Source organism: Bradyrhizobium sp. CCBAU 11434 (assembly GCF_028128895.1).
Lineage (GTDB): Bacteria > Pseudomonadota > Alphaproteobacteria > Rhizobiales > Xanthobacteraceae > Bradyrhizobium > Bradyrhizobium zhengyangense.
In genome coordinates, this window is the sequence record NZ_LBJX01000002.1 from 380168 (window position 1) to 435772 (window position 55605).

The following is a 55605-nucleotide window of genomic DNA, read 5'->3' on the forward strand; positions in this document are numbered from 1 at the left end:
GCTGGGACAGCCAATCGGATAGGTTGCCTGAAGGCTTGGTTCCCGTTCTGTTTCCGAGAGTTATAGACGGGTTCCGGGCCGTTCACGGCAGCTCCGCTGTGGGTCGTAACCTGGTAACCGGAGCACACCAAATACATGGATTTCAACAAAACACGGTACATCCCAATGAGCCGTCGGCGTCGCATTTATGAAGGCAAGGCAAAGGTTCTTTACGAAGGTCCGGAGCCCGGTACCCTGATCCAGCACTTCAAGGACGACGCTACCGCGTTCAATGCCAAAAAGCATCAGGTGATCGAGGGCAAGGGTGTCCTCAATAACCGGATCTCGGAGTACCTGTTTCAGCACCTCAACGACATCGGGGTGCCGACCCACTTCATCCGTCGGCTCAACATGCGCGAGCAGTTGATTCGCGAGGTCGAGATCGTGCCGCTCGAAGTGGTGGTGCGGAACGTTGCCGCCGGCTCGCTGTCGCAGCGCCTCGGCATCGAGGAGGGGACCCAGCTGCCCCGTTCGATCATCGAATTCTACTACAAGAACGACCAGCTCAACGACCCCATGGTGTCGGAAGAGCACATCACCGCGTTCGGCTGGGCGACGCCCCAGGAGATCGACGACATCATGGCACTCGCCATCCGCGTCAACGATTTCCTCACCGGCCTCTTCCTCGGCATCGGCATCCGCCTCGTCGACTTCAAGATGGAATGCGGCCGGCTGTTCGAGAACGAGATGATGCGCATCATCGTCGCCGACGAGATCTCGCCGGACAGCTGCCGTCTCTGGGACATCAAGTCGAACGAGAAGCTCGACAAGGATCGTTTCCGCAGGGACCTCGGTGGACTGCTCGAGGCCTATACCGAAGTCGCAAAGCGCCTCGGCATCCTCATGGAGAACGAGCGTCCGCAGGGCACGGGTCCCGTGCTGGTGAAGAGCTAAGAGGAATATCGACGTGAAGGCACGTGTGACCGTTACCCTGAAGACCGGTATCCTCGATCCGCAAGGCAAGGCCATCGAAGGCGCGCTGAAATCGCTCGGCGTCGACGGCGTCGCCAGCGTCCGCCAGGGCAAGGTGTTCGACATCGAGCTCGCCGGCGCCGACAAGGCCAAGGCGGAAGCCGCGCTGAAGGACGCCGCCGACAAGCTGCTCGCCAACACCGTGATCGAGAACTATCGGGTCGAACTGCTTTGACGGATCGGGTCACTAAGCAAGAGCTTCTTGATCTTGCTCTGATGATCCTACGCGACGTTGAGAAGGTCGTATCTTCAATCGACCAACACCTGCTTGAAATGCGGGCCTGCGGGCAAGAAATGTCGGCGCAAAGACAACTCTTGCCTGAGGCTTCGCAGGATTTTTCGAAGGTCCCTCTCCAATGAAAGCCGCCATCCTCGTCTTCCCCGGAATCAATCGCGAGCGCGACATGGCGCGTGCGTTGAAACTCATCTCGGGCCACGAGCCCCAGATGGTGTGGCACGCCGAGACCTCGCTGCCTGCTGGCACTGATCTCGTGGTTGTGCCCGGCGGTTTCTCTTACGGCGATTATCTTCGCTGTGGTGCGATTGCGGCGCGGGCGCCTGTGATGGATGCGGTGCGCGACTATGCGGCCAAGGGCGGCCTCGTGCTCGGCGTCTGCAATGGTTTCCAGATCCTCTGCGAGTCCGGTCTTTTGCCCGGCGTGCTGATGCGCAATGCGCGGCTGAAGTTCATCTGCAAGGACGTGCATCTGCGCGTCGAGCGTTCCGACACGCCGTTTACCCGCGGCTACAATGCCGGCCAGGTCATTCGCGTGCCGGTCGCCCATGGCGAGGGCAATTACGAGGCGGATGAAGAGACCATCAAGCGGGTCGAAGGCGAGGGACGTGTGCTCTATCGCTATTGCTCGGCTGATGGCGTGGTCGACGAGGCCAACAACATCAACGGCGCGGCACATTCGATCGCCGGTCTCGTCAACGACAAGGGCAACGTGCTCGGCATGATGCCGCACCCGGAAAACCACGTCGAAGACATCATGGGCTGCACCGACGGCCGCGGCCTGTTTGCAGGCCTTACCGCGCATCTCGACCAGGCGGCGTAAGCCGCTTCAGCCGTTCCGCCGGCACCGTCATGGCGGCAACGCCCGCCATCACCAGCATCACGCCCAGCGCCAGGTTTGCCGGTACGCTCTCGCCGAGCAGCAGCACCGACAGCGCGACTCCGATCGGGATGCGCAGATACCCCTGCGCATTCGTGGTCAGCGTGCCGAGCCGACCGAGGCACATGTAGAACAGCATCAAGCCGAGTGCGCTGGAGACGATGCCCATGACGATGGTGGCAAGGATTGCGGTTGCTGTCGGATGCAGCGTCCAGGGCTGGTCGACGATCAGTGACGGTGGCAGCAGCACGAGACCGCCGAATAGCAGCGAGCCGGCCGCCACCACCATCGGGTCGTAATCGGACAGCCTGAGGCCGAAGATCGTCGCGCAGGCAAAGGAGATGGTGGCGAGCAGGATCGCAATCTCGGCAATGATGTCGCTGCCGAAGCCGTGCAGCGCGTCGAGACCGATGATGGCGACGGTGCCGGCAAGACCCAGGATCGCGCCCACGAGCTTCAGCAGCGTTGCCGGTTCATGCCGCGTGATCAGTGAGGTGATCAGGAATGCGAAGATCGGTGTCGTCGAGGCCAGCACCACCGTGTTGGACGCCGGGACATATTGCTGCGACCAGGTGATGACCAGAAATGGAAAGGTCGAGTTGATCAACTGCTGCGTCGCAAACAGCTTCCAGGCCTTGAGGTCGGTCGGGACCCTGACGCCGCGTACCCACAGGATCGCAAACAGGAAGGCGGCCGCGATCAGCGAGCGCACCGAGATGAAGGTGATGGGCGGAATCGTGGGAAGCGCCAGCTTGGCCAGCGGGTAGGTCGAGCTCCAGCAGCAGGCGAGCGCGAACAGCAGCGCGTAATCGCGCCAGGTGCGCGCGCCGGTGGAGGGGTTGGACGGCGATGACAATGTTGCGGCCGCTATGTGGCCCGGCGACGTGCTCTTCGGCACCTTGCGATAGCTCCCCGCGCAGCAGCGCTTCCAACAAAGTCTGGGCGAGGGGGCGCGAAAAGGGAAGCTGTCGAGCTATGCGTTTGCCTGTAGTGCCGGCTTCCGCTTCACCCGCTTGATCGTTCCGGAGAAGGTGAACAGCGGCCGGCCGGCAGACGCCAGCTTGCCCCGCAGGAAGATCAGCGAGCCGCCGGCGCGGGAGACCTCGCCTGTGCATTCGACCAGCTGGCCCTCGCGGGCGGCATCGAGGAAATCGCAGGCGAAATTGGTGGTCACGGCCGGGCCGTCCAGCTCGTGGGTGGCGATCGCGAACAGGCAATAATCGGCGAAGGCCATGAAGCAGCCGCCATGGACGTTCCCGGAGCCGTTCAGATGCTTCTTCTCGACCCGGAAGGCGCAGCGGACGCTGCCGTCGTCCTCGATCTTGTGCCAGAACGGGCCGATATGGCTCTCAAAACTGTCGCGAATCCAGGTCCGCCAACCCCTGAACTCGCCCTCGGTGGCGACATGCAGGTCGGGGCGGCGGGTGGAGGGGACTTTGGTCAATTCGTGCAAGGAAATGGGCCTTCAATTACGGGTCTTTAGCCCTTAAATCCGATCCGTCGGCGCCTTGCAATTCCCGTTCCCGCCGACCCACCTTGCAAAACGTGGGACAGCGGGAAAATGCGCCATAAAGGGCTTTTCGAAGCCGTCCGATCTTCCTAAGAACGGCAAAACGCCGCCGAAAGCTCCGAATCCATGAAGAACGAACCCAAGATCACCCCCGAGCTGGTTGCCGCCCACGGGCTCAAGCCCGACGAGTACGAGCGCATCCTGAAGCTGATCGGACGGGAGCCGACCTTCACCGAGCTCGGCATCTTCTCGGCGATGTGGAACGAGCACTGCTCGTACAAATCCTCGCGCATCCATCTGCGCGGCCTGCCGACCAAGGCGCCCTGGGTGATCCAGGGCCCCGGCGAGAATGCCGGCGTGATCGACATCGGCGATGGCCAGGCCGTGGTCTTCAAGATGGAGAGCCACAACCACCCGAGCTACATCGAGCCCTATCAGGGTGCGACCACCGGCGTCGGCGGAATCCTGCGCGACGTCTTCACCATGGGCGCGCGCCCGATTGCCTGCCTCAATGCGCTGAGCTTCGGCGCGCCCGAGCACGCCAGGACCCGGCATCTCGTGTCGGGCGTGGTTGCCGGCGTCGGCGGCTACGGAAATTCCTTCGGCGTGCCGACGGTCGGCGGCCAGGTGCGCTTCCACACCCGCTATGACGGCAACATCCTCGTCAACGCGATGGCGGTGGGCCTCGCCGATGCCGACAAGATCTTCTATGCGGCGGCCTCCGGCGTGAACATGCCGATCGTCTATCTCGGCTCCAAGACGGGCCGCGACGGCATCCATGGCGCCTCGATGGCCTCGGCCGAGTTCGACGACAAGTCCGAGGAGAAGCGTCCGACCGTGCAGGTCGGCGATCCCTTCGCTGAAAAGCTGCTGCTCGAAGCCTGCCTAGAGATCATGGAGAAGGGCTGCGTCATCGCGATCCAGGACATGGGCGCGGCGGGCCTGACCTGCTCGGCGGTGGAGATGGGCGCCAAGGGCGATCTCGGCGTCGATCTCGATCTCGACGCGGTGCCGACCCGCGAGATGGGCATGAGCGCCTACGAGATGATGCTCTCGGAAAGCCAGGAGCGCATGCTCATGGTGCTCAAGCCTGAGAAGGAAAAGGAGGCCGAGGCCATCTTCAAAAAGTGGGGCCTCGACTTCGCCGTGGTCGGCTACACCACGCCGAGCAAGCGTTTCGTCGTCAAGCATGGCGGCGACGTCATGGCCGATCTGCCGATCAAGGAGCTCGGCGACGAGGCGCCGCTCTATGACCGCCCGCATGTGCCGTCAGCTGCACTGCCGGTCGTGCATGCCCGCGAGGTCCCGGCGCCGATGGCGCTCGGCGCGGCGCTCGAGAAGCTGATCGGCACGCCCGACATGTGCAGCAAGCGCTGGGTTTGGGAGCAGTACGACCACGTCATTCTCGGCAACACCATGCAGCGCCCCGGCGGCGATGCCGCCGTGGTGCGCGTGCAGGACGGGCCGAAGGGCCTTGCGCTGACTGTCGACGTCACGCCGCGCTATTGCGAGGCCGATCCGTTCGAGGGCGGCAAGCAGGCGGTGGCGGAAGCCTGGCGCAACATTACCGCGGTCGGCGGCAAACCGCTCGCGATCACCGACAATCTCAACTTCGGCAATCCTGAGCGGCCCGAGATCATGGGCCAGTTCGTCGGCTGCCTGAAGGGCATCTCGGAAGCCTGCCGCACGCTCGACTTCCCGGTCGTCTCAGGCAACGTCTCCCTCTACAACGAGACCAACGGCCGCGCGATCCTGCCGACGCCATCGATCGGCGGCGTCGGCCTGCTCGACGATTTCACCAAGTCGGCCTCGCTCGCCTTCAAGGCCGAGGGCGAGGCGATCCTGCTGGTCGGCGAGACCCATGGCTGGCTCGGCCAGTCCGTGTACCTGCGCGACATCTGCGGTCGCGAGGAAGGTGCGCCGCCGCCGGTCGACCTTACCGCCGAGAAGCGCAACGGTGACTGCGTGCGCGGCATGATCCATGCGGGCACCGCAACCGCGGTGCACGATCTTTCCGACGGCGGCCTCCTGATCGCGCTTGCCGAAATGGCGATGGCGAGCGGCATTGGCGCAAAGCTGCTGGCGGCCCCGACCTCGCTGGTCTCGCAGGCCTATTGGTTCGGCGAGGACCAGGCGCGGTACCTCGTCACCGTGCCGGAAACCGAAGCCGGCCGTGTGCTGGCCAAGATGCGCGGCTGCGAGGTGCCTTGCGTGCGTATCGGCACCACCGGTGGCGATGCGATCGCGATCGCAGGAGAGGCGCCTGTCACGATCGATGCACTGCGCAAGTCGTTCGAGCGCTGGCTGCCGGAGTACATGGGCGGCAAGGCGGCGTAAGGCTGCATCTTCAGACCCTTAGCCTGGATTGCGCTGCGCTCGATCCGGGCTACAGGCGGCTACAATACCCGCGTCGCGCCGGGAATCGTCCGCAAGGCGGCTGTTACGCCCCAGCTGAAAATCACCGTCAGCACGAACACAGTCAAAGCCTTCGCAACTGCAGGCAAGTTGTAGTCGAACAGCCAGTATTGCAGCCACAACGTGATCGGGTAGTGCACCAGGAACATGCCGAAGGCGGCGGACTGCATCGGATCGAGCAGCATCGCTGAGCCTGACTGCCTGAACCGCTGGAAGAAGGCCAGGATCAGAAACATGATGGCCACGCTGAAGACGGTGACGTTGAGCGCGTAAATTCCTTCATACCAGTTCGGCAGCGGCGACGGATTCCCGAGTATCTCCCGCTTGATGAAGATCAGCACCCACAACAGGCAATACGGAACGATCGCCAGGACCAGCCACTCCCAGCTCACTTTCGCCATTCTGCCCTCAGCCGAGAGCAGTCCGCGATCCATGTTCGCAACGCCAATGCCGGCGCCGAAAAAGAAGTAGGTCGCGTAGAGCAACACGCGTCCGTGCTGGACCGAAAAAGGTCCGAACTCGAACCAGCTGCTAGGTCCGAAATACATCAGCCCGGGGACATAGAACGCGGCGCTGACGGCCAGCATGACCGCGAAGAATTCCGCGGGTCGGCGCCGTCCGCGCACCGACAGGCGGTTGATCGGGTCGAGCAGGTTGGGCCGCAGCCGGTACAGGAGGCATGCGATCAGGTCGAAGGCGAACAAGACCCAGAGGAACCAGATCGGCCCTGATGGCCACGGGCCTTTCGTGATCGTGGTCCACCAGAACTGTGAAAAGCCGATCTCGGGATCATTCCGCAGCGAGATGGCGTAATAGGCGATTGGAATGACCGTGAATGCGCAAACCACGAACGGGATGCCGAGCCGACGGATGCGGTCTTCCAAATAGCTCGCCGCTCCCTTGCGAGCGATTCCAGACCACGCGAACAGCCCCGACAGGAAGAAGAACATCGCCATGAAGAAGCTGTCGGTGGCGAGCACGATCATGTCGAAGCCGAAGAAGAACTTCGGGTCGGTATGACCGAAATAGGTGTAAGGGATAACCGCATGGTGCAGCAGCACCACCAGCGTCAGGAAGGTGCGAGCGCGATCGAGCGATAAATTGCGCGTCTTGGTCTTCGGCTCGGCATACGTCTCTGCGCCCATCGTCGCAGAAGTTGACATCGTCATCATGGCCGCCCCAGTCGCGTTTCCGTCCCGGCCGGACCTGTGCCGCCGGGACCCCGATTCAGCAAGCGCAGTTTGCGCCGCGACATTCTTCCATCGTGCCTTAGGAACCAGTTCCGCGCAACGCGGTTAGCGTTCCCGAAACGGTGAGCGGCCGCCGACTGCGGCCGCCAATGTTGCGGAGCTGGCGATGACGATCCTGAAATGGGCCCTGATATTCCTGCTGATCTCGATCGTGGCCGGTGTGCTCGGCTTCACCGGCATCTCGGCCGCCTCCGCCGACATCGCCCGTTTCCTGTTCTACGTCTTCGTCGTGATCTTCCTGGTGCTCTTGATCCTCGGGCTCACGGTATTCAGGGCGTAGCGCGACCCGTCCTTCCGGGATGGTGCGTTAGCACCAGACCCGGAATCTCGAGATTCCACGATGCGCAATTGCGCACCCGTGGTTCGCGTCTGCGACGCGCCCCGGAATGACGTCACCTCCAACTACCCCACTTCCTCGATCTTCACCTTGTCCGGATAGAAGGCGAGATGGCCTGAGATCTCCGTCATCGCCGGGAAGGGCGTCTCGTAGGTCCAGATCGCGTTGTCGAGCGTCTTGCCGTCGGCCTTGATGCTGTAATAGCTGGCGTCGCCCTTGTAAGGGCAGTGGGTGGTGCGCTCGGTGCGTTCCAGCAACGTCATGTTGGCGTCTTCTCGCGGCAGATATTGCACCGCCGGATATCTGGCCTCTTTCAAGGTCAGCGCCTTGGTGCTTTCGGCGATCACGATGTCGCCCGCCGTCACGCGGACGCGGCGGGGATTTTGGGTGATGGTGATGGGGTGGTCGGGGCCTGGAAGCTTCATGATTTCACGCCTTTTCGATCAATCTGCCGCGCGCGGCACTTTGTCGTGCCTTTATCCTGATGGGATCAGGGATATAGTGCCTGAAGGCGTGACGTAGAAGGCCGTTCACGCTAAGTTTGGCGCTGCCGGTCCCGGGGACCCCGGCAAACGATTCGACGCCAAGTCTGTTAGTCGACAAGTCTGTCAGCCGACACAAGGAGTAAGACCCGAATGCCCATGGACGCCCACGATATCGAGGCGATGATCAAGGCAGCGATCCCCGATGCCGAAGTGACCATCCGTGACCTCGCCGGCGATGGCGACCACTATGCCGCGACCGTGATCTCGGAATCTTTCCGCGGCAAGTCCCGCGTCCAGCAGCACCAGATCGTCTATCGGTCCCTGCAGGGCCAGATGGGCGGTGTGCTGCACGCGCTGGCGCTGCAAACCGGCGTACCAAGTGCTTGAATAGATTGCACCTGACCTGATCGCGCGACGGGGACGCTGATGGCTGCGGACAATCCGCGCGGCGCGATGTTTCGCGTCATCGTGCCGAACCAGCCCAGCCGCGTCACCAATGCCGAGCTGTTCTTCGACCTCGTCTTCGTCTTCGCCGTCACGCAAATCTCGCACACGCTGCTGAACCACTTCACGCCCCAAGGCGCGGTCGAGGTTACGCTGCTGTTCCTGGCGGTGTGGTGGGTGTGGGTTTACACGGCCTGGGTCACCAACTGGCTCAATCCCGACCTGACGCCGGTTCGCATCCTGATCTTCCTGATGATGCTGGGCGGCCTCGTGCTGTCGACGACGATCCCGACGGCGTTCGATGGCCGCGGACTCTGGTTTGCGATCGCCTATGCGGCCATGCAGGTTGGACGCACCGCGTTCTGGCTGTTCGCGACCCCGCGCCATCGCACCGCCGTGCGGCACAATGCGATCCGCATTCTGGTCTGGCTCTGCGGCTCCGCGGTCTTCTGGATCCTCGGCGGTCTCGCCCATGGCGAGGAGAGGCTGTGGTTCTGGATCGTGGCGCTCGGAATCGAATACGTCTCGCCCGCGGTCCGCTTCTGGGTCCCGAAGCTCGGCTTTTCGTCGGTCGAGGCCTGGGCCGTCGAGGGCGGCCACATGGCCGAGCGCTGCGCCGGCTTCATCATCATCGCACTCGGCGAAGCCGTCGTCGTCAACGGCGCGACCTTCGCCGAGCTGAACTGGAGCGCGGACAACATTCTGGCTTTCGGCGCGTGCCTCGTCGGGAGCATCGCGATGTGGTGGGTCTATTTCCACAAGGGCGCTGAAGCCGGCTCCGAGGTGATCTCGAAAGCGGCCGAATCCGGCCGGCTGGCGCGGCTCGCCTACACCTATCTGCACATGCCGATCGTCGCCGGCATCATCCTGACCGCGGTCTCGGACGAGTTGGTGCTGAAGCACCCAACCGGGCATTCCGATGTCCGCACCATCGTCAGCACGATCGGCGGTCCCTTGGTGTTCCTGGTCGGAACCATCCTGTTCAAGCACTCGATCCGCGGCTTCCTCCAGCTCTCCCACGGAATCGGAATCATCGCGCTCGCGGCGCTGTGGTGGTTCGCCGCAGACCTCCCGCCGCTCTGGCTGACGGTCGCGACGAGCCTGATCATGATCGTCGTCGCGGTGTGGGAGTCGGTGTCGCTCGGATCGAAGCCGGAAGAGACTAGGGAGCGTTGAGGCGCCGGAGCCATTACTCCGCCGCCTCCAGCGCGTGCACCGAGAACATCTTCGCTGCATCCGTCCAGCTCTCGCGCACGCGCCAGCCGGCGCCCTGTGCCAAGGCAGCAAAACGCTCAAGGCTGTATTTGTAGCTGTTTTCGGTGTGAATGCTCTCGCCCGGCCGGAACGAGAAGCTGGTGCCGAGCAGGCGCACGGTCTGGCTCTTGCGGCTGATCAGATGCATCTCGATGCGGTGCCGATCGTGATTGTAGATCGCACCATGGGTGAAGGCGGAGAGGTCGAAATTGCCGCCGAGCTCGCGGTTGATCCGCACCAGCACATTGAGATTGAACCGCGCGGTGACGCCGGCGGCATCGTTATAGGCGGCGTGGAGCAGGCGCTCCTCTTTCTCGAGGTCGGCGCCGATGATCATCTGCGCGCCCTTGCCCAGGATCTGGCGGGCGCTCCTCAGGAACGCCTGCGCTTCATGGGGCTCGAAATTGCCGATGGTCGAGCCCGGGAAGAAGCCGACCTTCGGCATCGATGCAACCGCCCTGGGCAGCTCGAACGGCGTGGTGAAGTCGGCGGCCACCGGATGGATGCCGAGCGAGGGGAAGTCGCGCTTGAGCCCATTGGCCTGGGCTTGCAGGAAATCGCCGGAAATATCGACCGGGACATAGGCTGCGAATCTGGACTGGTTCAGGAGCAGGCGGACCTTCGTGGTGGCGCCTGCGCCGAATTCCACCAGTGCGGCATTTTCAGGGATGATCCTTGCGATCTCGCTGCCGCGCTCCTTCAGGATCGATAGCTCGGTGCGCGTCGGATAATATTCCGGCAATCGCGTGATCGCCTCGAACAGCTCAGATCCTGTTGCGTCGTAAAAATACTTCGGCGACAGCTTTTTCGGCTGCTGCGAGAGGTGCTCGATCGCCTCGCGGGCGAACGCGGTCGTCTGCTCGTCGGGAAGATGGGCTTCGGCCAAAGCGCTGGCGTGCACATTCATGATATTCTCCTGAACGCGCTGTCCGGCGCGTATTTCCTCGGATGAGAACTAGAAATAGTCGGCTAGCCGCAACCCCGTGAACTGCCAGCGGTGATGCGGATAGAAGAAGTTGCGATATGTGACGCGGCTGTGACCGTCGGGTGTCGCCAGCGAGGAGCCACGCAGCACCAGCTGGTTGACCATGAACTTGCCGTTGTATTCGCCGAGCGCGCCTTCGACGGCGCGGTAGCCGGGGTAGGGGGAATACGACGAACGCGTCCATTGCCAGACGATGCCGAAGGCGTCGTTGAGCTGCTTGGTGCGCGCCGCGACCTCCCATTCCATCTCGGTCGGCAGATGCTTTCCGGCCCAGCGCGCAAACGCATCGGCCTCGTAATAGCTGATGTGGCAGACCGGCGCGTCGGGATCGACCGGCTTGACGCCGGCAAGCGTCATCACATGCCACTGCCCGTCGATCTCGCGCCAATGGCCCGGAGCCTGCCAGTCTTCCTTGCTGGCCGCGGCGAAGCCATCCATCAGCCACAACGTCGCATGCCGATAGCCGCCGTCACGCATGAAGGCGAGCCATTCGCTGTTGGTGACGAGATTGCGCGCGATTCTGACCGGACCGACGAGCGCACGATGCGCGGGCTTCTCGTTGTCGAAATGAAAGGTGTCGTCGACATGGCCGACGGTGTGAATGCCTTCGTTGAGCGTCAGCCAGTCCTCGCCTGCGCGCGTCGCGGCCGGAAAGCGCCACTCCTTGTCGTAAGCCGGATAGACGGGGTTCTGCGCGAAGGCGTGCAGGATGTCGGTGTACATCAACTCCTGATGCTGCTGCTCATGGTTCAGCCCGACCTCGACCAGCGGCGCGATTTCGCGGAGCTTGTCGTCGCCGGCCGCGCGGAAGAATTTGACGACGGCGGCATCGACATGGCTGCGATAGGCGCCGACCTCGGTGGCGCTGGGCCGCGTGATGTCGCCGCGATGATTGCGGGCGTGGCGGGGGCCGGCGCTGACGTAATAGGAATTGAACAGGAAGGCGAAGTCGGGGTGGAAGGGGCGGTAGCTAGGGGCGTGCTCGCCGAGCAGAAACTGCTCCCAGAACCAGGTGGTATGGGCCCGATGCCATTTCGCCGGGCTCGCGTCCGGCATGGACTGGATCTGCTGGTCCTCGGGCGACAGCGGCGCGGCCCGCCGCTCAGTCTCGGTACGGACGGCCAGAAACGCACTCTCCAGCGCCTGTGCGAGGCCGCCAGAGGCGGCCGATGGTGACGAAAGCGGCTGATCGGCCATAGCGGAGGCTTGTTTCGTCACGTTTTTCTCCAGACAGGACAAGAGAACGTTGTTGGCGAGACCGGGTTCCAAAACCAAGGTTCGTCCTAGATAGGCGCTCCGTTACGGTATGAAAGTCCTCCCCGGTGATGATATTCGTGTCATCATGCAATGGCGCCGGGGCCGCCCGGACCTGATATCCGGGGACCATTCGCCGCCATTTTACTTTGGATGCACAACGGTTTGGGCTACATATATAGGCAGGTATCGGGTTAAATCGGCTGAGCCGGCCCGGATTGATAGGTGAGGGCTCTGCCCCAGAAGGACACGGATATGAGCATCGCGGAATTCATCGACAACGAAGTGAAGTCGAACGACGTGGTTCTGTTCATGAAGGGGACGCCGCAATTTCCGCAGTGCGGTTTCTCCGGCCAGGTCGTGCAGATCCTCGACCACGTCGGCGTCGGCTATAAGGGCCTCAACGTGCTCGAATCCGCCGAGCTCCGTAACGGTATCAAGGAATATTCGAACTGGCCGACGATCCCGCAGCTTTATGTGAAGGGCGAGTTCATCGGCGGCTGCGACATCGTGCGCGAGATGTTCCAGGCCGGCGAATTGCAGCAGCTCTTCTCCGAGAAGGGCGTCGTCGTCGCGGCTTGATCCGTGACAGTGCTGACGCGTCGGATCGGCGGCGTGCAGCTCGAAATCATCGTCGCTGACATCACCAGCCTCGGCGTTGACGCCATCGTCAACGCCGCCAACTCATCTCTTCTTGGTGGAGGCGGCGTCGACGGTGCGATCCATCGCGCGGCCGGGCCCGATCTGGTCGCCGAATGCCGCATGCTCCACGGCTGCAAGACGGGCGATGCGAAGATCACCAAAGGCTACCGCCTCAAGGCCGCGCACGTGATCCACACCGTTGGACCGGTCTGGAACGGCGGTACGCAGGGTGAGGACGATCTGCTCACCTCCTGCTATCGTCGCTCGATGGAACTGTGCGGGAAGCACAAGCTGTCCTCGGTGGCATTCCCCGCGATTTCGACCGGTATTTTCCGCTTTCCTGGCGGGCGGGCCGCGAAGATTGCGATCGATACGACCATTGAAGCCTTGCCGGCCGCGCCATTGGTGGGCCAAGTCATATTCTGTTGTTTTTCGGAGACGAGCGCCGCGCTCCACACGGACGTTTTGGCACGGCACGGCAGCCCTTGTGCCTGACAACGCGGTCAGTACACTCCACCAGCCATGTTCCGGGGAGGGGATATGATTTCACATTTTGCACGATTTGCGTTGGTCTGCGGCGCGCTTGTCTCGCTTGGCGCAATGTCCCTTGCGCGCGCGGAGGGCACCTACGAGATCCCGGCCGGCGCGCATTTCAATCCGGACAAGCTCGCCAAGGTGACCGAGTTCTTCAAGAACGAGGTCGCGACCGGCAAGATCGCCGGCGCGACCGTGCTGATCCAGCAGCACGGCAAGCCTGTCTATCACGAAGCCTTCGGCGTCCAGGACGTGGTCAGCAAGGCGCCGATCACCGACAAGACGATCTTCCGCCTGTCGTCGCTAACCAAAACGATCACCTCCGTTGTGGCGATGCAACTGATCCAGGACGGAAAGTTCAAGCTCGACGATCCCGTTTCGAAATACATTCCCTCCTTCGCAAATGTGAAGGTCGGTGAGGAAAAGAAGGCCGAGGACGGCACCAAGACGCTCGAGCTGGTACCGCTGGCCCGGCCCATCACCATTCTCGATTTGATGCGCCATACCTCCGGGATCACCTACGGCTTCTACGGCGACAGTCTGGTTCGCAAGGCCTATCGCGACGCCAACATCTACGCGGGCGAATTCGATCTCGCCGAGTTCGCCGAGCGGATCGCCAAGCTGCCGCTGCACAACCAACCCGGCGCGCTCTGGCAGTACGGCCATTCCACCGACATTCTGGCGCGGATCATGGAGATCGTGTCCGGAAAGACATTGTTCGAAATCGAGAAGGAAAAGCTGCTCGATCCGCTCGGTATGACCGATACAGGCTTCTTCGTTACCGAACCGGAGAGACTGAAACGGCTCGCCCAGCCGCTGCCGAACGACAGCGATTTCCGGGTCGGCCGCCAGTACAGGACTGAGGTTCGCCAGAAGTGGGAATCCGCCAGCGGCGGCATGGTTTCGACCATGGCCGATTATGAGCGCTTTGCGCAGATGCTGCTCAACGGCGGCAGTCTCGACGGCAAGACCATTCTCAAACCCGAAACGTTCAAGCTGATGGCGACCGACCAGATCGGCCCGGGCTCCGGCGTTGAGCGGGACTACTTCTATTTTCCCGGTGACGGTTTTGGCATGGGACTTGGGTTTGCCGTGCGTACCGATCCCGGTAATGCCAAACCGCCGCCTCCCGGCGATCTCGGGGAATTGAAGTGGGACGGCGCCAGCGGTTGCTATTTGGTGATCGACCGCAAGCAGGACATGTTCTTCGTGCTGCTGGAGCAGACCCCGACCGAGCGGCAGCGCGTCCAACGGACATTGAAGCAACTGGTCTATGAAGCCATGGAGAACTGACATATTCGGGCGCCGCGCGCTCCTCGCGGCGCTCGTTCTCTTGTTCGGTGTGGTCGGTGCGCAAGCAGGCTCTGAGGGCCGCGCGCACAGCTTCTCGACCGAGGGCCTCGCCAAAGTCTCCGACTACATCAGGAACGAGATCGCGACCGGCAGGATTCCCGGCGCGATCCTCCTGCTTCAGCAGCACGGCAAGCCGGTCTATTACGAGAATTTCGGCGTCCGTGACGTCGCGACCGAGATCTCGATGAGCGCGGACACGATCTTCCGGCTCTATTCGATGTCGAAGCCGGTCACGTCGGTCCTGGCGATGATGCTGGTCGAGGAAGGCAAGCTCGCCCTCGACGAGCCCGTCTCGAAATACATTCCGGCCTTTGCGGGCATGAAGGTCGGCGTCGAGAAGAAAGCCGAGGACGACAGGGTCTCGCTCGAGCTGGAGCCGCTCAATCGTCCTGTGACGATCGAGGATTTGATGCGCCATACCTCCGGGATTCCTTACGGCTATTATGGCGGAGACCTGGTGAACAAGCTCTATGCCGACGCCGGTCTGTTCGACAACAAGGCTTTGAACAATGCCGAACTGGTGGCGAAGATCGCCACGCTGCCGCTCGCCGAACAGCCCGGCACGATCTGGGACTACGGCCTCTCGATCGACGTGCTCGGCCGCATCATCGAGGTGATATCCGGGAAATCGCTGTTCGCGTTCGCGAAGGAGCGATTGCTTGATCCGCTCGGGATGAAGGACACCGCGTTCTATGTCGCCGATCCCGCCAAGTGGCCGCGCATTGCCGAGCCGATGCCGGAGGATCGCGCGCTCAGCCCGATGGCCAAGGTGCGCGATATCAGGAAACCGCTGCGGTGGGAGTCGGGCGGCGGCGGCCTCGTCGGCACCGTCGGCGACTATGCGCGCTTCTCGCAGATGCTGCTCAACGGCGGCACGCTCGATGGCCGGCGCTATCTCAAGCCGGAAACCATCGCCTTGATGGCGTCGGACCATGTCGGTCCAGCAACCCATGTCGAGCGTGACAAGAACTTTTATCCGGGCGCGACCAGCGGATACGGCCTCGGCTTCGCGGTGCGCATATCGGTTCCGGCGGGCACGTCATGGCCGCTTGGCGAATATCGCTGGGACGGCGTCGGCGGCACCTTCTTCTTCATCGATCCCGAAGACGATCTGTTCGGGATCTTCATGGTGCAGACGCCGTCGCAGCGCGGTCGGATTCAACTGGGGTTGAAGACGCTGATTTATCAGGCGATGGGACGCTGATTACGCCCCGCGCACGATCTCTCTGACATAGCCGATGGTCTCCTCGACCTGGGCAGCATTGACGTCGAGATGGGTGCAGGCGCGGATGCGGCCGTCCATTATCGCGAGCGTCACGCCGCGCTGGCGCAAGGCCGCGACCATCTTGTCGCCGGGCACGCCGGCGCCGTCGGGCTTGAAGAACACGAGGTTGGTCTCGGGCTCCTGCACCTCGATGCCTGCGATCTGCGACAGGCCGCGGGCGAGCGCGCGCGCATTGGCGTGGTCGTCGGCAAGGCGCTCGACATGATGGTCGAGCGCATAGATGCAGGCGGCCGCGCAGATTCCGGCCTGCCGCATCGAGCCGCCGAGGCGCTGCTTCCACTGCCAGACCGCATCGATGAAGGCACGGGTGCCGGCGAGCACGCCGCCGATCGGTGCGCCCAGGCCCTTGGAGAAGTCGATCCAGGCCGAATCCCAGCCCGCGGTCATGTCGCGCGGCGAGATGCCGCTTGCGACCGTCGCGTTCAGCAGGCGCGCGCCGTCCATATGCGTGACGAGGCCATGTTGTTTGGCGATCGCGACGATCTCGTCGAGCGCGGCCTTCTTCCAGATCGTGCCGCCGCCGATATTGGCGGTCTGCTCGACGCTGACGACGGTCTGTGGCGGCTGGTAGCGCGTGCGCGGATGCAGCGCATTCCGGAACGTATCCGGCGTGAACTGGCCGTCGGGCCCCTTGAGCTGCGTCACCTGGAAGCCGCCGATCGCGGCATGCGCACCGCCTTCGCGGGCGATGATGTGCGCGGTCTCGTGCGCGAGAATCTCGTCGCCGGGACGGCAATGCACCAGCGTCGCGGTGACGTTGCACATCGTGCCCGACGGCATGTAGACCGCGGCTTCCTTGCCCATCAGCGCGGCAACGCGCTCGCACAGCGCATTCACGGTTGGATCATCGCCGACCTGCTCGTCGCCCACTTCGGCCCGCGCCATCGCCTCGCGCATCGCAGCCGTCGGTTTGGTCTGCGTGTCCGAGAGCAGATTGATGCGCACCGGCGGCGCCTTGGGATCGATGGGGGGAGGGGTGTAGAGCATGCGACGGCTCCTCAAAGCATTGCGGCCACTGAAGTGTGGCTCTTAAGCAAAAAGGCCCCGGCGAACCGGGGCCTTTCGATATTCAGATCTTAGCGCGAATAGAATTCGACGACCAGATGGGGCTCCATCTGCACCGGGAACGGCACGTCGGAGAGGCCGGGGATGCGCACATACTTGGCGGTCATCTTGCCGTGGTCGACTTCGAGATAGTCGGGGGTGTCACGCTCGGGGAGCTGGCTGGCTTCGAGAACGTGGGCGAGCTGCTTGGAGGCTTCCTTGACCTCGACGACGTCGCCGACCTTGACCTGGTAGCTCGAGATGTTGACCTTGCGGCCGTTCACCTTGACGTGGCCGTGGTTGATGAACTGGCGGGCCGCGAAGATCGTCGAGACGAACTTGGCGCGGTACACGACCGCGTCGAGACGACGCTCCAGCAGGCCGATCAGGTTCTCGCCGGTGTCACCCTTGAGGCGGCTGGCCTCGACGTAAATGCCATGGAACTGACGCTCGCTGATGTTGGCGTAGTAGCCCTTCAGCTTCTGCTTGGCGCGCAGCTGCACGCCGAAGTCCGAGAGCTTGCCCTTGCGGCGCTGGCCGTGCTGGCCGGGGCCGTATTCGCGGCGGTTCACGGGGCTCTTCGGGCGGCCCCAGATGTTCTGGCCCATACGGCGATCGATCTTGTACTTCGCCTCACTGCGCTTAGTCATCGCGTCCTCTTCGGTTGCATGGTTTGAGGAAACGCGCCCTCCTGTGTGACGGGGAAATCCCGGCACCGACAGGTCCGATCCCCAAAGCTTAAGGGACTGGACCACGGGTCGCGAAACGCTTCGCGGGCCGAAATCGGCCCGCGAGCAGGTGGCTTTTAGGGGAGTTTGGGGTTCGCTGTCAATGCGAATGGCCCCGGAATCAGGTCCCGACGGCCCGGATCGGCTTGGCGCCGGCCGAGCGCAATTCGGCAGCAATTTCAGTGTTCAGGACCTGTTCCAGCCGGGTCAGGACCCGAGCGATGGGGGCAGCGTCCGTGACCCGGTGGTCCCAGCGGATCACGACATGGATGGTTTGGCCCGGCTCGACAAGGCCGTAGCTGACGATGAACGGGCCGGGCGTGATGGGGTGGAGCTCGCCGCCGCCATAGGCGGCCACCGAGCTCACTGCGAAGCTGCCGAACCAATTACCGCGCTGCCGGCCGAAATTCAGGCCCACCGCCCAGAACAGGCGCCGCAGCGGCAGCGGTAACCGGGTGACCCGCATGACCTTGCGGAACATGGGGACGTCCGCGACTGCGGCCGTTTTGGCGCGCCGGATCTCCATATCGACCGCGGCCAGCGCCATCGCCTCCGGGGCTGCGATCCGCTGCGGCATGACGCATTCCTCGCCATTCTCGAGCCGAGCGATCGCCACCGACGCAACGCTATTGGGGAGCTCGTAGAGCGTCGGCCAGGGCCATTTGGCGTAGACGGTGCGCAGCACCGGCTCATCTTTTGCCACCAGGGCAAACGCCTTGACGAGCATGGCTGCCCAGCCGGCCGGCGCCATTGCGCCAGCGCGGGCCTCCAACAGGGGGCGGATATTGAGCGAACGGGAGAGTGACACGAAGGGCACGCCCATCGAGGCGTGCATCAGGTCGATAATCAGGCGACGCGGCAGGGAAATGTTCTTGGGTTGACCGCGCATCGTTCTTTCGGTTCCGGCGGACTCAGATATGGGACTGACGGCGAGGGGCTCCCGCTCGCCGCCTGCTCTAGCACGCCGCGCCCTCCGAAGGCGAGAATGAGCATTTATTGAGCATTGTTCCGCCTGGGGCGACCGCTCTCCAGGGGGCTCGGCAAAGCGGCAGGCGGTTCAGCGCCTGATCCCGTCGAATGCCGCCGTGATGCCGCGCTGGAACAGCGACCAGTCGAACCCGAGCGCGATCGCGCGGTAGCCGCGGTCAATGAGCTGGTTGGCCTGGTCGGCGGTGCGCGCCACGCCGCCGATCGGCACGCCGCTTTTGAGAATCCCGGCCTCGGCCCGTGCGATCAGCGCCAGCAATTCCGGATCGTCCATCCGGCCGCGCTTGTTGATGGACGTGGCGAGATCGCCGGGGCCGATGACGGCAACGTCGATGCCCGGGGTCGCCATGATCTCGTCGATGCGGTTGACGGCATCGACATGTTCGATGGTGATCATGCAGATCATCTCATCGTCGGCCGATGCCATGTAGTCAGGCATCGACTGGCCCCAGCGGAACGGCGCGTGGAACGGTCCCCAGAGCCGGTCGCCGCGCGGCGGATAGCGCACGCTGCGCACCGCTTTCTCGGCATCGTCCCGATTGGTGATCATCGGAAAGTTGATGCCGAAGGCGCCGATATCCATCGGTGCTTTTGCAAGCCACGGCTCGTTCGCAGCGATCCGTACCAGGGGCGTGCACGGCGTGCCTGTGGTGGCGGCGATCATCGCATGCGCTTCGGTGAGCCCGATCGGCCCGTGCTCGAGATCGACGATGATCCAGTCCAGCGAGCGCGCCATGATCTGCACGGTCTGCACACTCGGGATCGTCGCGATCGCGCCGAAGGCGGGGCGCCCCTCGCTCCACAGCTGGCGGAGGCGATTGAGTGGCTTTGCGGGGACCGACATGGGATGACCTTGCGCGAGATGACGATGCGCGAAGCCTAGCAGTGCGCCGTGTCCGCGAAAAGTCAGGCGACTGCGCGCCCGCCGAAGAATGGCGTCAGCGTGGCGGAAAGGCCATGCACGCGGTTCGATGTGAAAATCATCTCGGCGCCTGATAGCGCGATGCTGCTGCTCGGCGCACCCAGCAGGTCGGAAACGCGGCGAGCGATCGCCGGCGCCGGGTCGATCCAGTCCACCGGCCAGGGCGCGAGCTTCTTCATCCGGTCGAGCAGCAGCGGATAATGCGTGCAGGCAAGCACCACCGTGTCGGTGCGTGCGCCTGCGTCCGCGGCATCGCCGACGAAACAGGGGGTGAGCTCAGTGAGGATGTCGCCGTCGCTGATCGCCTGGCCGCTGAGTTCACGCTCCGCAAGCGAGGCCAGCTCGGGCGAGCCGACCAGCGTGACCTCGCAGCCTTGCGCGAAATCGCGGATCAGCGCCTTGGTGTATTCGCGCTTCACCGTGCCCTTGGTGCCGAGCACAGAGACCCGGCGGGTCTTCGAGCGGGCGCAGGCCGGCTTGATCGCCGGCACCGTGCCGACGAAGGGCACGGAATAAGCGGCCCGCAAATGCGATAGGACCAGGGTAGAGGCCGTATTGCAGGCGATGACAACGAGATCAGGATCATGGGTGCCGAGCAGCTCCCCCATCAACGGCACGACGCGGGCGATGATTTCGTCCTCGCTGTGATGTCCGTAGGGGAAGAAGGCGTCGTCGGCGACGTAGGTATAATGCGCATCCGGGCGCGCGGCCACGACCTCACGCAGCACGGTGAGGCCGCCAAGACCGGAATCGAATACCAGGATCGTCGGGGAATTGGTCACGTCGCTACCCTAAGACCTCATGGTTACCATTCGGTTTTTGGGGCGGTTTTGCGGCGGGGGCGGCCTGCGCCCAGTTTGGAGCGATTCAATTTCGTGTTTGCCGCCTGTTCCCGCTATCAGCCGTGCTGCGCTGCGGTTGGGACATCCGCATATTTTCGGGAGCTGGCATGATCAGAAACACGGAAGACGGCTGGGGGAGCGTTGCCCGGTGGTTTCACTGGGGCTTGGCGCTGGCGATCATCGGCATGATCGGCTTCGGCTGGTGGATGAATCACATCCCGGCGCGGGCCGACAAGTTCTACTACCGCTCGATCCATGCCGATATCGGCTATGTGATCCTGCTGCTCACCGTGCTGCGCCTCGCCTGGCGCGCCATCAACCCGACGCCGGCGCTGCCGACGAAGTCCTTGCGCTGGCAGAGGATCGCGGCCCGCGCCAGCCACGGCGCGCTCTATCTCGTGGTGATCCTGGTCGCGATGCTGGGCTGGGCGCACTCGGGAGCGCTCGCCCAACTACTCCGACTTCTTTGGCCTGTTCAACGTGCCGCAATTTACCTCTCCGGACAAAGCGGCAGCCGGCGCCTATGAGGATCGGCATATCCTCTTTGCCTATGTGCTGCTGGCGCTGATTGTGATCCACGTCATCGCCGCCCTCTGGCATCACTTCATCCGCCGCGACCGCGTCGTGGCGCGCATGGTGACGGACGAGGCGCGGTAGAGGACGCTCTCTCCGCATCGTCATTGCGAGCGCAGCGAAGCAATCCAGAGTCTTTTCCGCGGGGGCAGTCTGGATTGCTTCGCTGCGCTCGCAATGACGGGTTAGGATGCAGCGACGCCACTGGTCCAGCTTCGCCCGTAAGGAGACACTATGCTCACCGTCTATCATCTCGGCAAATCGCAATCCGAACGCATCGTCTGGCTCTGCGAGGAGCTCGGGATTCCCTATGAGCTGAAGCGCTATGCGCGCGATTCCGTCACCATGTTGGCCCCGCCGGACTACAAGGCGTTGCATCCGATCGGTGCTGCGCCCGTCATCGCCGACGGCGATCTGGTGCTGGCCGAATCAGGCGCCATCGTCGACTACATCATTGCCAAATACGGCAATCGCCGGCTCGTGCTCCGCACTGACGATCCCGACTTCGCGCAATTCCTCTACTGGTTTCACTTCGCCAACGGCACCTTGCAGGCCGGCATGGGCCGGCTGATGCTGCTGAACCGGCTCAAGCTCACGGACGACAATCCGCTGCTGGTTGCCATCAGGGCGCGCGTCGACCGTGCCTTCGACCTTGTCGATGCGCGTGTACGTGATGCCGAATATCTGGCAGGCAGCGCCTTCACCACGGCCGATATCATGACCGTCTTCACGCTCACCACGATGCGCTATTTCCAGCCCTATGATCTCCAGCGCTGTCCGAACGTGGTCAAATATCTCGGCCGCGTCAGTGCGCGTCCGGCCTACCGTCGCGCGATGGAGAAGGGCGATCCGGGCATGGCGCTGCTGCTCAGCTGAGCGGACGATCAGGCGATCTTGTTCGTGGTCGCCGACCGCGCTGCCGCCAGCTGCTTCTGCAGGCGATCGATGTTCTGCAGCAGGCGCTGGCTGGTCAGCACCAGGAAATAATAGCCGAACTGCGGGTCCTGGAAGTAGATCTCGAGTAGGCGGTCATAGGTGATCGTGAGCACCTGGCCGTCTTCGATGCATTCGATCGTTCCGGTGCGGCGGTTGTCGGGCGTGAGGAAACCGAGCTCCCCCATCAGCGCCCCGGGCCCGATCTCGACGCCGATCTCCTTGACCAGGAACTTGCCGGTGACGGTGAGGAGCATCTCCTGGGCCGAATCGCCAAGTTTGAACAGGGTGTCGCCGCGGCGATATTTGCGCTCGGTCATGAACGGCTTGAGCCACTCGATCGACATGTCGCCTTCGGCGGCATGGCGCGCCTTCTTGACCAGCTTGAGCATCTGCCGCAGCCGAAGTGCGTTGATCGGAAGCATCAAGAGATAGAGCAGGAACGTCGAGACGTTGGCGGAGAGCGCGCCGAAGATGGCGAAGAACGCGCAGCCGATCATGTTGGCGACGCGCAAGGGCACCATCGTCCGCATCAGGAGAGTGGCGACGAAGAAGCCGGCGCCGATCGTAGCGAACAAATTGGCCAGCGTGATGTTGTGGACGAAGATCTCCAGCAGCCGGTTGAAGATCGCGTCCCAGGTGACGTTGTTGGGGTCAAGGCCCATCTGGACCAGGATCTTCGCGATCCTGAGATTGTCCGTGGCCGCATCGAGAATGCGGTCAAGGATCGAGGAGATGTCTGCGCTGCCGGACGGCATGGTACTATCCCTGCGTAAGGCCTTCAGTCCTGGGCGGTAGGCTCGACACGTATAGCCGAAATCGAATGACGACCGCTTGAATGAAACCTTCGGTCGCCGTTCCGCAACAGGCAAATTTTAGCCCGAACCGTCGTTTCGGCAATTGCCCGTTCGTTGCGCGCATGGTCTCCGGCCGCCCCGTGATTCGGGGGACGGCCGGTGGACTTCAGCGTCCGGAAGTGGCGCTCCGCGCCAAAAAGGTCAGCCGGTGGGCCTACGGCTTGACGGCAGGCTGGATGACCTGCTGCTCGACGAAGGTCAGGTGCCCGGGCAGCGAACCGGCACGCAGCTGCATGGCGATACTGTTGGCCTCCTCCAGGGTGAAATTGCCCGAGATCTGGACCGAGCCGCCGGTAATGGGCTCGCGGATCACGGGGGCCGAGATCACCGTGTCGTCGAGCGCGATGGCGATGGGCTTGCCGATATTCTCTTCAGTGAGATGGGCGAAACGTCGCGTGCCGCGTCCGTTGAAGCGGAAGGAGACGACCGGATCCTTCGTGCCGGGCGCGAAGCTAGGCGCCGCATCGCTGACATCCTCCCCGTCGAGCGCGCTCTCCTTGGCGACCAGGTAGGGCCGCTTGTCCTTGAACCCGAGCAAGACTTCCGTGCCCTCGGGCGGCTTTCCGGATTGCGCCAGCTCTGCTGGCATCGAAACATCGACCTGGCGGAGGCTGACCTTGACCCTCCGGGCGAAGATCGCGGTGACGCGCTCGGGATCGGTGACGCCGGGCAGGAAGATGCGAATACGATCAGGCCCGTCAGGGACGGCGCTGACAAGTTTGATGCCAGCATCCTTGAGACGCTGCTCGATCATCGCGATGGAATCGCCGACCAGCTCGGTCAGCCGTGCCTTGGATGCTGCATCGGTCGGCGCGAGCCGGACAGCTCCGTCGCCGCCATCGGTCACGGAAACTGCGTGCGACGGCACGCCTTCCGCGGCTGCGGCGAGCTTGCGCGCGAGCTGATCGCGTGCCTTGGCGTCGGCGATCTTCACATCGACGCCGCCGTCGCGGATCGCAAGATTGGAGAAGGCGATATGGCCGTCGTGCAAGACCTTGTAGACGTCGTCGCGCAGGTCCGTGACCACGCTGTCGCGCAAGCCCTCGCTGTCGACCTTGTAGATGATGCGTGATCCGCCCAACTTCTCCATCTTGTCGCCGACGAAGGCCGCGATCTTGGCGCGCATCTTGTCGAACTGGTCATCGGCGAGTGCGGCGCGCGGCAGGACGATCGCCGACGCGGAGATCACCGACGTCATGGCGAACGCAAGGATCAGTCCTCTGGTGCGGTCCCGCCGGGGTGTAGTCATGATCACCTCACGTCTTGCGGCAGGACGCTGGCAGATGAGCCCAATGCCAGTTCTTGGTACCCGGATCGGGCGGAGAGGTTCAAAAGCCCGTCGGGCGAGGTTTATCGCCGCAGCCGGTAGGCAATGGACGAACGCCAAATCATCCATCATTCTGGTTCCGCTCGGCCGGCCAATCGGCCGAGGCCCCCGCCGCACCAAATGTCAAAAGACAGGCGGCGAGGGACTGGATCTGAGGGAGGACGGAATTCCATGGCGGGCATTCACGCGCTCGATCGGCTCATCGGCAATGAGTATCCGGGGCTTTTGACGGACGAGGAGGTCCGGGCCTTCGAGCAGGTCCCGTACGCCGACCGGGTCGCGGCCGAGAGCACCTATGACGCCATCAGGCTTGGGGCCGCGCGCAACCCCGACGGCGCGGTGATCCAGTTTCTGCAAAATGCCGATCCCGCCGACACGCCTGTTGTGGTCACCTATCGTGACTTCATTGCGCGCGTCACGCAGGCGGCCAACATGTTTCACGCGCTCGGCGCCGAGAAGGGAGACGTCATCTCGTTCATGTTGCCGCTGCTGCCCGATGCCTTCGTGACGCTGTTCGGGGCCGAGGCCGCCGGCATCGCCAATCCCGTCAACCCGCTGCTCGAGCCGCATCAGATTGCGGAGATCCTGGAAGCGGCGAGCACGAAGATCCTGGTGGCGCTCGGGCCGATGCCGGGCACCGACATCTGGCAGAAGGTCGAGCAGATCCGCCCCTCACTCAGGCACCTAAAGGCGATCGTGCAGGTGGCTGGTGGCGGCGATCCTGAGAAGGGCATCTTCGCGTTCAACGATCTGATCAAGCAGCAGCCGGCGGACCGGCTTGTCAGCGGGCGCAAGATTCTCGGCAGCGACATCGCGGCCTATTTCCATACCGGCGGCACGACCGGCACGCCAAAGCTTGTGCGGCATACCCACACCAACCAAGTCTATCAGGCCTGGGCGCTCAACCTGCTGCTGAAGGCGAAGCCCGGCGCGAACATGCTGTTCGGCATGCCGCTGTTTCATGTCGGCGGCTCGCTGACGCAGGTCCTGGCGACACTGTCTGCCGGCGGCTCGTTGGTCGTGCTGTCGCCGAGCGGCTGGCGCAATCCGAACGCTGTGAAGAACATCTGGGGCCTGGTCGAGCGCTTCAAGGTCGAGGCATTATCGAGCGTGCCGACGGTGCTTGCCGCAACGCTCGCGGTGCCGCCGGGCCATGCCGATATCTCAAGCCTGAAATACGCTGCCGGCGGTGGCTCCGCGATTCCGGTTGCCGTCGGCTCGGCGATCCAGGACAAGCTCAAGCTGCCGGTGGTCGAGGTCTACGGCATGACCGAGACCTCGAGCGTGCATACGCTGGCTTATCCTTCACGTCCGATCCGGCTCGGCTCGGTCGGTCTTCCCATGCCTTACGCACGCGTGCGCATCGTGCAACTGGATGCCGACGGCAATCTGATCCGCGACTGCAAGGTGGACGAGATCGGCGTCGTCATCATGGCCGGGCCCGGCGTGTTCGGCGGCTATCTCAATGATGCCCACAACAAGGGTGCCTTCGTCGACAAGGTCTGGGTCAATTCCGGCGATCTCGGCCGGTTGGACGCCGATGGCTATCTCTGGATCACCGGTCGCGCCAAGGACCTCGTGATCCGCGGTGGCCACAACATCGATCCGGCCCCGATCGAGGAGATCATGTTCCGCCATCCAGCCGTGGGGTTTGCCGCGGTGGTCGGCCAGCCCGACGCTTACGCCGGCGAGCTGCCGGTCGGCTATGTCCAGTTGAAGCCCGGCGCGTCAGTCGAGCCGGGCGAGCTCGAAGCGTGGGTGCGTGAGCGCACGCCGGAGCGCGCCGCCGTGCCGGTGCAAGTCATCCCGATCGACCCGATGCCGGTGACCGGCGTCGGCAAGGTCTTCAAGCCACAGCTGCGCTGGGATGCGGCGCAGCGCGTGTTCACCAAGGTGCTGATGCCGCTCACCGAGCGCGGCATCGACTGCAAGGTGAAGGTCGGCGCTCATGGCAGCCACGGCTCGATCGCGACCGTGACACTTGCGGGCTTGCCGGCCGACCAGCGTGAGGCCGTCGCTGGCGAGGTGCATACGCTACTCGCGCCGTTCGTGATGCGGCACGAGGTGGTGCAGGCCTAGCGTCGCACCCACTCCGCAGTCGCGTTACGCCGGCATCGCGGTCTCAATCAAGCGCACCCAGAACGAAGCGCCGTGGCCGAGGATGTTGTCGTTGAAGACGTAGGCCGGGTGGTGGCATGCCGGGCTGTCGCCCATGCCCACCAGCACCATTGCGCCGGGGCGCTCTTGCAGCATGAAGGAAAAATCCTCCGCCCCCATCATCGGGACAATGCGGTCGTTGACGCGCTCGGCGCCGACGATGTCACGGGCGACGTCGGCGGCGACGCCGGCTTCGCGCGCATGGTTCAAGGTCACCGGATACATGCGCGTGTATTTCGTCTCCGCCGAGCCGCCATAGGCCCGGGCGACGCTGTCGGCGACTTCGCCGATCCGGCGCTCGACGAGATCGCGTACCTCGGGATCGAGCGTGCGCACGGTGCCGCTGAGCTCGGCGGTCTCCGGGATGATGTTGAAGGCGGTGCCGGCGTGGAATTGCGTGATCGAGACCACCGCCGACTGCAGTGGATTGACGTTGCGCGCGACGATCGATTGCAGCGCGCCCACGATCTGCGAGCCGATCAGAACGCTGTCGATCGCCTGGTGCGGCGTGGCGCCGGCATGGCCGCCCTTGCCGTGGACGGTGATCTGGATGTTGTCGGAGGAGGCGAGCAGCGGGCCCGCCGTGGTTGCGAAATGGCCTTCGGCGAGACCCGGCATGTTGTGCATGCCGTAGACCTGGTCGATGTTCCAGCGCGTCATCAGCCCGTCCTCGACCATGGCCTTGCCGCCGCCGCCGCCTTCCTCGGCGGGCTGGAAGATCACGACCGCGGTGCCGTCGAAATTGCGCGTCTCGGCGAGGTACTTTGCCGCGCCGAGCAGCATCGCGGTGTGGCCGTCATGACCGCAGGCGTGCATCTTGCCCGGGATCTTCGAGACGTAGGGCACATCGGCGGTTTCCATGATTGGCAGCGCGTCCATGTCGGCGCGCAGGCCGATCGCCTTGCCGGAGGTGGACTTGCGGCCACGGATGACGCCGACGACCCCGGTGCGGCCGATGCCCGTTACCACCTCGTCGCAGCCGAATTCCCGCAATTTGTCGGCGACGATGCCGGCCGTGCGGTGGACTTCGTAAAGCAGCTCCGGGTTCTCGTGGAAGTCATGGCGCCAGGCGGCCATTTCATCGGAGAGGGCGGCGATGCGGTTGACGATGGGCATGGGTTTGCGTCCGTTTCTTCTTCGTGGGGCGGGTTAGCGTCGCGTAACCCACCGGCTGGTGTGGCGGCGGATCATCTGGCGGTTCCAAGCGGCGGGCGGCGGCCTAAGCGTGTGGCGCCGGCCAAAATGCTTTGTACGCCGTGATTTGGCAGAGGGGGAGGGCGAAACAAGCGGTGCGGCAAGCAGGTAGGGAATGAGGGGATGATTGGGGCTGAATAGGTATCATGGTCCGCGAGGACGCGGGCCACCTCGGCCCAGAGACTGTGAGCGGCCACCAGCAAACATTAACTGTCAGTCACGGATCTTTGACTGACAGATATTGAAATCTGTCAGCGAGACGTGTATATCCGTTCTTGGACGCTCCGATTGGGCGTCTGGCGGCATCCCGGAAGCCCGACGTCCCAGCAAATGGGGATCGAGGGTCGAAATTGAACAACGGGGACCGCCAATGATTGGAGACTTACGACAATGACGACCGAAATCATCAATCTCACCGGGACGATTGGGCATTGGCTCAATTTGCTGGTTGCGCGCCAGATCGCGGCGCAGGCTGCAAAACTGCCTCATTAAGGCGAGAGCTTTCCGAACCGACCGGTATGGGCGCTTCGGTAAGCATCCATCGCCGGGTAACTGGACCCTAAACGGGAACATGGTGCTGGCATGAACGAAGCCGTTGTTTTGACGCCGGAGCGGATTCTCGAAGTGACCGAGGACGTGTTGCGGCGCTACGGACTTGCCAAGGCCACTGTGGTCGATGTTGCCCGTGCGCTCGATGTGAGCCACGGCAGCGTCTATCGCCACTTCCCGAGCAAGGCCTCGCTGCGCGAGGCTGTCGCCAAACGCTGGCTCGACCGCATTGATGCGCCGCTTCTGGCGATCGCGAACGAGCAGGGCCCCGCGCCCGACAGGCTCGATCGCTGGCTGCGCACCCTGTTCGCGGCCAAGCGCTCGCGCGTGCTCGACGACCCCGAGATGTTTGACACCTATCTGACGCTGGCGCGCGAAGCCTGCGCCGCCGTCAAGTGCCACAAGGACACCATGATCGACCAGATCGCGGCGATCCTGACTGACGGCGTGAAGCAGGGCGAGTTCGCGGCGACCGACGTTAAAACGACGGCGCGCGCGCTGTTCGACGCGACCTGCCGCTTCCATCATCCGGCCCATGCCGACGAGTGGAAGGATGCCGAGCTGCCTGCGCGCGTGGACGCGACCCTTGCGCTGCTGCTGCGCGGTTTGAAGGGTTAGATTCCGGCTTAGCTGACCCGTTTGCCCTGAAGCATAGCGCCGTCGCGAAGCGAGCGCGCCGGCGAACTGTGTTTTCGCGGCTGAAAGGCGCCGTCGGACGACGGCACGACCGGCGGACTCTCCGGATAGACAGAGATCGCAATCTCGACGTCGTCCTTCGATCGCTTTCGAAGCCGCTCGAATGTGAGTTCCTGATCCAGCGTCGGGCAGCGGAAGTGGACGACTGCGGTATCCGGCAGGCGGCAGAGCTCGTCGATGAGATCGCCGACTGTGATGATGGGGGGATGCGCGACTGCCTTGTGATGAATCTTACTCATGACCCTCTACTCCTTCACTCTGCTAACAGGAACGGAATAGCCTCTGTTCCAATCCGCTCGGCAGATTGAGAAATTTCATGTCATTCGGAAAACGGCAGCGCTGTTGCTAAATCCGCGTCAGCCCGCAAGCCGCGGCCAGCCGCACCAGTTGTGCGTCCGTGCGCGCGCCGGTCTTGGTCTTGATCAGATAGTGATAATTCTGCACCGTCTTGACGCTGAGATTGAGCTGCGCCGCGATCTCCTCGGTCGTGGCGCCCCCGGCGAACTGGCGCAGAATCTCGATCTCGCGCTCGCCCAATTGATCCAGCACCGATCCCGCCGACAGGCTGTCCTCTGCGAGCACATGTGCGATGTCGTCGCTCATGGCCCGCTCGCCGCGCGCGACGCTTCGGATCGCGTTGACGACAGCGGAAGGCGCGCTGCTCTTGGTGACGAAGCCGGAGGCGCCGGCATTGAAGGCGGCTTTCACCAGCACGGCCTCGTTGTGCATGGTGAAGACGAGGATGCGCGCCCGCGGGTTGCGCGCGCGGATGTTGCGGATCGCCTCGAGCCCTGAGGCGCCCGGCATCGAGATGTCCATCACCACGACATCGGGCTCATGAACCTTGAAGGCGCTGTAGGCATCTGCCGCGTTGTCGGCCTCCGCCACGACATGGAGATCGCCCTGGCTCTCCAGCACGCGCCTGTAGCCCTGGCGGACGATCGGATGGTCGTCGACCAGGAGCACGGAGACGCCTGTGGTTGCGACCTCGCTCATGACAGCCTCACGCAGCAAGCGGAATCGTCGCGGCGACGCTGAGGCCACGCCTTGCAGGCAGGATCGACAGCGAGCCGCCGGCCGCCGTGACGCGCTCGCGGATGCCGGTGAGGCCGAAGCCGGCGGAGCGTGCCACGCGGGCCGCATCGCCGCCGCCGTCGTCCTCGACACGGATCAGCAGCACGCCGTCCTCGCCTGCGCATCGTTCGACATGCAACGAGATCTCGCGCGCTGCACCATGGCGTAGCGCATTGGTCAGGCATTCCTGGGCGACGCGATAGGCAGTGGTGGCAGCCGGGCCGCTGATGTCGGTGAGGTCGCCCTTGAGGTCGAGCTGGATCGTTGGCTGCGTCGTACTCTGCGAGCGCCAGCTGTCGACGAGGTTGACGAGGCTCGCCCCGAGCCCGAGCTCCTCGGGCAGCGGATTGCGCAGGCGCTTCAGCGCATCGCGCAGCGAGGCCATCAGATGATGCGTGGCCTGCGAGATCATGCGTGCATCCTGCGCGATGCCATTATCGGTCTGCCGCGCGCTCGCGGTCTCGATCGTGTTGGCGAAAGCCAGGATCGCCGAAAGATTCTGCCCGAACTCGTCATGCAGCTCGCGGGCAAGCGCGCGTCGCTCATCGTCGCGGATCTCGATCAGGCGCCGTGTCAGCGCGGCGCGCTGCTCGGTGGCCTCCTCGAGCCGGCTGCCGAGCGCGTCGACGGCGCCGCCGATCATGGCGAGCTCCATGGAGCGGAAGCGCGGCAGCTTGGTGCGATACTGGCCGCGCGCCATGCGTTGCAGGGCGGTCACGATGGTGCGTGCCGGCGCCAGCGTGTGCGCGATCGCAAGCGAGGCGAGCAGCGCGATCGCCGCCGCCATCAAAAGCGCAACGTCTGTTACGTTGAGAACGTATTCCCAGGCGAGCGAGATTGAGGCGGCTTGGTCGGGTGTCGCAACCACCGTTCCGGCGGCTGCGGCTCGGGGGCTGATGGGGCGCACCACCTCGGCATGGCTGCCGAGGAAGGTCGGAACGATGGCGGCGAACCAGCGCGGCGGGGTCCGGCCGATCCCTTGGCTCTGGCCGCAGAGCGGTTTTTCGAATGCGGTGGCCGGCTGGAACTCGACGCAGACACCGGGTGCAATCAACTTCACCGTCTCAACTGTGCGCCATTCCGGAACCGGCACGAGATGCTCACGAATCCTGCTGCTGCGCAGCAACAGCTCGTGCCAGTACAGGCCCTGGAGCGCCTGCGCGACCCGCTGCGCGGACGCCGCGGTCGCCCGGTCGACGCTGCGATAGGCATCGAAGGTAGCCCATATGGTTGCCGCGCCCAGGCACAGCGCAACGATGAGAAGCAGACGGGCGACAAGCTGAAGCACGAGGCGCATGCGATCACCCCAAAGTTTGATAAGCTCAGCCTAACAACGCCGCCGCGCCTTGCCAATTGCAGGGTTCGGACCGGATGGCAGCTCGGGCAAATTTCCCAAGCCGGATTGGGCATGGGTCTTTGGACCCGAAGCGGCGGCTTTGATCTAATCGGGTGGAGACGTCGCAGGCCAATCCCTGCAAGTCAGGAGCGATGCAGCATGAGTTCGATGACGATTGGACCGATCGCGGCCGCGGCTGCCGACCCATCCGAGCGCAGCGCGCTGCTGTTCTGGATGATCTTCACGGGGCTCTCGATCTTCGCCGCGGTGCTGCTGTGGCGCTTCGGCCTGATCCATCTGATGCTGACCTCGGACCGGACGTACATTTCGAGCGTGATCGCGGCACTCTATCTCGTTACCTGCGGCCACTGCTTCCTGCGCACGCGGGCGATTGCCCGTGAAGGTGCCGCCGCCCGGCGCTGCCGCGCGGTGCTGGCGGCGCCAGATGGCGGCAAGGTGCTCGATGCGCGCGCCACCGCGCTGCCGCACGGGCTGGTGCGCGACCACATCGAAAGCCTGGTGACGAAGGCCGCGGCGCAGGATTACCGCCCGGTCGACCAGACGCTGCTGCTGCGGACGCTCGCCGACCGCCTGCGCGGCTCCAACGGGTTCGGCGCCTTCGTCTCCGACACGCTGATGAAGCTCGGCCTGCTCGGCACCATCATCGGCTTCATCATCATGCTGGCGCCGATCGCCGGGCTGGACGCCGCCGACAAGGTCGCGATGCGTTCCTCGATGGGGCTGATGAGCGACGGCATGGCGGTCGCGATGTACACGACGCTCGCGGGCCTCGTCGGCTCCATCCTGGTTCGCATCCAGTACTACATGCTCGATGCCGCGACCCAGCGGGTGTTCTCGGATGCAGTGGTGCTGACAGAGACCTATGTGACGCCGGTTCTCGAGCGCAGGGGATCCGAAATCAAGGGCGCTGGAACGCCGTCATGATGGATGATTTCGGCCTCTATCCGCGCGAGGAGCCGTTCGATCCCCTGGGCGTGATGCTGTTCAAGGCGCTCCAGGTGGTCGCCTTCCTGTTCTTCCTCGCGCTGCTGGCGGTCTCGCCCGATGCCAAGGAGGGCAAGATCGACTCCAAAGCCGAGTTCATGATCACACTGGACTGGCCGGACAATCATCCCGACGATCTCGACCTGTTCGTGCAGGATCCCGCCGGTAACATCGCCTGGTATCGCCACCGCGAGGCCGGCTTCCTCACGCTCGATCGCGACGACCGCGGCGGGGCCAATGACTTCATCATGGTCAACGGCAAGAAGATCGCTTCCCCCATCCGCGAGGAAATCGTCACGCTGCGCGGCATCGTCCCCGGCGAATACACCGTCAACGTCTCGCACTTTGTCGCCACGACCGGCGAGCCCGTGACGGCCAATGTGAAGGTGCAGAAGCTCAACCCGACCGCGCAGGTGGTCTTCGACAACAAGTTCACGCTCGACCACACCGGTGACGAGAAGACCGCGGTGCGATTCCGGCTCGATGCCGAGGGCAAGGTCATCGATGTAAGCCAGCGGCCGAAATCGCTGATGGAGACCTTTCGCAGCACCTGGCGCAACGGAGCCGATCTCGACCCGAGGACCGGTGTGAGCAAGAACGCTACGAGGATCCGCCGTGATTAATTTGCAGGCGGTCATCCTTTCGCTATCCGTAGCCTATGCGGTGATCGGGGCGCTGCTGTTGGTCGTGCTGGTCTATGCGCGGCTGCACTGGTCACTGAAGGCGATCGCCGTCGTCGTGACCAGCGCGTTCTATGTCGTGAGCTTCACGGAAATGCGTGGGTTGCTCGGCTGGGCCAGCAGCGAGCGGCTGCCGACCGCCTTCAAGCTGCTCAAGGCGCGGATCGTCGAGCCGCATTCGCTGGAGGGCGATCCCGGGTCGATCTATCTGTGGGTCGAGGAACTCGACGAAGATCATCGTCCGAGTGGCATTCCGCGGGCCTTCCGCGTTCCCTACAACGACACCCTGGCCGACAAGACCCATGCGGCGGAGAACGAGATTGCGGCGGGCCATCCGCAAGGCGGGCGCGCGGCGGACTTTGGCGGCGGCGAGGGCAGCCTGATCGACATGGTCCGGGAATATGTGACGCCCAAGGTCATCCTTGAGACCAGCGGCGGCGATTCCTCGACCGGTGAGTTCAATGCCCCACCGGCCGGCGCGCAGGGAGCGGTGTTTACACCCCTGCCGCCGCCCCGGATGCCGCCCAAGGACGAGCAATAGGCCCTTCACCATCGCGGCCGCCTGGCGCTGGTCAACTGCCTTGCGCTGGCGCATCTTGTTGACCTCCCTCAAATTGGCTTTATCGGCTTCCAATAAGATTATGAGGGTGGAGGGTGTGTGCTTCTCGCTGTCTTTTCGGATATCCACGGCAACCGGCAGGCGTTCGAGGCGTGCCTTAAGGTGGCCCGCGCGAAGGGCACGGAGCGGTTCATCCTGCTCGGTGATTTTGTCGGTTATGGCGCCGACCCGGAATGGGTCGTCGACACCGCCATGGATCTGGTCACCCGTGGCGCCGTCGCCGTGCGCGGCAACCATGACGAAGCCGTCAACACGACCTCCGAGAACATGAATAACGAGGCGCAGATCGCGATCGAGTGGACTCGCGGGCGGCTTGACGCAGCACAGCGGCGGTTCCTGGCCGAACTGCCGATGCTGGTGGAGGACAGCGACCGCCTGTTCGTGCATTCGGAAGCTTCGAGCCCCAAGCGGTGGCATTACGTCCGCTCGACCGCGGATGCCGCCAAGAGCCTGATCGCAACGCCGGCCCATGTCACTTTCTGCGGCCACATTCATCGGCCCGCGCTCTATTCGATGTCGGTGACGGCGAAGATGACGAGCTTCGTGCCCAAGACCGATGTGCCGGTGCAGCTGCTGCGCGGCCGGCAATGGCTCGCCGTGCTCGGCTCGGTCGGCCAGCCGCGCGATGGCGATCCCTCCGCGTCCTTCGTGCTGTTCGACACGGACTCGTGCCAGATCACCTATTGCCGCGTGCCCTATGACATTGCGAGCGCGGCAAACAAGATCCGCGAGAACGGCCTGCCGCCCTGGCTCGCCGATCGGCTGTCGCAGGGGCGCTAGAGGCCGATGCCCAAATCCCAGGTCAAGTCCGGCGCGGAGGTCGACGGCTATACGATCGGCGAATGCGTCCATGCCGGCGGCATGGCGACGCTATGGACGGTCACCCATCCCGGCATCGATGGCCCGCTGCTGATGAAGGTCCCGCGAGCCTCGGAAGGCGAGGATCCCGCCGCGATCGTCTCCTTCGAGATGGAGATGATGATCCTGCCGCGACTCGCCGGTCCGCACGTGCCGCACTGCTATGGCACCGGCGATTTCGCTCGCCAGGCCTATGCCGTGATCGAGCGCATTCCCGGAACCACGCTGTACAAGCGGCTGCCCGATCTGCCGCTGCCTTACGAGGAGGCGCGGCTGCTGGTTGCCAAGATCGCGGCTGCACTCGCCGATCTGCACCGGCAGAACGTCATCCATCACGATATCAAGCCGAGCAGCGTCATGTTCCGCGAGAGCGGCGAGGCGGTGCTGATCGATTACGGCCTGTCGCATCACGATCATCTGCCCGACCTGCTGCAGGCGGAGTTCCGTCTGCCTTACGGCACCGCGCCATACATGGCACCGGAGCGGCTGCTGGGCGTGCGTGACGATCCGCGCAGCGATCTGTTCTCTCTCGGCGTGCTGCTGTACTTCTTCACGACTGGCGAGCGTCCGTTCGGCGAAGGCGAGACGCTGCGCGCGATGCGACGGAGACTGTGGCGCGATCCGCATCCGCCGCGAAGCTTGCGGGCCGACTATCCGCCCTGGCTCCAGGAGGTGGTGCTGCGGTGTCTCGAGATCGAGCCGGTCCGGCGCTATCCGACCGCAACGCAGCTCGCCTTCGATCTCGCGCACCCAACACAGGTCAGGCTGACCGCGCGTTCGGAGCGGATGAAGCGCGATCCCTGGAGCGTGGCATGGCGGCGCCGTTTCAACCAGGATGCCACGCAGCCACGGGCGAAGCCGGATGTTGCCGAGCAGATCGCCTCAAGCCCGATCCTTGCAGTCGCGCTCGACACGGTAGAAGGTGAGCCGGAGTTGAATGAGGCGCTACGCGTCACCACGGAGCGCATTCTCGCCACGCTGCCGTCAGCGCGGCTCGCCTGCATCAATGTGCTGAAGCTCAACCGCATCGCCATCGACAAGACGCTGGACGAGCAGGGCTCCAACAAGCATATCGACCGCCTGGTCGCGCTCAGGCATTGGGCCACGCCCCTGAAGCTCGACGAGAGCCGGCTGTCGGTTCACGTGCTGGAGGCGGTCGATCCCGCTACGGCACTGCTGGAATTCGCCGAGATCAACCAGGTCGACCAATTCATCATCGGCGCCCGGCAGAGCTCATTCAGGCGCACGCTGCTTGGCAGCATCTCGGCCAAGGTGGCGGCGGAAGCGACCTGCACCGTCACCGTGGTGCGGCCGCCGCGGATGGCTATTGCCAAACCGGACGCCGGCGTGGTGTGGGGCTAGGAAAGTTCAGGCCGCGTGGGCGGTGTGGACCGAACGCTTGCGGCGGATCGGCCAAGAGAACTGAGGGCCGGGCTCGCCGTGATCCGGACTGCCGCCGAAGTACTGGATGATCTCGCGGCAGGGCTCGCAGTTGAAGAGGTTACGCGACGCGGACGCCTTGGTCATTTCCTTCAGGCAGTTCGGGCAATGCGGTTTCATTGGCTTAGTCCAGTATGAAATTTCAATGCCGGCGCGGTGACCGGAACGGGACGTCCAGGTCGGCCGTCTCGGCGCCCGGATCGTCGCGCATCTCGCCTTCGGAGCGTTCGAGCCGACCGAAGAAATAGTCGAGGTTCGGATGCGGGCGCCGCGGGATGCGACACCTGCGTTTCGGCTGACGCTTCACGAGGGCGATCTGCATGGTGTCAGCCCGGATAGCGGTTGCGACCGATGATGCGGATCGAACGTGCCGGGACCTGGACCGGTCCGGCCGATGGGCCGAACACAACGAACGCACAAAAACCGATCCACAACGCCACGCCAGTCCAAACCAGGGTCGTCGTCATGATGTGCTCCTGTCAAATCAGGCAGGAATCACTAGCGGTGATTTGCGCGAATCAGGGAAGCCCGGAGGAGTACGGGTCGTGGTTGCAATTTTAGGCATTGCGCGTCGCAACACCCGTAAGAACCGCAGATTTGCGGGCGTTCGCGTCGCTCTGAGAGCTTCAGATTGCTTCGCCGCGGGCCCCGAGCGCCGCGTTGCGGATCGCTGCAATATTGTTCTTGTAGGCGTCCTGCGTGCCGCCCTTGAACACGGAGGTGCCGGCGACGAACGCATTGGCGCCGGCAGCTGCGAGCGCGCCGGCGACATCGGGGCCGACGCCGCCATCGACCTCGATATCGATCGGACGCCCCGCCGTCATCGCGCGGATGTCGCGGATCTTGCCGATCGCGGAGGGAATGAAGGCTTGACCGCCGAACCCGGGATTGACCGACATCACCAGCACGAGATCGACGAGATCAAGCACGTATTCGAGCACGCTGATCGGCGTGCCCGGATTGAGCGAGACGCCGGCCTTCTTGCCGAGTGCGCGGATGGCCTGGAGCGAGCGGTGCAAATGCGGACCCGCCTCGGCATGCACGGTGATGTGGTCGCAGCCGGCCTTGGCGAAGGCCTCGAGATAGGGATCGCAGGGCGAGATCATCAGATGCGCATCGAACACCTTCTTGGTGTGCGGGCGCATCGCCTTGATGACGTCAGGGCCGTAGGAGATGTTGGGGACGAAGTGACCGTCCATCACATCGAGATGGAGCCAGTCGGCGCCGGCCGCATCCACCGCGCGGACCTCCTCGCCGAGCTTCGAGAAATCCGAGGCCAGAATCGAGGGCGCGATGGCCAGGGGGCGGTGGGCGAAAGCTTGGGTCATGGCGCTGTTTCCCGGGCGGCAGGGGCGAATGGCCTCGCCTAACATGGGCCTCACAGCCGGGCAATGCAGGGGCGGTCAGCTTCCTGTGGGCGGAAAATTCTGCCGCCGCCGGCATGAATTGCCGATGTTCCCGCACTCCGCAAAGCGCCGCCGTGCCGGATTTCATTGAGCTTTTTTCGCTGGCACGACGCTTGCTGACCTTAATGGCCGGAACATTGGCCGCGGCATGCCGCATGGGTTGGAGTTGTGCAATGTTGTTCGCGCTTGGCGCCGTCTCGACTGCGCTTGATGCCATTCAATCGCTGACGAGCTCGAAATCGTCCTCGACGCAGCAGACCGGCTCGTCGCAAGGCGCGACCAATCCGTTCGCGATCGACAGCAGCAACAGCATCAGCAGTTCAACCAGCAGCGCGGCTCCGTCGGTGAATGCGGGCTACTATCCGCAGATCTCCCCGGAGACGATGAATGCGCTGTTCGCCGCGCAAAGCCAGTCGAATTCATCGACCAGCTCAGCATCGTCGAGCGCGACATCCTCGGCCCCGATGAGCCGTGATGACGCGCTGAAGGATCTGTTCTCGAAGCTGGACGCCAATGGCGATGGCCAGATCAGCAAGTCCGAGTTCGAGAACGCGCTCGGCGCCGGGGGCACCAATCTGGCGCAGGCCGACGACGTGTTCTCCAAGCTCGATACCAATTCGGACGGCAGCGTCAGCCTCGACGAGATGTCGAAGGCGCTGAAGGGCGCCGGCGGCCATCATGGTGGTCACCACCACGCGCACGCGGCGAGCGGCTCGGGCGACGCGTCGGGCAGCGGTTCGGATTCCTCCTCGTCGTCGTCGAGCGGCGGGTCGACCTCGACCACCACGACCGCCGCCGACGGCTCGACCACCACCACCGTCACCTATGCCGACGGTTTCAAGATGACGACGACAGTGCCGGGCGCCTCCAACTCGTCGAACGGCTCGGGCGGCGGCAGTTCGCCCTATGACTGGTTCGGCCAGATGATGCAGCGCCAGGCCCAGACCGCAGCGGGTTCTGCGGCTTCGTCGATGTCGATGAGCGTGTAAGGCGCTCTCCGAGATCCTAGCCAAACCGATCCTTCCACGCCGGCTGCGCACCCGGGAACGGCAGCGCGGTTGCGCTGTAGACGCCGCGGGCGATCGCGCGGGCGACCACGTTGGCGGCGACCATGCCGAGCTCGGTGAGGCCGACGATCGGATCGATCGGCTTTGCGCATGTCGCGGCGGCGAACAGCACGTCACCATCGGTCGGGGCATGCACCGGATAGATCGCACGCGCAAAGCCGGTGTGCGCGATCATCGCCAGCCGTTTGGCCTGGGGCTTGCTCAGCACCGCATCGGTGACGACGACGCCAATCGTGGTGTTCTCGCGCTCGGTTGCGGCAGGACCACCCTTGATGCGCATCTTGAGCATGTCGTCGGTGAATTTGTCGGGCAGTCCGCGGCCGCCGAACTCGCCGCCAACCTCGAACGGCGCCGCCCAGAACCAGGGTCCGTCGCCGACGGTGGCGCTGCCGACCGCATTGACGGCGATGAGCGCCGCGACCTTGACGCCGCTGCTGGTGACTGCGGATGCCGAGCCGAGCCCGCCCTTGAACGTCGCTGTGGTGGCCCCCAGGCCCGCGCCGGCGCTGCCGAGCGCAAATTCGCGCCCGGCTGAGGCGGCCGCGGCATAGCCGAGATCGCGATAGGGCGCGAAGCGGCCCCATGCCTTGTCGCCGCCGTTGAGCAGATCGAACAGGATCGCGCCGGGCACGATCGGGATCAGGGCCTCGCGGACGCGGAAGCCGCGGCCCTGCTCGGCAAGCCAGGCCTGGATGCCGCCGCCGGTCTCGATGCCGAAGGCAGAGCCGCCCGACAGCGCAATCGCGTCGACGCGCTCGACCGTATTGGCGAGGCCAAGCAGCGCGTCCTCGCGCGTGCCGGGGCCGCCGCCGCGGATGTCGATCGCCGCAACCGCGGGCTCGTCGAACACGATTGCCGTTGCGCCCGACGCAAGCTCTGCGTCATCGGCATGGCCGACGCGGACGCCGGCGATATCGGTGAGGAGGTTTTTCAAGGACGGCACTCCATGCGGCTGGCACGGTCTCAGCGATAGCGCACGCGCGCGGCGCGCTCAACTCGCCAGCGCCGTCCTGAGCATCTTGGCGAGCTCCGACTTGCGATAGGGCTTGGCCAGCAGCAGCACGCCGGAATCCAGTCGGCCATGATGGACGATGGCGTTTTCGGTGTAGCCCGAGGTGAACAGCGTCTTCAGCTCCGGTCGCCGCCGTGCCGCCTCGTCGGCGAGCTGGCGGCCGTTCATGTTGCCGGGCATGATGACGTCGGTGAACAGCAGATCGATGCCCTTGTCGGCATCGATGATGACGAGGGCTTCGGCGGCGTTGGCCGCCTCGAGCGCGGCATAGCCGAGGCTCTTGATCTGGGTCACGACATACTGCCGCACCAGCGCGTCGTCCTCGACGATCAGGATCTTCTCGTCGCCGCCGGTGACCGGCACGTTCTGGAGCTGTTCGTACTCGGTCTCCTGGACGCCGCTGGATCGCGGCAGGTAGATCTTCACGCTCGTGCCGTGGCCTTCCTCGCTGTAGATCTTGATGTGGCCGCCCGACTGCTTGACGAAGCCGAACACCATGCTGAGGCCAAGGCCCGTGCCCTTGCCGACCTCCTTGGTGGTGAAGAACGGATCGAACACCCGTTCGAGCAGCCCGGCCGGAATGCCCGAGCCGGTGTCGCTGACCGCGATCATCACGTAATTGCCGGCGACGACATCGGGATTCATGCTGGCATAGCCGTCGTCGAGGAAGATGTTGCGGGTCTCCAGCACCAGCGTGCCGCCGTTGGGCATGGCGTCGCGCGCGTTCAGAGCGAGATTGAGGATCGCCGTCGAAAGCTGGCTCGGATCGATCAGTGCCGGCCAGGCATCTTCGGTGAGTTGCGGCATGATCGTGATCTGCTCGCCGAGCGTCGGATGCAGGAGCTTTGCGGCCTCCAGCACCAGCGCATTGACATCGATCTCGCGCGGCTGGAGCGGCTGTTTGCGGGCGAAGGCGAGCAGATGCTTGGTCAGCTGCGCGCCGCGCTCGGCGGCGTCGTCGATCAGCTTGGTGATGGCAGCAAGCTCTGGCCGGTCGGCGACCGCGTCCGCCAAAATACCGATCGTGCCGGTGATGACGGTGAGCACGTTGTTGAAATCGTGGGCGACGCCGCCGGTCAGCTGGCCGATGGAATCCATCTTCTGCGCCTGCCGGAACTGGGCTTCGGCGGCTTGCTTTTCGGTCAGGTCGCGGCCGATGAAGAAATGACGCTTCACCGGCTCCGACCAGTTTCCAACCCAGTTCAGCGAGACTTCGTGACCGTCATAGTGGTAATAGCGCGCCTCGAAGCTGCGCTTGGTCTGACCGCGCCGCGCGGCACGCATCTCTTCGCGCGTCCTGTCCAGGTCGTCAGGGTGGATGAAATCGATCGCGCTGTGCCCGATCATGTCTTCCGGGCTCAGGCCGAGGATATCCTTCACGCTCGGGCTGACCTGGATGAAATTGCCGTAGCCGTCCGTGACCAGGATCAGGTCCTGTGATGTCTCGAAAATACGCTCGCGTTCCTCGATCTCGCGGCGCAGCTTCTCGCGCGATTGCTTTTCCTCGGTGATGTCGTGGGCGATCTTGGAGGCGCCGATGATCTCGCCATTGTCCGATCGCAGCGGCGAGACGGTCAGGACGACGTCGATCTGCCGGCCGTCCTTGCGGATGCGGACCGTCTCGTGCTGGGCGATCGACTCGTTGCTGCTGATACGGTTGAGAAGACCCCTGGCTTCAGCCTTCCGATCCTCAGGCACCACGAGATAGATTGATTGACCGACGGCTTCAGTGGCCGAATAGCCGAACAGGCGCTCGGCAGCCCTGTTCCAGCCCGTGATGCGGCCGTCGAGCGACTCGGTGATGATGGCGTCGTTGGAGGATTCGACCACGGCGCCGTAGAGCGCGAGGCGCTTGCCGTAATAGTCGCGGTCGAACGCCGATTGCTCGCGCAGCCGGCCGACGAGGCCCATGGTGCTCGCCTGGAGGCGGACATTCTCGATCAAGAGCACGGCGAGCACGAAGCTCGCGGCGAACAGGCCGTAGATGCGGCCGGCGTAGAAGCCGAGGTCGTAGCGGGCGATGTTGACGATGGCCGACAGCGCGATGTCAAACAGCCAGGCGCACATCGTGACCATCAGCCAGACGTCGATCACGGTATGCGGCTTGCGGAACCACAGCGTGATCAGCGCCGCGAAGCTCAACGACCAGATAAAGGACACGACGCCGATCATGGTTGCGGTGTAGCGGCCGTCCCTTAGCAAGACCGGCAACAGGTCGTGCCGCGCGGTGACGGTCCAGGCGATGACGATCATCGCGACAATGACGGCGAGCACGGTGAGCACGATCGACCGCTGCGTCTGTCCCTCGATCTTGTTGCCACCGTTGCCGTCCTTCAGCCAGCCATAGGCCAACACGAAGAGCGGGAATCCGGCGTGCCAGATCATGTAGAGCCAGACCGTGGTCTGGGTGCCGGCGCCCAGCAAACCCGTCGGCGAGAACAGTCCGGGGAAGGTGAGGGCGTGCGTCACCGCCGCCGCTGCGGTGAACAGATACCCTGCCGACAGCAGCAGCAACGCGCGGCTGCGCAGGACCGCGAATTGCGACAGCAGCAGAACCGCGGTAATGATGTCGCTGACGGCGAGCGCCGACTGGTAGCTGGCCACGAAGGCCGGCACCTCGATCAAGGGAGTCCCCGCGAAGGGGACAGCCAGCGCGAACAGGATCGCGGAGATTCCGACGATCGCCAGCGCTGCGGTGCGATCGCTCTGCGCCGCCGGCAAGGTCGAAAGGAATGTGCTTCGGTCGTTTCTGGCGTGCACGTTGACCTCTCGCAGGGGCAGCATGGGTAGTCCACGTGACTTCATTGGCCGGCTGCCTTGGCGTGTCGGCCTTGGCCTCCATGGTAACCCGCTCTGGGCGCGTGTCCCGAGGGGATACGCCTACGACTCAACCGAGGGTTACAGCTTACTTAACTGGGACAGGGAATCGGAATAGGGAATCGGTAAGGTTGGCTTTACTGGACGGACCCATACTGCCTTGCCGTACGTCGCCGTTTGAATTGAACCAATTAATGATACGAATCCGGGAGTTGTTCCCATGCCCCGTGTCCTTGTTGTGGATGACCAGAAGGACGTCCGCGCCATGGTCTCGATTGTCCTTCGGGTCAACCATTATGACGTGGTTGAAGCCGAGAGTGGTGTGGCCGGCCTCAAGGCCTTTGGCGAAGAGGTTTTCGACGCGGCCATTGTCGACATTTTCCTGAGTGACACCAGCGGTATCGAGGTCATGGCCGCCATCCGGGAACGGGTTCCCGGATTTCCGATTGTGGCGGTGTCAGGCATGACGACACTGGATTTCATCGGTGAGGCGCCTGGCCTCGATGGCGTGGTCTGCCTGCAAAAGCCGTTTCGGCCGAACGATCTGCTGCAAGCGCTTCGGAAGGCGCAGGCAGCTGCGGGCGGCGAGCTGTCTGCAGCCGTCTGACCGGCTTGCAAAAAAAACGCCCCGGCGGACCGGGGCGCTGACGTCGATCTGGTTAAAAGGTCAGGCGCCCTGTCTCAGGTGCCGTTGGCATTGAGTTCGGCGTAGCCGCCCTTGGCGTCCCACTTGTAGACGACATAGTCGATCTGCTTGATGTCGCCCTTGGCGTCATATTCGAGCGGACCAAGCACCGTATCCCACTTGCCGGCCTTGATAGTCTCCATGACCTTCTTGGCGTCGGTGGTGCCGGCTTTCTTGACGGCCTGAGACCAGACCTGCATCGCGGCATAGGTGTAGAGCGTGTAACCTTCCGGATCGATGCCCTTGGCCTTGAAGGCCTCAACGATCTTCTTCGCGCTCGGCTTGTTGCGCGGATCGGGACCGAAGGTGAACAGCGTGCCTTCGCCGGCCGGGCCCGTGATCGAGGCGTATTCCTTGTCGGCCAGCGCGTCGCCCGACATCAGGACCGTCTTCATGCCCTGGTCGCGCATCTGGCGCAGGATCAGGCCTGCCTCCTGGTGATAGCCGCCGACATAGACGAGGTCGATGTTCTCCTTCTTCAGGCGCGAGACGATCGCGTTGAAGTCCTTGTCGCCCTTGTTGTAGGACTCGTAGAGCTTCTCGGTGACGCCGGCCTTGTTGAGCGCCTTCTTGGTCTCATCCGCCAGACCCTTGCCGTAGGTGGTCTTGTCGTTGAGAATCGCGATGTTCTTGCCCTTGAAGTTCTTCGCGATGTACTGCGCGGCGATCAGGCCCTGTTGATCGTCTCGGCCGCAGACGCGCGCCACGTTCCAGAGCTTGCGCTCGGTGAACAGCGGGTTCGTCGAGGCGGGCGTGATCTGGAGGACATTACCGTCGGCATAAGCTTCCGAAGCCGGGATCGACGACGACGAGCAGAAGTGGCCCGCGACGAACGGGATCTTCGCACCCGCGATCTTTTCGGCAACCGAGCGGGCCTGCTTGGGATCGCAGGCATCGTCCTCGGCATCGAGCACCAGCTTCTTGCCGGCAACGCCGCCGGCGGCATTGAGGTCGGCAATCGCCAGGTCGGCGCCGTTCTTCATCTGGCGGCCGAAGGCGGATTCGGTGCCGGTCATCGGGCCCGCGACTGCGATGGTGAGGTCGTCTGCGAACGCCGCCGTTGACAGCGCAACGGAAGCGCCGAGTGCCAGACCGATGAGTTTCAGTGATTTCATGAGATACCTCGCGGGTGATCGTCTGTGGGAGTTGCCGGGCAAGCCCGGTTCAAACCGGCGCCATTCTTCAATGAATTGTTCGAGAAGTCACCGGCAAAATACGGGCATTTGCAAAGATATCTCGCCGTATTCGGCCGCACGCGAGGGCTGTCAGGCGTGCCGGCCGCCTTCCAGGTAGGCCGCGCGAATCTCAGGGCGCTGCAGCAACTCGGCGCCGGTCCCGGCCAGCGTGATCAGGCCGTTGACCATGACATAGCCGCGGTGGGCGAGTTTCAGTGCATGGTTGGCGTTCTGCTCGACAATGAGAACGGTCAGGCCGTCCTGGCGGTTCAGGGTACGGATCGCATCGAAGATCTGCCGCGCGATGAGGGGCGCGAGCCCCAGCGAGGGTTCATCGAGCAGCAGAAGGCGCGGGCGGCTCATCAGCGCCCGGCCGATCGCCAGCATCTGCTGCTCGCCGCCCGACAGGGTTCCGCCGCGCTGCATGACGCGTTCCTTCAACCGTGGGAACAGCGCGAACACGCGCTCCAGGGTGCTTTCCCGCTCCGCCGCGGTGGAATCGGTGACGTCGGCGCCCATCTGGAGGTTTTCCGCGACGCTCATGCGCGGGAAGATGCGGCGGCCCTCCGGCGACTGAGCGATACGCAAATGCGCGATCTGATGGGTCGGGACAGAGGAAATGTCCCTGCCGTCGAACAGGATCTGGCCGGCGCGGGCGCGCGGCTTGCCGAAGATCGTCATCATCAGCGTCGACTTTCCGGCGCCGTTGGCGCCGATCAGCGCGACGATCTCGCCGGCATTGATCTCGACATCGACGCCCTTCAAAGCCTCGATCTTGCCGTAGGCGGCGCGCAGGCCGCGGATCGCGAGCAGGGGAGTGGCAGCCGTCACGATCCGCTCTCCATCACGGCCGCAGCCTCTTCCTCGTCGGTGCCAAGATAGGCGGCGATCACCTTCGGGTCGTCGCGCACCTCCCGCGGCGTGCCTTCCGCGATCTTCACGCCATGGTCCATCACCACGATGTGGTCCGATATCTCCATCACCACCGACATATCGTGCTCGATGAGCAGGATCGAGGTGCCGAGCTCGCCGCGGATCGACCGCAGCAGCTCGCTCAGCGATGCACTCTCGCGTGCATTGAGGCCGGCGGCGGGTTCGTCCAGGCAGAGCAGCGCGGGCTCAGTGCACATCGCGCGCGCGATCTCGAGCCGGCGCTGGTCGCCATAGGCGAGGTTGCCTGCGGCATCGTCGGCGCGGTCGAGCAGATTGATCCGTTTGAGCCAGTCGGTCGCGAGCGCGATCGCGCGCTTTTCGGCGTCGCGATAGGTGGGGACGCCGATCAGGCCGAGAAACGTAAAGCCTGATGCGCGCATCAAGGCGTTGTGCTGTGCCACCATCAGGTTCTCGAGCGCCGTCATGCCGGGAAAGAGGCGGATGTTCTGGAAGGTTCGGGCGACCTTGGCCTGCTTGGCGATGCGGAAGTCGTTCAGCCGCTCCAGCGCGGTCTGCCTGCCGTCGTCATGATTGAGACGAATGGCGCCGCCGGTCGGCTTATAGAAGCCGGTGATGCAGTTGAAGACAGTGGTCTTGCCAGCGCCGTTCGGTCCGATCAGCGCGGTGATCTTCCCCCGTTCGGCTGCAAACGACAGGTCCTGCACGGCGACGATGCCGCCGAACCGCATGGTGAGCCGGTCGACGCTGAGAATTGGTTCGCCGCTCACCCGTGGCCCTCCTTGACGAGGTCGGAGGAGATCGCCTGCGCCTTGGTCAGATACACGGTCGGCGCGCGATGGCCGATGATTCCGCGCGGTCGCCAGATCATGATGAGCACCATCGCCATGCCGAACACCAGCATGCGGTAGGTCTCGAGGCCGCGGAACAGCTCGAAGCCGCCGATCATGGTGAGGGCGGCGAGCGCGACACCGAGCTGCGAGCCCATGCCGCCGAGCACGACGATGGCAAGCACCAGCGCCGATTCCTGGAAGGTGAAGGATTCCGGGCTGATGAAGCCCTGGCGTGTTGCGAAGAACGCACCGGCAAAGCCACCAAACATCGCGCCGGTCGCGAACGCCGTGAGCTTGGTGGTCGTGGTGTTGATGCCGAGCGCGCGGCAGGCCACCTCGTCCTCGCGCAGCGCTTCCCAGGCGCGGCCGATCGGCAGGCGGCGCAGGCGGATCGTCACCCAGTTGGTGAGCAGCGCCAGCGCCAGGATCAGGTAGAACAGGAATATGATGCGATGGGTCGGCGAGTACTCGATGCCGAGCTTGGCGGCGAGCCCGTCATCACTGTTGTCGAGCGGAATGCCGAACAAGGTGGGGCGGGGAATACCGGAGACACCGTTGGGGCCGCCGGTCAGTGATTGCCAGTTGAGGATGACCAGCCGGATGATCTCGCCGAAAGCGAGGGTCACGATGGCGAGATAGTCGCCGCGCAACCGCAGCACCGGAAAGCCGAGCATGACCCCCCAGATCGCGGCGAGCATGCCGGCGAGCGGAAGGCAAACCCAGAACGACCAGCCGAAATTCGTGGCGAGCAGCGCATAGGAATAGGCACCCACGGCGTAGAAGGCGACATAGCCGAGGTCGAGCAGGCCGGCGAGCCCGACCACGACGTTCAGGCCCCAGCCGAGCATCACGTAGGTGAGCACGAGGATGCCGAGGTCGAGGATATAGCGCTGATTGTAGAAGATGACAGGAACGAGCAGGGTGAAGACGAGCAGGGCCGGACCCAGGAAGCGGCCCGCCAGTGACAGGCTGCGCTGGATCGGCGCTGGCACGAGCTTTTCCGCGCCGGTCGGTCCGATCCATTGCCGCAGCAGCTCAATGACGATGGAGCCGCCGAACACGAGGCCGACGATGGAGGCGAGGTCGCCGAAGCGCGTCCACCAGGTCAGCTGCCCGTCGGGGCCGGCCTCGGTGCGGATGCCGATCATCAGCGAGAACAGCACCAGCGCAACGCATGCGCTGAGGAAAGCTTTTTTCAGGATGAACGGAATGCCCACCGTGCGGCCGGCCTGCGTGGTTTCGGTTGAAAGGGCTGTCACGCGAGGGGCCCGTCAGACTTTTTCGACTTCCGGCCGGCCAAGCAGACCGGTCGGCATGAAGATCAGGACGATGATCAGGATCGAGAAGGCGGCGACGTCCTTGTACTCCACCGAGAAATAGGCCGACCAGAGGGTCTCGATCAGGCCGATCGCGAGCCCGCCCAGCACCGCGCCGGGCAGCGAGCCGATGCCGCCCAGCACGGCCGCTGTGAACGCCTTGATCCCTGCAACGAAGCCCATGAAGAAATCGACCTGGCCGTAATAGAGCAGGTACATCATGCCCGCGACGGAGGCGAGCGCCGCGCCGATCACGAAAGTCATGGAAATGGTTCGATCGACGTCGACGCCGAGCAGCGCCGCCATGGTCTGGTCCTGCTCGCAGGCCCGCATGTCGCGGCCGAGCCGTGTCCGCGAGACAAGCCAGGTGAACATGGCCAGCAGCACGATGGTGACCAGCACGACCATGATCTGCATGTTGGAGAGCTGCACCGCAAACCCCTCGGGACCTTCATGCAGCGTGTAGCCGCCCGTGATGATCGGCGGGACCGGCTTGACGCGGGCGCCCTGCGCGACTTGCGAATAGTTCGTCAGCACGAAGGACATGCCGATCGCCGACAGCATCGGTGCGAGCCGGAAGGAGTGCCGCAGCGGCCGATAGGCGATGCGCTCGACTGTCCAGCCATAGAGTGCGGTGACCGCCATCGCGACCAGCAGGACGAGCAGCAAGATCAGTGGGATCGCAGTCAGACCGAGCGACACCAGGAGCAGGAAGGAGATCAGCGCGATGAAGCCGCCGATCATGAAGATGTCGCCATGGGCGAAATTGATCATGCCGACGATGCCGTAGACCATCGTGTAGCCGATCGCGATCAGACCGTAGATGGAGCCGAGCACGAGGCCGTTGATGAGCTGCTGGGCGAAATAATCCATAGGCTGCCGTTACCAAACCTGACGTTGAAAGGGAGCTCTCGAGAGAGTGCGTACGTTTCTTCTCGGGCCCGGCAGCCCCGTCTTCTTCCCGTTTTGTAACAGGAGGGAACTGGCGGCCGCAACTGGTGATGCCTTGGCATAAAGGCTTGTACAGAGCTGATTTCGGTTTCGGATGTCAGCTCCCGGTTCCGCACCTGCGAGGAACCGGGTTCCGCGGAGCAACCAAAAACGTCGCCGGCAGTTGTCTCCGACTGACGTCCAACAAGGGAGTTTCCCCCAATGACGAAGCAGCAGAACCAGAATCCGGGCCAGCAGAACCAGAGCCCGGCCAGCAGCGCCCGAGCCAGCAACCAGGGCAGCAGCAGGGCGGCGGCCAGAAACCCGGACAGCAGCAGCAGAACGATCCGATGCGCCAAGGCGACAAGCCCGGCCAGCAGCAGGGCGGCAAGCAGGACAACAGACTGGATTGAACGTCCAGGGAGTAGCGTCGCGTGGCCCCGCCGAAAGGCGGGGCCTTATTCTTTGGAAGGTGCTGGTCATTCCGGGGCGATGCAAAGCATCGAACCCGGAATCTCGAAATTTCGGGTTCGGCTCTACGAGCCGCCCCGGAACGACGAGCTTATCCACACGCCGATTAAGGTAAACAAAGGGTTTAAATTGCCGCCGCAGTCCGGTGCGAGTTAGCTCCCGGCAAAGCCTTACCTCGAAGGCATGTAGACGAAGCGGGAAGCGGCATGTTCAGAAATTGGCGGATCGGCTCGGTCAACGGCGCGCTGCTGGCAGCTTATTTCATCCCGGCCTGGACGGTGGTCGCCTTCAACATCGTAGTGGCGCCGGTGCACGGTCTCTACGAGCGGCCGAGCGTCGCGGTGGCGCTGTTCCTCAGCGACCAGCTGCAGATGTCTGGCGTAAGCACGGTGCGCGCTGCCTGGCTGCTGGCGCTCGGACGGCTGACCGTGGTGGCGTTCTTTGCGATCTGTCTTGCGCTTCTGGCCATTCCGCGCACCCGCAGGAGCGGGGCCAGCGACGAGGCGCTCGGCATCGCGCTCGCGATCGGCAGCCTGATCTCGTTCGCGAGCATGATCATGGCCTCCAAGGTCCACGAGATGGCCGCCCTTCGGTTGCACGCCACGGAGCTGTTGCTGCTGCTTGGCGCCGCGATCGTGCTGCTGATCGAGCGGCCGGCGCCAGCGCCGAAGACGGTTGCCGTTCCGGATGCCGCGCCGCTAGCCTTTGATAAGGCCGAGCTCCTGCACAATCGCTGAGGCTTCCTTGACGGCGTGGTTCGCCGCCGGGACGCCGCAATAGATTGCCTGCTGCAGCAGGATCTCCTTGATGTCGTCGGCGGTGAAGCCGCCCTCGGCCAGCGCCGCGCGCACGTGCAGGCGGAATTCATCCCATTGTCCGAGCGCGACCATGGTGCCGATGACCAGCACGCGCCGCGTCCGCTCGTCGAAATGCGGCCGCGTCCAGATCTCGCCCCAGGCATAGCGCGTGATCATGTCCTGGAAATCGGTATTGAAGGAGTTGCGGTTCGCGATCGATTTGTCGACCCAGGCATTGCCAAGCACCTTGCGGCGTACGGTCATGCCGGCATCGCGGCGCTTCTGGTCGTCCATTGTGCTTCTCCGGATCAGTCATTCCGGGGCGATGCGAAGCATCGAACCCGGAATCTTGAGATTCCGGGTTCGCCTCTTCGAGGCGCCCCGGAATGACGGTGATTACGACTAACGCTGCGTCAAGAATCCCACCACCGCGTCGGTGAACGCGTGCGGCTGCTCGACATTGGAAATGTGGGCGGCGTCGATGATGGTCATGCTGGCGCCGGGAATGCTCGAGCGGATCATCTCGCCCGCCGAGATCGGGGTTGCCTGATCGTGGCGGCCGGCGATCACCAGCGTCGGGCTCTTGATCTTGGGCAGCAGAGCGCGCTGGTCGAGCGTCGACAGTGCCTCGCAGCAGGCGAGATAGCCCTCGACCGGGGTGGCGACCAGCATCGCCTTCATCCTGGCAGTGATCTCGGGCTCGCGCTCGCGGAAATCCTGCGTCAGCCAGCCGGCGATCACGCCGTCGGCGACCGACGCGATGCCGCCCTTCTTCACGGCGTCGATGCGCTCCAGCCATCTGGTCGGCTCGGCATAGTAGCAGGAGGTGTTGGCGAGGATGAGCTTGCCGAATCTTTCAGGCGCGTTGGCGCCGAGCCATTGCCCGACCATGCCGCCCATCGACAGGCCGCACCAATGCACCTTCTCGATGTTGAGGTCGTCGAGGATCGCGAGCACGTCGCGGCCGAAGCGCTCCATTGTGTAGGGGGCGGGCGGCACGTTGGACTTGCCGTGGCCGCGGCGGTCGTAGCGGATGACGCGGAACACTTGCGTCAGCGCCTTCATCTGCGGCTCCCACATCTGCAGCGTACAGCCGAGCGAGTTCGAGAGCATCAAGGTCGGCCCGCCGTCGCGGCCCTCGACGGAGACGTTGATCAGGCAACCGTCGGCATCGATCATCGGCATTGCGGCGTCTCCGTTCAGCTTTATTCACGGTCAAGGTTGTCGAGCAGGCGATCGATCAAGGCCTGTGACGCACCTTGATAGGCCATCGGCTCGAATAATTCCGCAATTTTCTCCGGCGTCAGATGCGCGGTGACCTGCGAATCGGCGGAGAGGATGTCGCGCAAGTGCTTCTTCTCGGCGACCGCGCGCTTGCTCGCGACTTCGATGAGATGATGCGCGTCGCTCTTGCCGATCTTGTCGGCCAGCGCAAAGGTGACGGCCTCCGCCATGATCAGCCCATGCGTCGTATCGAGATTGCTGCGCATGCGCGCCGCATCGACGTCGAGGCCTTCGGCGATGTCGACGATCGCAGCGAGCGCGCCTGATGTGACCAGCATCAATTGCGGCAGCGTCGGCCATTCCGCATGCCAGGGCCCGGCGCTGCGCTCGTGGTCCTGCACTTGTGCTGCAAGGATCGTAGCGGTGAGCTGCGGGGCCATGGTCGCGCAGCCGAGCGCGCTCGCGGCGGCAACAGGGTTGCGTTTGTGCGGCATGGTCGAGGAGCCGCCGCGGCCTTCGCCGGCCGGCTCGAAGGCTTCGCCGACATCGGTCTGCATCATCAGCGAGACGTCGCGGGCGATCTTGCCGCAACTGCCGGCGAGGATCGCGAAGCTCGATGCCGCTTCCGCGATACGGTCGCGATGGGTGTGCCAGGGCGCCTCGGGGAGCGGCAGGTTCAACTCCTGCGCCAGCCGTTCGGCGACCGAGAGCCCTTTGTCCCCGAGCGCTGCGAGCGTGCCGGCGGCGCCGCCGAATTGGAGCGCGAGGCCCTCGCGGCGGAGCCGCCGCAGGCGGCAGCGCGCACGGGCAAGGCTTGAGGCATATTCAGCGGCCTTCAGGCCGAACGGCATCGGCAGAGCGTGCTGGAGCCAGGTCCGCGCCACCATCGCCGTGTTGCGGTGGGCGCGCGCGAGCGCGGCAAAGCCCTTGATGGCGCGGCTGAGGTCGGCATCCAGCGCGTCGATGGCAGCGCGCAAGCTCAGCATGGTCGCGGTATCGATGACGTCCTGGCTGGTCGCGCCCCAATGCACGTAGCGCGCGGCTTCAGCGTCGGCTTTGCCGACATTGGCGGTCAGCAGCTTGACCAGGGGGATCGCGAGATTGCCCGACCGGGTCGCGGCCTCGGCCAGCGCGGTCATGTCGAAGGTCTCGGCCTTGCAGGCCGCTTCGATCGGGCCCACTGCCGACGCGGGAATCACACCGGTCGCGGCCTCGGCCCGGGCCAGGGCTGCCTCGAAATCGAGCATGTTCTGCAGCGTGGACCGGTCGTCGCAAACGGCGCGCATGGCTGCGCTCGACAGCATCGGCGCAAGCAGGGGGGAGAGAGCTGTGGTCATGTTGCGCCGGACCTAATCACCATGATCAGGCTCTGCCAATCCCCCGACTATCAGGACAAGACCTTTTGCAGGTGCGAATATGCATTGCACGTGACCAGGGCCACCCTTTTCTTTGCGGCCTCCGTGCGTTACTTGAGCATCCCACCTTTTGCGATCCCCGGAGGCACCCCATGGCCATGACAATGAACGGCGAAGTCCAGCTTGCGGCGCCGCGCGAGGCCGTCTGGGAGAAGCTCAACGATCCCGCGGTGCTGAAGGCCTGCATCCCCGGCTGCGAGGAGCTGGAGAAGACCGAGGACGGCGGCTTTCGCGCCACCGCGAAAATGAAGGTTGGTCCGGTTTCGGCGCGCTTCAAGGGCAAGGTGATGCTTTCGGATCTCGACCCGCCGAACGGCTACAAGATCTCAGGCGAAGGCGAGGGCGGAGTGGCTGGCTTTGCCAAGGGCGGCGCCGCGGTGAAGCTTGCCGAGAAGGATGGCGGCACGCTGCTCTCCTATGACGTCGAGGCGCAGATCGGCGGCAAGTTGGCGCAGCTCGGGCAGCGGCTGATCAACGGCACCGCCAAGAAGCTGGCGGACGAATTTTTCGCGAATTTCGTCAAGGCGGTACAGGGCTGACGGCTCTGGCTTTTCGTCATGGCACCTCGCGCTTGGGGCAATGTTGCCCCCGGCCATAATGGCCCATATGATGGGTTGGAATAATTATAAGAAAGAACCGCTTCGACGGGACCCGTCGGGGCGCTGACAGAGAGTGCTTATGGCAAAAATCTCCCTCATCGTGAACGGCAATCCTGTTACCGGCAATGTCGACCCGCGGACGCTTCTGGTGCAGTTCCTGCGCGAGAATCTGCGGCTGACGGGCACCCATGTCGGCTGCGACACCTCGCAGTGCGGCGCCTGCGTCGTGCATCTCGACGGCAAGGCCGTGAAGTCCTGCACCACGCTGGCCGTGATGGCCGACGGCCACGAGGTCAAGACCATCGAGGGATTGGCCGCCGATGGCGCGCCGCTACATCCGATGCAGGAGGCCTTCCGCGAGCACCATGGCCTGCAATGCGGCTTCTGCACGCCGGGCATGATCATGACCGCGATCGACATCGTGCATCGCAAGGGCAACGAGCTCGACGACCATACCATCCGGGAAGAACTGGAAGGCAATCTCTGCCGTTGCACCGGCTACCAGAACATCGTCGCCTCGATCGCCGCCGGCGCCAAGGCGATGGCGAAATCCGATCTCGCGTAACCGCGCCCTCCGCGATCAGGACACACTCATGTACGAATTCAAATACCACCGCCCCGGGACCGTCCGGCAGGCCGCGAATCTCCTGGTGAAGAACGAAGACGCCAAGGTGATCGCCGGCGGTCACACGCTGATTCCCGTCATGAAGCAGCGGCTCGCAAGCCCGCCGCATCTGGTCGACCTCTCCCATATCGAGGGGCTGAATACGATCGAGATGAAGGGCCGTTCGCTGGTGATCGGCGCCACCGCCAAACACGCCGAGGTCGCGACCTCCGCCATTGTCGGTGAGGCCATTCCGGCACTTGCCAATCTCGCCAGCCAGATCGGCGATCCCGCGGTGCGTCACAAGGGCACGATCGGCGGCTCGCTCGCCAACAACGATCCGACTGCGGACTATCCGGCCGCCGTGCTCGCGCTCGGCGCCACCATCGTCACCAACAAGCGCCGCCTCAAGGCCGAGGAGTTTTTCCAGGGCCTGTTCTCGACCGCGCTGGAAGCCGACGAGATCATCACCAAGGTGATGTTCCCGCTGCCGAAGAAGGCCGCCTATATCAAGTTCCGCAACCAGGCTTCGCGTTACGCGCTGGTCGGCGTGTTCGTGGCGCGGCGTCCGTCGGACGTGCGCGTCGCCGTCACCGGCGCCGGCTCGGACGGCGTGTTCCGCGTCGAGGCCTATGAGGAAGCGCTGAAGAAGCGGTTCTCGTCCAAGGTGCTCGAAGGCATCGACGTGCCGGCGGAAGGGCTGAACAGCGATATCCACGGCAGCGCCGAATACCGCGCGCATCTGATCGGCGTGCTGACACGGCGCGCCGTCGACGCGGCCAATGCCAAGGAGTGAGTGATTCTCACGCCTCGGCCAAACTTGTCCCGGTGAGGGCGTAGCGAGACTGGCTTTTTCATGACTTCAGCGACCCTGCCGGCATCGGTCGATGCGATGCTCGAACTCTTGACCTCGCGCGGCTATCTGGCCGAGCGGTCGCTGGCGACGGTGACGTACCTCTCGCTGCGCATGGGCCGGCCGCTGTTCCTGGAAGGCGAGGCCGGCGTCGGCAAGACCGAGATCGCGAAGGTGCTCTCGGCGGCGCTGGGGCGGAAGCTGATTCGCCTGCAGTGCTACGAGGGCCTCGACGTCTCCTCCGCGGTCTATGAGTGGAATAGCGCCGCGCAGATGATCGCGATCCGGATGGCGGAAGCCGCCGGCGACACCGATCGTGATCAGCTCTCGAGCGACATTTTTGCCGACCGCTACATGATCAAGCGGCCGCTGCTCCAGGCACTGGAGCCTGACGTCGCAGGACCGCCGGTGCTGCTGATCGACGAGCTCGATCGCGCCGACGAGGCCTTCGAGGCCTATCTGCTGGAAATTCTCAGCGACTTCCAGGTGACGATCCCCGAATTCGGCACCGTGAAGGCGCCGCATCCGCCGATCGTCATCATCACTTCCAACCGCACCCGCGAGATCCACGATGCGCTGAAGCGGCGCTGTCTCTATCATTGGGTCGACTATCCCGCCGCCGAGCGCGAGCTGGCGATCGTCAAGACGCGCGTGCCCGGCATCTCGGCCAAGCTCTCGCAGCAGGTCGTGCGCTTCGTGCAGGCGCTGCGCAACCAGGATTTCTACAAGTCGCCTGGCGTCGCCGAAACCATCGACTGGGCCACCGCCTTGTCCGAGCTCGATGCCCGCTCGCTGACCCCGCAAGTGGTCGGCGACACGCTCGGCGCTCTGCTCAAATACCAGGACGACATCACGCGGATGCAGGGCGACACCCTGCAGAAGGTGCTGAAGGAAGCGACGAGCGAGAATTGACGCGCGTGCGTCATAACGAACCCGTCATTCCGGGGCGCGCGTCAGCGCGAACCCGGAATCCATCGAGCGGCATGGATTAAGGATGAATGGATTCCGGGCTCGCGCCAAGGGGCGCGCCCCGGAATGACGGCTGAGAGTGTGGACGCATGGCCATCAACCACCTTGCCCCGGAGCAAACCGAGCAGTTCGCCGACAACATCGTCGGCTTTGCCCGGGCGTTGCGTGCGGCCGGCATGCCGGTCGGCCCCGGCGCGGTGATCGATGCCATGAGCGCGCTGCAGGTGATCGACATCGGCAACCGGGCCGACGTCTTCACCACGCTGGAGGCGATCTTCGTCAAGCGCCATGAGCATGCGCTGATCTTCAAGCAGGCTTTCAACCTGTTCTTCCGTGCCTCGGAAGAATGGAAGCACCTGCTGGATTCGGTGCCGCTGCCGGAGCAGGCCAAGAAGAAGCCGCAGGCCGGCTCGCGCCGCGTGCAGGAGGCGATGTCGCAGCCGCGGATGACGGAGACGCCGCAGCACCAGGAGCAGGATTTGCGCCTGTCGGTTTCCGACAAGGAGATCCTTCAGAAGAAGGACTTTGCGCAGATGAGCGCCGCCGAGATCGCAGAGGCGCTCCGCGCCATCGAGAGGATGCGGCTGCCGCAGGCGGAATTGCTGACGCGCCGCTACCTGCCCGACCCGCGCGGCTTGCGGCTCGACATGCGCCGCACGCTGCGGGCCTCGTTGCGCACCGGCGGCGACATTATCGACATCCATCGCCTCGGGCGGATCGAGAAGCCGGCCCCGATCGTGGCGCTGCTCGACATTTCCGGCTCGATGAGCGAGTACACCCGTCTGTTCCTGCATTTCCTCCATGCCATCGGCGATGCGCGTAAGCGCGTCTCGGTGTTTCTGTTCG

The 55605-nt window shown here is 64.1% G+C and carries 58 protein-coding genes and 1 pseudogene (1 of these 59 running past the window's edge); 28 read left to right on the forward strand and 31 right to left on the reverse strand.

All coding sequences use genetic code 11. The features are described from left to right. Positions 1-165 precede the first annotated feature (165 nt). The 3 genes from purC to purQ all read left to right on the forward strand — a co-directional run bounded on the left by purC (position 166) and on the right by purQ (position 2069). The gene (purC, locus tag XI06_RS04005; RefSeq protein ID WP_172782948.1) at positions 166-933 is read left to right on the forward strand and encodes a phosphoribosylaminoimidazolesuccinocarboxamide synthase; all 768 of its coding nucleotides are present in this window, start codon (positions 166-168) and stop codon (positions 931-933) included. A 13-nt stretch (positions 934-946) separates the two neighbouring features. After that, the gene (gene purS, locus XI06_RS04010; protein ID WP_015685059.1) at positions 947-1186 is read left to right on the forward strand and encodes a phosphoribosylformylglycinamidine synthase subunit PurS; all 240 of its coding nucleotides are present in this window, start codon (positions 947-949) and stop codon (positions 1184-1186) included. A gap of 181 nt (positions 1187-1367) precedes the next feature. Then, positions 1368-2069, forward strand: coding sequence for a phosphoribosylformylglycinamidine synthase subunit PurQ (purQ, locus tag XI06_RS04015; protein ID WP_237865695.1), 702 nt, complete (start codon positions 1368-1370; stop codon positions 2067-2069). On the opposite strand, the gene XI06_RS04020 is transcribed toward purQ, so the two are convergent. Continuing rightward, entirely contained in the window at positions 2041-3024 is a 984-nt protein-coding gene (locus tag XI06_RS04020) for a DMT family transporter (RefSeq protein WP_237865696.1), read from the reverse strand. The genes purQ and XI06_RS04020 overlap by 29 nt on opposite strands. 75 nt (positions 3025-3099) lie before the next feature. Beyond that, positions 3100-3579 carry a PaaI family thioesterase gene (locus XI06_RS04025; protein WP_237865697.1) on the reverse strand — a complete coding sequence of 160 codons (480 nt, stop codon included), beginning with the start codon at positions 3577-3579 and terminating at the stop codon, positions 3100-3102. 183 nt (positions 3580-3762) lie between these two features. Here XI06_RS04025 and purL point away from each other — a divergent pair, with 183 nt between their 5' ends. Beyond that, positions 3763-5973 carry a phosphoribosylformylglycinamidine synthase subunit PurL gene (gene purL, locus XI06_RS04030; RefSeq protein WP_237865698.1) on the forward strand — a complete coding sequence of 737 codons (2211 nt, stop codon included), beginning with the start codon at positions 3763-3765 and terminating at the stop codon, positions 5971-5973. Positions 5974-6032: 59 nt separating this feature from the next. On the opposite strand, the gene XI06_RS04035 is transcribed toward purL, so the two are convergent. Further along, a complete protein-coding gene (locus XI06_RS04035; RefSeq protein WP_237865699.1) occupies positions 6033-7223 on the reverse strand; it encodes an acyltransferase family protein in 1191 nt (396 codons plus the stop codon). Positions 7224-7407: 184 nt separating this feature from the next. Between XI06_RS04035 and XI06_RS04040 the strand changes: the two genes are divergently transcribed. Further along, positions 7408-7581: a DUF1328 domain-containing protein gene (locus XI06_RS04040; protein WP_083514194.1), complete on the forward strand. Its 174-nt coding sequence runs from the start codon at positions 7408-7410 to the stop codon at positions 7579-7581. A 122-nt stretch (positions 7582-7703) separates the two neighbouring features. Here XI06_RS04040 and XI06_RS04045 read toward each other — a convergent pair whose 3' ends face one another. Further along, a complete protein-coding gene (locus XI06_RS04045) occupies positions 7704-8063 on the reverse strand; it encodes a DUF427 domain-containing protein (RefSeq protein WP_237865700.1) in 360 nt (119 codons plus the stop codon). A gap of 210 nt (positions 8064-8273) precedes the next feature. On the opposite strand from XI06_RS04045, the gene XI06_RS04050 reads away from it, so the two are divergent. Beyond that, complete coding sequence (locus XI06_RS04050) at positions 8274-8510, forward strand: BolA/IbaG family iron-sulfur metabolism protein (RefSeq protein WP_057747323.1); 237 nt, start codon at positions 8274-8276, stop codon at positions 8508-8510. A 39-nt stretch (positions 8511-8549) separates the two neighbouring features. Further along, on the forward strand, positions 8550-9743 hold the full coding sequence (locus tag XI06_RS04055) for a low temperature requirement protein A (protein WP_237865701.1): 1194 nt from the start codon (positions 8550-8552) through the stop codon (positions 9741-9743). A gap of 13 nt (positions 9744-9756) precedes the next feature. On the opposite strand, the gene egtD is transcribed toward XI06_RS04055, so the two are convergent. Together egtD and egtB are read right to left on the reverse strand one after the other, a co-directional pair. Further along, entirely contained in the window at positions 9757-10728 is a 972-nt protein-coding gene (gene egtD / locus XI06_RS04060; protein ID WP_237865702.1) for an L-histidine N(alpha)-methyltransferase, read from the reverse strand. 48 nt (positions 10729-10776) lie between these two features. After that, complete coding sequence (gene egtB / locus XI06_RS04065; RefSeq protein ID WP_237865794.1) at positions 10777-12075, reverse strand: ergothioneine biosynthesis protein EgtB; 1299 nt, start codon at positions 12073-12075, stop codon at positions 10777-10779. Positions 12076-12315: 240 nt separating this feature from the next. On the opposite strand from egtB, the gene grxD reads away from it, so the two are divergent. From grxD to XI06_RS04085, 4 genes are read left to right on the forward strand one after another with little or no spacing between them, the layout of a single operon-like run. Next, a complete protein-coding gene (grxD, locus tag XI06_RS04070; protein ID WP_128926634.1) occupies positions 12316-12642 on the forward strand; it encodes a Grx4 family monothiol glutaredoxin in 327 nt (108 codons plus the stop codon). A gap of 3 nt (positions 12643-12645) precedes the next feature. Then, the gene (locus XI06_RS04075; protein WP_237865703.1) at positions 12646-13197 is read left to right on the forward strand and encodes an O-acetyl-ADP-ribose deacetylase; all 552 of its coding nucleotides are present in this window, start codon (positions 12646-12648) and stop codon (positions 13195-13197) included. Between the two features lie 45 nt (positions 13198-13242). Further along, on the forward strand, positions 13243-14529 hold the full coding sequence (locus XI06_RS04080; protein WP_237865704.1) for a serine hydrolase domain-containing protein: 1287 nt from the start codon (positions 13243-13245) through the stop codon (positions 14527-14529). A gap of 1 nt (position 14530) precedes the next feature. Continuing rightward, positions 14531-15793, forward strand: coding sequence for a serine hydrolase domain-containing protein (locus tag XI06_RS04085; RefSeq protein WP_237865795.1), 1263 nt, complete (start codon positions 14531-14533; stop codon positions 15791-15793). On the opposite strand, the gene XI06_RS04090 is transcribed toward XI06_RS04085, so the two are convergent. The 5 genes from XI06_RS04090 to murI form a co-directional block, all read right to left on the reverse strand. Beyond that, positions 15794-16861, reverse strand: coding sequence for a threonine aldolase family protein (locus XI06_RS04090; RefSeq protein ID WP_237865705.1), 1068 nt, complete (start codon positions 16859-16861; stop codon positions 15794-15796). It abuts the gene before it with no gap. An 89-nt stretch (positions 16862-16950) separates the two neighbouring features. Then, positions 16951-17568: a 30S ribosomal protein S4 gene (gene rpsD, locus XI06_RS04095; RefSeq protein ID WP_237865706.1), complete on the reverse strand. Its 618-nt coding sequence runs from the start codon at positions 17566-17568 to the stop codon at positions 16951-16953. A 199-nt stretch (positions 17569-17767) separates the two neighbouring features. Beyond that, positions 17768-18535, reverse strand: coding sequence for an acyltransferase (locus tag XI06_RS04100; RefSeq protein WP_237865707.1), 768 nt, complete (start codon positions 18533-18535; stop codon positions 17768-17770). 168 nt (positions 18536-18703) lie between these two features. Continuing rightward, complete coding sequence (locus XI06_RS04105; protein WP_237865708.1) at positions 18704-19477, reverse strand: HpcH/HpaI aldolase family protein; 774 nt, start codon at positions 19475-19477, stop codon at positions 18704-18706. A gap of 62 nt (positions 19478-19539) precedes the next feature. After that, entirely contained in the window at positions 19540-20337 is a 798-nt protein-coding gene (gene murI, locus XI06_RS04110; protein WP_237865709.1) for a glutamate racemase, read from the reverse strand. A 167-nt stretch (positions 20338-20504) separates the two neighbouring features. Between murI and XI06_RS04115 the strand changes: the two are divergent. Both XI06_RS04115 and XI06_RS04120 read left to right on the forward strand, forming a co-directional pair. Further along, positions 20505-21054 (forward strand): annotated as a pseudogene (locus tag XI06_RS04115) (cytochrome b). A gap of 150 nt (positions 21055-21204) precedes the next feature. Further along, entirely contained in the window at positions 21205-21846 is a 642-nt protein-coding gene (locus XI06_RS04120; protein WP_237865710.1) for a glutathione S-transferase family protein, read from the forward strand. A gap of 8 nt (positions 21847-21854) precedes the next feature. Here XI06_RS04120 and XI06_RS04125 read toward each other — a convergent pair whose 3' ends face one another. Both XI06_RS04125 and XI06_RS04130 read right to left on the reverse strand, forming a co-directional pair. Continuing rightward, entirely contained in the window at positions 21855-22661 is an 807-nt protein-coding gene (locus XI06_RS04125) for a Crp/Fnr family transcriptional regulator (protein WP_237865711.1), read from the reverse strand. Positions 22662-22914: 253 nt separating this feature from the next. Further along, the gene (locus XI06_RS04130; protein WP_237865712.1) at positions 22915-24009 is read right to left on the reverse strand and encodes a SecDF P1 head subdomain-containing protein; all 1095 of its coding nucleotides are present in this window, start codon (positions 24007-24009) and stop codon (positions 22915-22917) included. 249 nt (positions 24010-24258) lie between these two features. Here XI06_RS04130 and XI06_RS04135 point away from each other — a divergent pair, with 249 nt between their 5' ends. Beyond that, the gene (locus XI06_RS04135; RefSeq protein WP_237865713.1) at positions 24259-26166 is read left to right on the forward strand and encodes an acyl-CoA synthetase; all 1908 of its coding nucleotides are present in this window, start codon (positions 24259-24261) and stop codon (positions 26164-26166) included. A 24-nt stretch (positions 26167-26190) separates the two neighbouring features. Here XI06_RS04135 and XI06_RS04140 read toward each other — a convergent pair whose 3' ends face one another. Beyond that, a complete protein-coding gene (locus XI06_RS04140) occupies positions 26191-27360 on the reverse strand; it encodes a M20 aminoacylase family protein (protein WP_271604687.1) in 1170 nt (389 codons plus the stop codon). 660 nt (positions 27361-28020) lie between these two features. On the opposite strand from XI06_RS04140, the gene XI06_RS04145 reads away from it, so the two are divergent. Further along, positions 28021-28605 carry a TetR family transcriptional regulator gene (locus XI06_RS04145; protein ID WP_237865715.1) on the forward strand — a complete coding sequence of 195 codons (585 nt, stop codon included), beginning with the start codon at positions 28021-28023 and terminating at the stop codon, positions 28603-28605. Positions 28606-28613: 8 nt separating this feature from the next. On the opposite strand, the gene XI06_RS04150 is transcribed toward XI06_RS04145, so the two are convergent. The 3 genes from XI06_RS04150 to XI06_RS04160 all read right to left on the reverse strand — a co-directional run bounded on the left by XI06_RS04150 (position 28614) and on the right by XI06_RS04160 (position 31054). Next, positions 28614-28922 (reverse strand): hypothetical protein, encoded by a 309-nt coding sequence (locus tag XI06_RS04150; protein ID WP_237865716.1) that lies wholly within the window; start codon positions 28920-28922, stop codon positions 28614-28616. A gap of 106 nt (positions 28923-29028) precedes the next feature. After that, positions 29029-29679, reverse strand: a complete 651-nt coding sequence (locus XI06_RS04155; protein ID WP_237865717.1) for a response regulator — start codon at positions 29677-29679, stop codon at positions 29029-29031. Between the two features lie 7 nt (positions 29680-29686). Beyond that, complete coding sequence (locus XI06_RS04160; protein WP_237865718.1) at positions 29687-31054, reverse strand: sensor histidine kinase; 1368 nt, start codon at positions 31052-31054, stop codon at positions 29687-29689. A gap of 198 nt (positions 31055-31252) precedes the next feature. On the opposite strand from XI06_RS04160, the gene XI06_RS04165 reads away from it, so the two are divergent. From XI06_RS04165 to XI06_RS04185, 5 genes are all read left to right on the forward strand, one after another. Continuing rightward, positions 31253-32038 carry a MotA/TolQ/ExbB proton channel family protein gene (locus tag XI06_RS04165; RefSeq protein ID WP_237865719.1) on the forward strand — a complete coding sequence of 262 codons (786 nt, stop codon included), beginning with the start codon at positions 31253-31255 and terminating at the stop codon, positions 32036-32038. Beyond that, entirely contained in the window at positions 32035-32721 is a 687-nt protein-coding gene (locus tag XI06_RS04170; RefSeq protein ID WP_237865720.1) for a hypothetical protein, read from the forward strand. Before XI06_RS04165 ends, XI06_RS04170 begins: the two co-directional genes overlap by 4 nt. Then, positions 32714-33319 carry a hypothetical protein gene (locus XI06_RS04175; protein ID WP_237865721.1) on the forward strand — a complete coding sequence of 202 codons (606 nt, stop codon included), beginning with the start codon at positions 32714-32716 and terminating at the stop codon, positions 33317-33319. The genes XI06_RS04170 and XI06_RS04175 overlap by 8 nt, the downstream gene beginning before the upstream one ends. A 117-nt stretch (positions 33320-33436) precedes the next feature. Beyond that, the gene (locus XI06_RS04180; RefSeq protein WP_237865722.1) at positions 33437-34177 is read left to right on the forward strand and encodes a metallophosphoesterase family protein; all 741 of its coding nucleotides are present in this window, start codon (positions 33437-33439) and stop codon (positions 34175-34177) included. A 6-nt stretch (positions 34178-34183) separates the two neighbouring features. After that, the gene (locus tag XI06_RS04185; RefSeq protein WP_237865723.1) at positions 34184-35617 is read left to right on the forward strand and encodes a bifunctional serine/threonine-protein kinase/universal stress protein; all 1434 of its coding nucleotides are present in this window, start codon (positions 34184-34186) and stop codon (positions 35615-35617) included. Between the two features lie 6 nt (positions 35618-35623). Here XI06_RS04185 and XI06_RS04190 read toward each other — a convergent pair whose 3' ends face one another. From XI06_RS04190 to rpe, 4 genes are all read right to left on the reverse strand, one after another. After that, positions 35624-35815, reverse strand: a complete 192-nt coding sequence (locus tag XI06_RS04190; RefSeq protein ID WP_237865724.1) for a hypothetical protein — start codon at positions 35813-35815, stop codon at positions 35624-35626. A 22-nt stretch (positions 35816-35837) separates the two neighbouring features. Further along, entirely contained in the window at positions 35838-36017 is a 180-nt protein-coding gene (locus XI06_RS04195) for a hypothetical protein (RefSeq protein ID WP_237865725.1), read from the reverse strand. 4 nt (positions 36018-36021) lie between these two features. Beyond that, positions 36022-36162, reverse strand: coding sequence for a hypothetical protein (locus XI06_RS04200; RefSeq protein WP_237872697.1), 141 nt, complete (start codon positions 36160-36162; stop codon positions 36022-36024). 159 nt (positions 36163-36321) lie between these two features. Then, positions 36322-37023 carry a ribulose-phosphate 3-epimerase gene (gene rpe / locus XI06_RS04205; RefSeq protein ID WP_237865727.1) on the reverse strand — a complete coding sequence of 234 codons (702 nt, stop codon included), beginning with the start codon at positions 37021-37023 and terminating at the stop codon, positions 36322-36324. Between the two features lie 251 nt (positions 37024-37274). Here rpe and XI06_RS04210 point away from each other — a divergent pair, with 251 nt between their 5' ends. Further along, positions 37275-38090, forward strand: coding sequence for an EF-hand domain-containing protein (locus XI06_RS04210; RefSeq protein WP_237865728.1), 816 nt, complete (start codon positions 37275-37277; stop codon positions 38088-38090). Between the two features lie 16 nt (positions 38091-38106). Here XI06_RS04210 and XI06_RS04215 read toward each other — a convergent pair whose 3' ends face one another. Both XI06_RS04215 and XI06_RS04220 read right to left on the reverse strand, forming a co-directional pair. Beyond that, positions 38107-39102: a P1 family peptidase gene (locus tag XI06_RS04215; protein WP_237865729.1), complete on the reverse strand. Its 996-nt coding sequence runs from the start codon at positions 39100-39102 to the stop codon at positions 38107-38109. A gap of 57 nt (positions 39103-39159) precedes the next feature. Further along, positions 39160-41964 (reverse strand): PAS domain S-box protein, encoded by a 2805-nt coding sequence (locus tag XI06_RS04220; protein ID WP_237865730.1) that lies wholly within the window; start codon positions 41962-41964, stop codon positions 39160-39162. A gap of 253 nt (positions 41965-42217) precedes the next feature. Here XI06_RS04220 and XI06_RS04225 point away from each other — a divergent pair, with 253 nt between their 5' ends. Continuing rightward, positions 42218-42604 (forward strand): response regulator, encoded by a 387-nt coding sequence (locus XI06_RS04225; protein ID WP_237865731.1) that lies wholly within the window; start codon positions 42218-42220, stop codon positions 42602-42604. Between the two features lie 74 nt (positions 42605-42678). Here the strand turns inward: XI06_RS04225 and XI06_RS04230 are convergent, their stop codons facing one another. From XI06_RS04230 to XI06_RS04250, 5 genes are all read right to left on the reverse strand, one after another. Then, on the reverse strand, positions 42679-43797 hold the full coding sequence (locus tag XI06_RS04230) for a branched-chain amino acid ABC transporter substrate-binding protein (RefSeq protein WP_237865732.1): 1119 nt from the start codon (positions 43795-43797) through the stop codon (positions 42679-42681). Between the two features lie 150 nt (positions 43798-43947). Beyond that, positions 43948-44688 (reverse strand): ABC transporter ATP-binding protein, encoded by a 741-nt coding sequence (locus tag XI06_RS04235; protein WP_237865733.1) that lies wholly within the window; start codon positions 44686-44688, stop codon positions 43948-43950. Continuing rightward, on the reverse strand, positions 44685-45518 hold the full coding sequence (locus XI06_RS04240; RefSeq protein ID WP_237865734.1) for an ABC transporter ATP-binding protein: 834 nt from the start codon (positions 45516-45518) through the stop codon (positions 44685-44687). The genes XI06_RS04235 and XI06_RS04240 overlap by 4 nt, the downstream gene beginning before the upstream one ends. Then, on the reverse strand, positions 45515-46840 hold the full coding sequence (gene livM / locus XI06_RS04245) for a high-affinity branched-chain amino acid ABC transporter permease LivM (RefSeq protein WP_271604688.1): 1326 nt from the start codon (positions 46838-46840) through the stop codon (positions 45515-45517). Before livM ends, XI06_RS04240 begins: the two co-directional genes overlap by 4 nt. A gap of 12 nt (positions 46841-46852) precedes the next feature. Then, the gene (locus XI06_RS04250; RefSeq protein ID WP_237865735.1) at positions 46853-47770 is read right to left on the reverse strand and encodes an ABC transporter permease subunit; all 918 of its coding nucleotides are present in this window, start codon (positions 47768-47770) and stop codon (positions 46853-46855) included. A gap of 734 nt (positions 47771-48504) precedes the next feature. On the opposite strand from XI06_RS04250, the gene XI06_RS04255 reads away from it, so the two are divergent. Beyond that, on the forward strand, positions 48505-49035 hold the full coding sequence (locus XI06_RS04255) for a hypothetical protein (protein WP_237865737.1): 531 nt from the start codon (positions 48505-48507) through the stop codon (positions 49033-49035). Here the strand turns inward: XI06_RS04255 and XI06_RS04260 are convergent. The 3 genes from XI06_RS04260 to XI06_RS04270 form a co-directional block, all read right to left on the reverse strand. Next, positions 48997-49389, reverse strand: coding sequence for a carboxymuconolactone decarboxylase family protein (locus tag XI06_RS04260; RefSeq protein ID WP_237865738.1), 393 nt, complete (start codon positions 49387-49389; stop codon positions 48997-48999). The genes XI06_RS04255 and XI06_RS04260 overlap by 39 nt on opposite strands. A 108-nt stretch (positions 49390-49497) precedes the next feature. After that, positions 49498-50280, reverse strand: a complete 783-nt coding sequence (pcaD, locus tag XI06_RS04265; protein ID WP_237865739.1) for a 3-oxoadipate enol-lactonase — start codon at positions 50278-50280, stop codon at positions 49498-49500. 20 nt (positions 50281-50300) lie between these two features. Next, on the reverse strand, positions 50301-51656 hold the full coding sequence (locus tag XI06_RS04270; protein WP_237865740.1) for a 3-carboxy-cis,cis-muconate cycloisomerase: 1356 nt from the start codon (positions 51654-51656) through the stop codon (positions 50301-50303). Positions 51657-51826: 170 nt separating this feature from the next. Here XI06_RS04270 and XI06_RS04275 point away from each other — a divergent pair, with 170 nt between their 5' ends. The 5 genes from XI06_RS04275 to XI06_RS04295 all read left to right on the forward strand — a co-directional run. Next, the gene (locus tag XI06_RS04275; protein WP_237865741.1) at positions 51827-52273 is read left to right on the forward strand and encodes an SRPBCC family protein; all 447 of its coding nucleotides are present in this window, start codon (positions 51827-51829) and stop codon (positions 52271-52273) included. Between the two features lie 139 nt (positions 52274-52412). Next, a complete protein-coding gene (locus XI06_RS04280) occupies positions 52413-52898 on the forward strand; it encodes a (2Fe-2S)-binding protein (RefSeq protein ID WP_237865742.1) in 486 nt (161 codons plus the stop codon). A gap of 28 nt (positions 52899-52926) precedes the next feature. Continuing rightward, entirely contained in the window at positions 52927-53733 is an 807-nt protein-coding gene (locus XI06_RS04285) for an FAD binding domain-containing protein (protein ID WP_237865743.1), read from the forward strand. A 60-nt stretch (positions 53734-53793) separates the two neighbouring features. Further along, complete coding sequence (locus tag XI06_RS04290) at positions 53794-54702, forward strand: AAA family ATPase (protein ID WP_237865744.1); 909 nt, start codon at positions 53794-53796, stop codon at positions 54700-54702. A 146-nt stretch (positions 54703-54848) separates the two neighbouring features. After that, positions 54849-55605, forward strand: partial view of a vWA domain-containing protein gene (locus XI06_RS04295; RefSeq protein ID WP_237865745.1) — the 5' portion only. Its footprint extends 446 nt past the window's final position; only the first 757 of its 1203 coding nucleotides appear in the window; it begins with the start codon at positions 54849-54851; its stop codon lies off the right edge, out of view.

Excerpts from the sequence above, each read along its gene's own strand:
- grxD (WP_128926634.1), top strand. The coding sequence starts at position 12,316 with ATGAGCATCGCGGAATTCATCGACAACGAAGTGAAGTCGAACGACGTG.
- XI06_RS04170 (WP_237865720.1), top strand. The coding sequence starts at position 32,035 with ATGATGGATGATTTCGGCCTCTATCCGCGCGAGGAGCCGTTCGATCCC.
- XI06_RS04150 (WP_237865716.1), bottom strand. The coding sequence starts at position 28,922 with ATGAGTAAGATTCATCACAAGGCAGTCGCGCATCCCCCCATCATCACA.
- purC (WP_172782948.1), top strand. The coding sequence starts at position 166 with ATGAGCCGTCGGCGTCGCATTTATGAAGGCAAGGCAAAGGTTCTTTAC.
- purL (WP_237865698.1), top strand. The coding sequence starts at position 3,763 with ATGAAGAACGAACCCAAGATCACCCCCGAGCTGGTTGCCGCCCACGGG.
- XI06_RS04190 (WP_237865724.1), bottom strand. The coding sequence starts at position 35,815 with ATGAAACCGCATTGCCCGAACTGCCTGAAGGAAATGACCAAGGCGTCC.
- XI06_RS04045 (WP_237865700.1), bottom strand. The coding sequence starts at position 8,063 with ATGAAGCTTCCAGGCCCCGACCACCCCATCACCATCACCCAAAATCCC.
- XI06_RS04090 (WP_237865705.1), bottom strand. The coding sequence starts at position 16,861 with ATGCTCTACACCCCTCCCCCCATCGATCCCAAGGCGCCGCCGGTGCGC.
- rpe (WP_237865727.1), bottom strand. The coding sequence starts at position 37,023 with ATGACCCAAGCTTTCGCCCACCGCCCCCTGGCCATCGCGCCCTCGATT.
- XI06_RS04040 (WP_083514194.1), top strand. The coding sequence starts at position 7,408 with ATGACGATCCTGAAATGGGCCCTGATATTCCTGCTGATCTCGATCGTG.
- XI06_RS04250 (WP_237865735.1), bottom strand. The coding sequence starts at position 47,770 with ATGGATTATTTCGCCCAGCAGCTCATCAACGGCCTCGTGCTCGGCTCC.
- XI06_RS04105 (WP_237865708.1), bottom strand. The coding sequence starts at position 19,477 with ATGTCGGTCCCCGCAAAGCCACTCAATCGCCTCCGCCAGCTGTGGAGC.
- XI06_RS04140 (WP_271604687.1), bottom strand. The coding sequence starts at position 27,360 with ATGCCCATCGTCAACCGCATCGCCGCCCTCTCCGATGAAATGGCCGCC.
- purQ (WP_237865695.1), top strand. The coding sequence starts at position 1,368 with ATGAAAGCCGCCATCCTCGTCTTCCCCGGAATCAATCGCGAGCGCGAC.
- XI06_RS04230 (WP_237865732.1), bottom strand. The coding sequence starts at position 43,797 with ATGAAATCACTGAAACTCATCGGTCTGGCACTCGGCGCTTCCGTTGCG.
- XI06_RS04125 (WP_237865711.1), bottom strand. The coding sequence starts at position 22,661 with ATGCCGTCCGGCAGCGCAGACATCTCCTCGATCCTTGACCGCATTCTC.
- XI06_RS04220 (WP_237865730.1), bottom strand. The coding sequence starts at position 41,964 with ATGCTGCCCCTGCGAGAGGTCAACGTGCACGCCAGAAACGACCGAAGC.
- XI06_RS04280 (WP_237865742.1), top strand. The coding sequence starts at position 52,413 with ATGGCAAAAATCTCCCTCATCGTGAACGGCAATCCTGTTACCGGCAAT.
- XI06_RS04135 (WP_237865713.1), top strand. The coding sequence starts at position 24,259 with ATGGCGGGCATTCACGCGCTCGATCGGCTCATCGGCAATGAGTATCCG.
- XI06_RS04270 (WP_237865740.1), bottom strand. The coding sequence starts at position 51,656 with ATGACCACAGCTCTCTCCCCCCTGCTTGCGCCGATGCTGTCGAGCGCA.
- XI06_RS04080 (WP_237865704.1), top strand. The coding sequence starts at position 13,243 with ATGATTTCACATTTTGCACGATTTGCGTTGGTCTGCGGCGCGCTTGTC.
- XI06_RS04255 (WP_237865737.1), top strand. The coding sequence starts at position 48,505 with ATGTTCAGAAATTGGCGGATCGGCTCGGTCAACGGCGCGCTGCTGGCA.
- XI06_RS04225 (WP_237865731.1), top strand. The coding sequence starts at position 42,218 with ATGCCCCGTGTCCTTGTTGTGGATGACCAGAAGGACGTCCGCGCCATG.
- XI06_RS04055 (WP_237865701.1), top strand. The coding sequence starts at position 8,550 with ATGGCTGCGGACAATCCGCGCGGCGCGATGTTTCGCGTCATCGTGCCG.
- XI06_RS04050 (WP_057747323.1), top strand. The coding sequence starts at position 8,274 with ATGCCCATGGACGCCCACGATATCGAGGCGATGATCAAGGCAGCGATC.
- rpsD (WP_237865706.1), bottom strand. The coding sequence starts at position 17,568 with ATGACTAAGCGCAGTGAGGCGAAGTACAAGATCGATCGCCGTATGGGC.
- XI06_RS04210 (WP_237865728.1), top strand. The coding sequence starts at position 37,275 with ATGTTGTTCGCGCTTGGCGCCGTCTCGACTGCGCTTGATGCCATTCAA.
- XI06_RS04145 (WP_237865715.1), top strand. The coding sequence starts at position 28,021 with ATGAACGAAGCCGTTGTTTTGACGCCGGAGCGGATTCTCGAAGTGACC.
- XI06_RS04275 (WP_237865741.1), top strand. The coding sequence starts at position 51,827 with ATGGCCATGACAATGAACGGCGAAGTCCAGCTTGCGGCGCCGCGCGAG.
- pcaD (WP_237865739.1), bottom strand. The coding sequence starts at position 50,280 with ATGCCGATGATCGATGCCGACGGTTGCCTGATCAACGTCTCCGTCGAG.
- XI06_RS04195 (WP_237865725.1), bottom strand. The coding sequence starts at position 36,017 with ATGCAGATCGCCCTCGTGAAGCGTCAGCCGAAACGCAGGTGTCGCATC.
- XI06_RS04285 (WP_237865743.1), top strand. The coding sequence starts at position 52,927 with ATGTACGAATTCAAATACCACCGCCCCGGGACCGTCCGGCAGGCCGCG.
- XI06_RS04260 (WP_237865738.1), bottom strand. The coding sequence starts at position 49,389 with ATGGACGACCAGAAGCGCCGCGATGCCGGCATGACCGTACGCCGCAAG.
- XI06_RS04120 (WP_237865710.1), top strand. The coding sequence starts at position 21,205 with ATGCTCACCGTCTATCATCTCGGCAAATCGCAATCCGAACGCATCGTC.
- XI06_RS04160 (WP_237865718.1), bottom strand. The coding sequence starts at position 31,054 with ATGCGCCTCGTGCTTCAGCTTGTCGCCCGTCTGCTTCTCATCGTTGCG.
- XI06_RS04200 (WP_237872697.1), bottom strand. The coding sequence starts at position 36,162 with ATGACGACGACCCTGGTTTGGACTGGCGTGGCGTTGTGGATCGGTTTT.
- XI06_RS04100 (WP_237865707.1), bottom strand. The coding sequence starts at position 18,535 with ATGCGCGGTCAACCCAAGAACATTTCCCTGCCGCGTCGCCTGATTATC.
- XI06_RS04035 (WP_237865699.1), bottom strand. The coding sequence starts at position 7,223 with ATGATGACGATGTCAACTTCTGCGACGATGGGCGCAGAGACGTATGCC.
- egtD (WP_237865702.1), bottom strand. The coding sequence starts at position 10,728 with ATGAATGTGCACGCCAGCGCTTTGGCCGAAGCCCATCTTCCCGACGAG.
- XI06_RS04290 (WP_237865744.1), top strand. The coding sequence starts at position 53,794 with ATGACTTCAGCGACCCTGCCGGCATCGGTCGATGCGATGCTCGAACTC.
- XI06_RS04130 (WP_237865712.1), bottom strand. The coding sequence starts at position 24,009 with ATGACTACACCCCGGCGGGACCGCACCAGAGGACTGATCCTTGCGTTC.
- XI06_RS04185 (WP_237865723.1), top strand. The coding sequence starts at position 34,184 with ATGCCCAAATCCCAGGTCAAGTCCGGCGCGGAGGTCGACGGCTATACG.
- XI06_RS04155 (WP_237865717.1), bottom strand. The coding sequence starts at position 29,679 with ATGAGCGAGGTCGCAACCACAGGCGTCTCCGTGCTCCTGGTCGACGAC.
- XI06_RS04165 (WP_237865719.1), top strand. The coding sequence starts at position 31,253 with ATGAGTTCGATGACGATTGGACCGATCGCGGCCGCGGCTGCCGACCCA.